Source organism: Cribrihabitans marinus (genome assembly GCF_900109035.1).
In the GTDB taxonomy this organism is placed as follows: domain Bacteria; phylum Pseudomonadota; class Alphaproteobacteria; order Rhodobacterales; family Rhodobacteraceae; genus Cribrihabitans; species Cribrihabitans marinus.
Genome location: NZ_FNYD01000002.1, coordinates 56,118 through 111,340 on the forward strand (window position 1 = coordinate 56,118; position 55,223 = coordinate 111,340).

Genomic DNA, 55,223 nt, shown 5'->3' on the forward strand with positions numbered 1-55,223 from the left:
GACGCATCACCGCCACCTCGTCGGCGATCCGGGCCACCACCGCCAGGTCGTGCGAGATGAACAGGTAGCTGAGGTTGTGTCGGTCGCGGATGTCTTCCAGCAAGGTCAGGATCTGTTCCTGCACCGACACGTCCAGCGCCGAGGTCGGCTCGTCGCAGACGATCAGCGCCGGGTCCAGCATCAGGGCGCGCGCGATCGACAGGCGTTGGCGCTGGCCGCCCGAGAAGGCGTGCGGGTAGCGTTTGAGCATGTCGGCGTTCAACCCGACCCGGTCGAGCATGGCGGCAGCGCGGTCGCGCCGCTCGGCCCGATCGCCGATGCGGTGGATCTCGAGCGGTTCGGTCATCGCGTCCTGGATCCGCATCCGCGGGCTGAGCGAGGAATAGGGATCCTGGAACACCATCTGGGCCTGGCGCTGGAACGCGGTGCGCTGGCTGCGGCTCATCTTGTGCACCTGCAGCGGCTCGGCGTCGGGTGTGGCGCGGAACAGGATCTCGCCGCCGGGATCGGGCGGCTCAGCGCCAAGCGCGATGCGTGCGGCGGTGGTCTTGCCCGAGCCGCTTTCGCCGACGATGGCCAGCGTCTTGCCGCGCGGCAGTTTCAGGTCGACACCCCGGCAGGCATGGATCAGCACGTTGGGTTTCCAGCCGGATCCGGCGCGCATCGTATAGGTCTTGGAAACCTGGCGCATGTCGAGGATCAGGTCCTGATCGGGCAGCGGCGGGGCCGGGGCGGTCTCGGCGGGAATCGCGGGGGCGGCGTCGAACAGCTGCTTGGTATAGGGATGCGCCGGCGCCTTGAGCATCGGCTCGGCGTCGCCGGCCTCCATCACCCGGCCCTTGTGCATGACCACCACCCGCTCTGCCATGTTCGCGACCACGCCCAGGTCATGCGTGACCAGGATCAGCGCCATGCCGGTTTCCTGCTGCAACTCCTTGATAAGCCCTAGAACTTGTGCCTGAGTGGTCACGTCCAGCGCGGTTGTGGGCTCGTCCGCGATCAGGAGTTCGGGCTTTGCCACCATCGCCATCGCGATCATCGCGCGCTGGCGCATCCCGCCCGACAACTCGAACGGATAGGACTTGTAGGCCCTTTCGGGATCGGGAAAGCCCACGCGGTCGAATGTCTGCAGGACCTGCCGCCTGGCCTCGCGCTCGGAGGCGCCGCGGTGCAGCCACAGAACCTCGCTCACCTGGTTGCCGATCCGGTGCAGCGGCGAGAGCGAGCGCATCGGTTCCTGGAAGATCATCGAGATGCGGTCGCCACGGATGCTGCGCAGCCGCCGCTCGCCGATCTCGGTCAGGACGACCGGCTTGGTGCCATCATCCAGCGTGATCCGGCCGCTGGTGATCCGGGCCGTCCGCGGCAGGATGCGCAGGATGGCGCGGCACGAAAGAGTCTTACCCGAGCCGGATTCGCCCACGATGGCCAAGGTCTGGCCGCGCTCGACATCGAAGCTGACATTGCCCACGACGGTCTGGCCGGGGCCGAAACTGATGGTCAGATCCTCGACGGACAGCAACGGGCGCATTCAGGTCGCCCTGTCTGTCAGGCTGCTGTCGCTCATCCGGTCTCACCATCCCCTCGGTCTCGGGATCACTTTCGCTTGATGGGTCTCGGCTAGTCAAACCCGAAATTGCGCCGTGCCCTCACGTTTCCGCCAATCCGCTCAGCGCATGGCTACACATTTGCCCGCCGATTTGGCATCAGGGTCGGGCACAAGCGCCGGGAGGGCCGACCATGGGCGAGGGACAGAGCCGCCTCGATCTTTTCATCGACAGGATGGTGTCGCAGCGCGCCTGCCTGGACCACGCCATTGCCGAGACGGCGGGAATGCCCGGTCCTGTGTTCGAGCTGGGGCTGGGCAACGGGCGGACCTATCACCACATGCGAAGCCGCATCGACGGGCGCGACATCTACGTGTTCGAGCGTGCGGTGGCCGCGCATCCCGATTCCACCCCGCCCGAGGCGCGGACGATCCTGGGCGACGTGCGTGAAACCCTGCCGGCGGCGCGCGACCGCTTCGGCCCGACCGCGACCCTGATCCACGCGGATCTGGGCGGCCACAACCGGGACAAGAACGACGCCTTCGCGCGGCTCGTCTCGCCCCTGATCGAGCTGTTGCTGGCGCCGGGCGGGCTGATGGTGTCGAGCGACCGGATGTATTTCGATGCGCTGGAGGAGCAGCCGCTGCCACCCGGCGCGGTGCCGGGGCGGTGTTTCGTCTACCGTCGGCCGGGCGGTGAGGGCGCATGATCTTCTACGATTGCGCCACCGCTCCCAGCCCGCGCCGGGCCCGGATCCTGATCGCCGAGAAGGGGCTGGACATCGAGACCCGGGAAGTGTCGATCGCTGACGGCGCACACCTGCAGCCGGAGTTCCTGCGCGTGAACCCGCGCGGCACCGTGCCGGTGCTTGTCACCGACGATGGCGTGGCGCTGACCGAGAATCTCGGGATCGCCGCCTATCTCGAAGCGCGCTGCCCCGAGCCGCCTCTGATGGGCACCACGCCCGAGGAAAAGGGGCTGGTCCTGATGTGGAATGCCCTCGTCGAGCAGCAGGGCGGCCAACCCATTGCCGAGGCGCTGCGCAATTCCAGCCCCGCGCTGGCGGGTCGGGCCTTGCCCGGACCCGTGGAATTCGAGCAGATCCCGGCGCTGGCCGAGCGCGGCCGCCGCCGCGTCGCCCTGTTCTGGGACCTGCTGGAGGCGCGGCTGCGCGAGAGCCGCTACCTGGCGGGGGACAGTTTCACGCTGCCCGACATTACCGCCTTTGTTTTTGTCGAGTTCGCACGGGTGATCCGCGCCACCATCCCAGAAGGCCACACCGCCACGCAGGAATGGTATGCGCGGGTGCGGGCCCGACCCGCCGCCGCGCTCTGAGCGTTTATCCCACCAGCTTGCCGTCTACCTCGGCGCGTACCTTCTGCGCGGCCTGGCTGCGTACCGGGCCGTAGCCGCGGATCTCGTCGGCCGCGGCGAGGATCTCTGTCCACCGGTCATCCTGCGCGGGCGTCCAGTCCGCCTGTGCCCGATCCAGCAGACCCTCGTACCAACTCAGCAGATCGCGGTGCATCCGCGCCTCCTCGTGGTACCCGAAGGGGTTGAGGGCGGACCCGCGCAACCCCTTGAGCCGCGACAGACCGCCCAGGACCGGGCGCAGCCACGGGCCGAACTGGCGCTTGCCGGGCCGCCCGCGCGCATCGCGCCGCCAGTTCAGCAAGGGCGGCGCCATGTGGTATTTCACTGTCACGTCGCCCTCGAACGTGTCCGACAGTTCCCTGGCAAAGGCGTCACCGGTCATCAGCCGGGCCACCTCGAACTCGTCCTTGTAGGCCATCAGCTTGAACAGGTTGCACGCCGCCGCGCGATGCAGCGCCTCGGAGGCGTCGGGCAGGGCCGAGCGCAGCCCTGACAGCCGGTCCGTGTAGCGGCGGGCATAATCCGCGTCCTGATAGCCGGTCAGGAACTCGGTCCGGCGCGCGATCATCTGTTCCAGCGTTTCGACCTGCGGTTCCGGGTCGCGATACCCGTCCAGCCGATCCGGATCGGCCGCCATGCAGCGCCCGATGGCAAAGGCCAGCCGGTTCTTCTCGACCGCGACCCCGTTCAGCAGGATGGCCTGCCCCAGGGCGACGCCGGATACCGGAACCAGCCCTTTCTGCCAGGCGAAGCCCAGCATCATCACGTTGGCAAAGACGGCATCGCCCAGCAGGGTCTCGGCCGCGGCGTTGGCGTCAAACCCGCTGACATTCTCGGCGCCGACCGCCTGGGCGATGGCGTCGTCGCGGGCATCCACCCTGAGCTGCGCGTCCCGGCGCAGCACCAGGTCGCCGGTGGGCATCTCGGCGCGGTTCAGGACCACCCGGCTGCCGCGCCGGTAATGCGCGCTGGCCTTGGGCGCGGAACTGACCACCACGTCGCAGCCGATCACCGCGTCGGCCGACGCCTGGTCGGTGCGGACCTGGTTCAACGCCTCGGGCGCGTCGGCCAGGCGGATATAGCTGAGCACGGTGCCGAATTTCTGTGCGAAGCCGGTGAAGTCGAGCACCGAGCTTCCCTTGCCCTCCAGATGCGCCGCCATGGTGATCAGCGCGCCGACGGTCACCACGCCGGTGCCGCCGACCCCCGTGACCAGCAGGTCGAACGGTCGGTCCAGAGCGGGCAGGTCCGGTGCGGGCAGGCCCTTCTCCAGCGTGGCAATCTCCAGGTCGGCGCTGCGCTTGCGCCGCTTTCCGCCCTCGACGGTGACGAAGCTGGGGCAGAAACCGTTCAGGCAGGAATAGTCCTTGTTGCAGGAGCTGAGGTTGATCTTGCGCTTGCGTCCCAGCGGGGTTTCGCGCGGCTCGACGCTCAGGCAGTTCGACTCGACCGAGCAATCGCCGCAGCCCTCGCAGACCAGGTCGTTGATCCAGACGAAGCGGTCGGGATCCTCCATCGTGCCCCGCTTGCGGCGGCGGCGTTTCTCGGTGGCGCAGGTCTGTTCGTAGATCAGCACGCTGACGCCGGGCACCTCGCGCAGCTCGCGCTGCAGCGGCATCAGGTCGGCGCGATCGTGAAAAGAGGTGCCGGCGGGGAAATCGCCACGGTCGAACTTGCCGATGTCGTCGCTGGCCAGCGCGATGCGCTCGACCCCCTCGGCGCGGCAGGCCTGAGCGATGCCGACCACGCTGACCGGACCGTCCACCGGCTGACCGCCAGTCATCGCCACCGCGTCGTTGTAAAGGATCTTGTAGGTGATGTTGGTGCCGGCGGCGACCGCCTGCCGGATCGCCAGCGACCCGGAATGATACCAGGTGCCCTCACCGAGATTCTGGAAGATGTGCTTGCCGCCGGTGAACTTGCTGGCGGCCACATGCGGCACACCCTCGCCGCCCATCTGGGCGTAGCCGACCGTGTTGCGGTTCATCCACGACGCCATCACGTGGCAGCCGATGCCGCTGGCCGCGACCGAACCCTCGGGCACCTTGGTCGAGGTGTTGTGCGGACAGCCCGAGCAGAAATAGGGCGTGCGGGTGGCGCCCTCGACATTGACAAGCTGCGGCGGCGTGTCGGTCAGCGCGCGGGCCTTGGCGGGCAAGCCTTCCTCGGGAAAGAACCCGTCGAGCCGGGCGGCCACGATCGGGGCCAGCAGGCGCGGGCTCAACTCGCCGGTCCAGGGGATCAGCGGCTCGCCGTGGCTGTCGTATTTGCCGACCATCTTGTGCGGCTTGTCGCCGGGCCAGTCATAGAAATACTCCTTGAACTGGCTTTCGATGATGCCGCGCTTCTCCTCGACGACCAGCACCTCGGCCTTGCCCTTGACGAAGCGCAGGGCATTGCGGCGGGCCAGGGGCCAGACCATGCCGATCTTGTAGATGTCGATGCCCAGCTCACGGCATTTCGCCTCGTCCAGACCCAGAAGCCGCAGCGCCTCCATCAGGTCGAGATGCGCCTTGCCGGTGGTGACAAAGCCGAAACGGGCATTGTCCAGGCCATAGATGGCCCGGTCGATCGGGTTGGCCTCGGCAAAGGCGCGCACGGCGCGCAGCTTGTGCTGGATGCGGGTCTCGATCTCGGGCGAGGGCAGGTCGGCGCTGCGCACATGCAGCCCGCCGGTGGGCAGGTCGATCTCGGGCAATTCGAACACCCGGTCGGAGCGCAGATCGACCGACCGCGCGCTTTCGACCGTCTCGCTGACCGCCTTGAACCCGACCCAGGTGCCGGAATAGCGCGACAGGGCCAGCCCGTATTCGCCGTATTCCAGGTATTCCTCGACCGAGGCAGGGTTCAGCGTGGGCATGAACCACGCCATGAAGGCCACGTCGGACTGGTGCGGCATCGAGGAGGAGACACAGCCGTGATCGTCGCCGGCCACCACCAGAACCCCGCCCTTTGGGGCGCTGCCATAGGCGTTGCCGTGTTTCAGCGCATCGCCGGACCGGTCGACGCCCGGCCCCTTGCCATACCACATGGAAAACACGCCCTCGACCTCGCAGCCGGGGTTCAGCGACGCCTGCTGCGCGCCCAGAACGGCAGTGGCGCCCAGATCCTCGTTCACGGCGGGCATGAAGGTGATGCGGTCCTCTTTCAGCCGCTCGCGCGCGCGCCACAGCTCCAGGTCCAGCGCGCCCAGCGGCGAGCCGCGATAACCCGAGACGAACCCGGCCGTGTTCAGCCCCGCCGCCCTGTCGCGCCGCGCCTGGTCCATCATGATCCGCGCCAGGGCCTGGGTGCCGGTCAGGAACACCCGACCCTCGGTCAGGGCATAGCGGTCTTCGAGCTGGTAGGTGCGCAGGCTGGGAACGTGCTGGGTCATCCGCGTCTCCTGTTGAATTCGGCCGAGGCGGAAGGATACCGCCGGCGGGGCGAAAGATCATGCCAGTTCCGACTTCATTTCGGCCCTTCATCGAATAAACTGACCACAGAGCGCCGAATCAACGAAACGGATTTTCGCTTGGACCTGGATGATCGTGACCGCCGCATCGTGACCCTGCTGCAAAAGGACAGCCGGATCTCGAATGCCGACCTGGCCGTCGCCGTGGGCATGTCGGCCTCGGCCCTGTGGCGCCGGGTGCGGGCGCTGGAGGAGGGCGGCGTGATCGAGCGCTACGGCGCGGTGGTCGATCCCGCGGCGATGGGGCTGGGTTTCGAGGCCATCGTGCATGTCCATCTGACGCGGCATGATCCGGACAAGATCGTCGAATTCATCAGCGCGGTCGAGGCGAGCGCGGCGGTGCAGGAATGCTATGCCACAACGGGGCAAGCGGATTATCACCTGCGGGTCCTAACCCGCGACCTGGCGGCCTATAACGACTTTCTCGAACGGTTCCTGTTCCGCCTGTCGGCGGTGGACAGCGCGCAGACCAACGTGGTGCTGCGCACGGTCAAGCGGAACGGGCCAGTAACCGGCTAGCGGGTTTCAGGAGGCGTAGACGACCCAGGCCCAGGTCATGACGATATAGGTCAGCTGGTGCAGGCACTGGTCCAGCCCGGCGGCGCGCCAGAACGCGGCCTGGTCCGGGCGCAGTTCGTTGCGGTCGGAATAATGCGCCTTGAAATAGTCGATGTGGAAATGCACCACCCATTCCAGCGCGACCGTGATCAGGATGAAGACCGGCGGCGATCCGATCAGCAAAAAGGCGATGACGGATCCGAGGGAATGCACCGCGGCGTGCTGGGCGCGACCCAGATGCGCGTATTCGCCGCGTCCCGACAGCATCTTCGGCGTCTGCAGGAAATAGTCGGCAAACATGTGCTTTGCCTGGAACAACACCAGCAGCATCAGGACATCGCCGATCAATTGAGGCACGCGTATCCTCCCGAGAAACAGGCCACGGGTCAGCTTAGGCACAGGATGTGGCGAGTGCAAATGAACTGGTTCACACAAGCGCCCGGATCGGCGGGGCAATTCCGATTGCGCCTGTGCTGCCGGGCGGTTTAGGCTGGGCGCCGTATTGCCTGCAGCCGTTGCCCCTGGGGCAGCCGGGATCGGCCAGGGTCGGAGATTGGTCCAATAGAACGCACTCTGTTCCGGTTCATCTGGAAATACTCCAAGCGCGACCAGTTGATCCTGCTGGCAGTCACGTCGTGCCTGTTTCCGCTGCTTTACCTGACGCTCGAGTTGCCCAAGCGGATCATCAACGACGCGATCGGCGCGGCCAGTTCCACCATCGAAGTCTTCGGAATGGCCTTCGATCAGGTCACCTATCTGGGCATCCTGTGCGGCGCCTTTTTGCTGGCGGTTCTGGCGCATGGTCTGCTCAAGATGCGCATCAACACGATGAAGGGCGTGTTGAGCGAACGGATGCTGCGCCGATTCCGCTACCAGCTGATTGGCCGTGTCCTGCGCTTTCCCCAGCCCTATTTCGAGCGTGTCAGCCAGGGCGAACTGGTGTCGATGATCACCGCCGAGAGCGAGCCGATGGGCGGGTTGATGGGCGATGCGATCAGCCAACCGGTGCTGCAGGCCGGGCAGATGCTCACGATCCTGGCCTTCCTGTTCCTGCAAAGCGTGTGGTTCGGGCTGGCGGCGGTGGCCCTGATCCCGTTGCAGGCCTGGCTGATCCCCAAGCTGCAACGCCAGATCAACCTGCTGAACAAGAAGCGCATCCAGGAGGTGCGCGTGCTGGCCGCGCAGATCGGCGAGAGCGCGGCGGGCGCCTCGACCCTGCGCGGCAATGGTGGCTGGCGCTACCGGATGGCGCTGGTGACCAGCCAGCTGGGCCGCCTGTTCGGGATCCGGTTCCAGATCTACCAGAAGAAATTCTTCATGAAGTTCCTCAACAACTTCATCTCGCAGCTGACGCCCTTCCTGTTCTATTCGGTCGGCGGCTACCTGGTGCTGCAGGGTTCGGTCTCGCTGGGGGCGCTGGTCGCGGCGCTGGCCGCCTACAAGGACCTGAGCTCACCGTGGAAGGAGCTGCTGACCTATTACAACCAGACCCAGGACATGTCGCTGCGCTGGGAGGTCATCCTCGACCGGTTCGCCCCAGCGGGCATCGTCGACGAGAAACTGCTGAGCGGAACCCCCAAGGAACGCCCCCGCCTGGCCGGTGACATCGTGCTCGACAACGTCACTGTGCGCGACGCGGATGGCAACAACATCCTCGATGATCTGAGCGCGACGCTGCCCGGCGGCGGCAGCATCGGAATCGCCGCCCCCAGCGAAGAGGACCGCCAGGCCATCGCGGCCCTGCTGACCCGCGAGGTGCTGCCCTCCAGCGGCAAGGTGTCGATCGATGGCCATGACCTGGCCAGCCTGCACCAGGCGGCAGTGGCTTCGCGGATCGGGCATGCCACGTCGCGCCCGGTGCTGTTTCAGGGCAGTTTCGGCGACAACGTCATGATGCCGCTGCGCTATGAGCCGCGGGGCGATCCGGGCGATGTCGACGCTCATGCCGAGGCACAGCGCGCCGGCAACAGCGCCGATCCCATCGACGCCGACTGGTTGGATCCGGGGTTGTCGGATTTCGCCAGCGCCGACGAGCTGCGGGACTGGTGGCTCAAGCTGGTCGAGGCGATGGGGTCCTGCGCAGCCCTGTTCAAGCGCGGGCTGGAGCAGCGGCTGGACCCCGAGGCGCATCCCGAGCTGGCCGCCAAGCTGGTCGAACTGCGGCCCAAGGTGCACGAGGCGGTGACGCGGGTGGGGCTGGACGGGCAGGCCTATTTCTTCGACGCCGACAGTTACAACCCGGCGCTGCCGGTGGCTGAGAACCTGCTGTTTGCCATGCCGCGGGCGCCCTTCACGCAAGAGGTGCTGGCCGCCCAGACCGAGTTCCTGGCGCAATTGCGACAGCTGGGCCTGGACAAAACCCTTGTGCGGCTGACCGAAGACGTGATCGAGATGCTGCGCCGGATCTTCGGGCTGGACGGCACCGACCATCCGCTGTTCCACAAGCTGGGGCTGGAGCGCGAAAGCTATGAGACGGCCGTGTCGCTGGTCGAGCGGACCCGCAAGGATGGCGCGGCATTGAGCGATGACGAGCTGGCCAGCCTGCTTGTGGTACCCTTCCGGATCTCCGCCGAACAGATCGGGCCGGCCTTCTCGGACGAATTGATGGACCGGATACTCGAGTTGCGGCACAGCCATGCCTCGGCGCTGCTGGGGTGCCTGGACGAGGTGTTCTCGCCGCTGGATCCCGAGAAGTTCACGCCGGGCCTGTCGGTTCTGGAGAATGCGCTGTTCGGCAAGATCAGCGCCACCGGCGGCGCGCGTGCGGACGAGCTGCGCCGGGTCGTGGCCGAGGTTCTGGCCGAGAACGGCGCGCGCCCGCGGGTGATCGAGCTGATTTATGACATCCCGGTTGCGCTGGGCGGGCAGAACCTGCCGGCGATCTTTGCCGAGCCGCTGGCCTTTACCCGCGCGACCATCAAGAAGCCCGACATCCTGATTCTGGACAAGGCACTGGCCAGCTTCGGTATGGAGACGCAGGTGTCGCTGTTCAAGAACCTGCGCAAGCTGCTGCCCGAGACGACCATGATCTATCTCGATGACACGTTCCGCACGCCCGACGTCTTCGACCGGTTCATCGAGATCCGCCAGGGCCGGATCGTCAGCGACAAGATGCCCGAGACCGAGGAGACCGACGGCGCGGCCTCGGCCGACCTGGCGCGCAAGCTGCGCGCGTTGGAGCAGACGCCGCTATTCTCTGGGCTGGACCGCCGGCAATTGCGGCTGCTGGCCTTCGGGGCGCGCTGGTTCGAGGCCGAGGCCGGCGAGACGGTCTTTCTCAAGGACGACGAGCCGACCGACGGCGCCTATATGATGATCGAAGGCGAGGCCGGGCTCTATCTGCCGCATGAGGGGGCCGAAGACGAGTTGATTGCCATGGTCGGACCCGGCCGGCTGGTGGGCGAATTGGGGCTGATCCGCAAGGAGCCGCGCGCGTTGAGCATGGTTGCGGAAAGTGACATCACCTGCCTGCGTATCGGCGAGGAGGAGTTCCTGGCCGTGGTCGAGAACGACGCTGCGACCGCGTTCAAGCTGTTGCAGGTCGTGGCGGGCTATGTTTCGAGCTAGGCGGTCGGGATCGGCCGCGCTTTGACGGAAAGGACATGAGATGAAGCTGCTGCGCTATCGGGATGGCGGACGGATCCGCCCGGGTCTGCTGGACGGTGACGGGCAGGTCCGCGACCTGTCGGATCACGTCGATGATCTGGACGGTGCGGCGCTGTCGCCGCAATCGCTCGGGCGCCTGGCCGCGCTGGATCCCGACACCCTGCCCAAGGTGGACGGAGCCCCGGATCTGGCGCCCTGCATCGGCGGCGTCGGCAAGTATGTGTGCATCGGCCTCAATTACAGCGACCACGCCGCGGAGCTGGGCATGGAGCATCCGGAACATCCGGTGGTCTTCCTGAAGGCCACATCCGCGATCTCCGGTCCCAATGACGATATCGTGCAGCCACGCGGCGCCTCGACCACCGATTGGGAGGTCGAGCTGGGGATTGTGATCGGAACCGCCGCGAAATACGTGAGCGAAGACGAAGCGATGTCGCATGTGGCGGGGTTCTGCGTGCTCAACGATGTCTCCGAGCGGGATTTCCAGATGCGGCTGGGCGGTCAGTGGACCAAGGGCAAATCCTGCGACAGTTTCGGCCCGATGGGCCCCTGGCTGGTGACCCGGGACGAGGTGGCCGACCCGCATGCGCTGGAACTGACCTGCGAGGTGAATGGCGACCGGATGCAGCATGGCAACTCGGCGAACATGATCTTTTCGCTGCCCCGGATCGTCTCGCATCTGAGCCAGCTGATGACGCTGCATCCCGGCGACGTGATCGCCACCGGCACGCCGGCCGGTGTCGGCGGCGGGCGCAAGCCGCCGGTGTTTCTGAAACCCGGCGACGTGCTGCGCACGGCCATCTCCGGCCTTGGTGAAATGGTGCAGACAGTGCGCAGCGACGGCTGAGGCCGGTCGCTTCAGCCCTTTTCGCAGAACAGCGAATAGAGCAGGCCGATCACCTGTTCGGTGCGTCCGTCCGACAGTGAGTAGTAGATCGTCTTGCCGTCGCGCCGCGTACTGACCAGCCCTTCTTCGCGCAGGCGCGCCAGCATCTGGCTGACCGCGGCCTGGCGGGTGCCCAACAAGCCCTCGAGCTCGCTGACCGATTTCTCGCCGGCGCAGAGGTGGCACAGGATCATCAGCCGGCCCTCATGGGCCAGCGTCTTGAGATAGCCGGCGGCGTCGCGGGCGTTCTCGGCCATGTCGTCGGGCGCATCGGCCGACAGGGCCGGTTTGGGCTGTACGGTCACTGGTTCGCGGTCCTGGACATTCGGGTGGCGGCATATTGCCTCAAGCGCGCGCCCGATGTCACCCCTCCTTGGGGGGCGCCCCGCCGGCGAACACGTTGCCGTCGACATAGTCGCACGGCGCATCCTGCATCTGCAGATGCAGCCCGTCGCCGGTATAAGGGTGGGCGCGGGCCAGGTCCTCGTCGATCTCGATGCCCAGGCCCGCCGTCCGGGGCGGGGTGATGAACCCGTCCTCGACCCGGATCGATCCCTTGATCAGCGCGTTGTGGAACGGCGTCTCGATGGTCTCGGCCATGAGGATGTTGGGGATTGACGCGGCCAGTTGGATATTCGCGGCCCATTCCACCGGTCCGGCATAGAGATGCGGGGCCATCTGCGCGTTGTGCGCCTCAGCCAGGGCGGCCACTTTCTTCATCTCCCAGATCCCGCCGGCGCGGCCCAGTGCCGGTTGCAGGATCGTCGCCGCGCCGCTGCGCAGGATCTCGGCGAACTCCGCCTTGGTGGTGAGCCGTTCCCCGGTGGCCACCGGGATCGTGGTGGCGCGCGCCACCCGGGCCATCTCTGGAATGTTGTCCGGCGGCACGGGTTCCTCGAACCACAGCGGGTCGAACGGCTCGATTGCCCGCGCAAGCCGGATCGCGCCGCCGGTCGAGAACTGCCCGTGCGTTCCGAACAGCAGGTCGGCCCGGTCACCAACGGCGTTGCGGATCGCGCGGCAGAATTCGACCGACATCGAAATGTCGCTCATGGCCGGCATATGGCCACCGCGCATCGTGTAGGGGCCGGCGGGGTCGAACTTGACCGCCGTATAGCCGCGCGCAACGCAATCAGCGGCGGATTCGGCGGCCATATCGGGCGAGATCCAGAACTCCGGCAGGCCGTGGTGGGGCAGGGGATAGATATAGGTATAGGCGCGGATGCGTTCGTTCATCCGGCCGCCGATCAGCGCGTGAACCGGGCGGTCGCGGTCCTTGCCCAGGATGTCCCAGCAGGCGATTTCCAGCCCCGAGAACGCGCCCATCACCGTCAGGTCCGGGCGCTGGGTGAAGCCGCTGGAATAGGCGCGGCGGAACATCAGCTCGATGTCCTCGGGGTTTTTTCCCTCCATATGCCGGGTGAACACGTCGGCGATCACGTGGCGCATCGCCTCGGGGCCGACCGAGGCGGCATAGCATTCGCCCCAGCCGGTGAGGCCGGTATCGGTGCCCAGCTTGACCAGGATCCAGTAGCGCCCGCCCCAGCCCGGAGCCGGCGGTTCGGTCACGATGATGTCGAGATCGGTGAGTTTCATGCGTCCGCTCCGGCCCGGTCGAACACGATCACGTTGCGCTTGGCGCTGCCGGTCCGGGTGTCGGCGATCGCCTCGTTGATCCGCTCCAGCGGCCAGCGGGCCGAGATCAACTCGTCCAGCTTCAACCGGCCCTGCTGGTAGAGGTCGATCATCCAGGGGATGTCGCGCTGGATCACCACGTCGCCCATCTTGGAGCCGACCATGCCCTGCCCCAGCGCGGCCAGGATCACCGGCTCATAGCGCGCCTCGGCCCCGGTATGCGGCATCCCGATCATCACCGCCGTGCCGCCCGGCGCCAGGTAGCGCGGCGCCTGTTCATAGGCCGGGATCGCGCCGACGGTGATCAGCACCGCGTCGGCGCCGCGCCCGCCCAGCGCCTTCCACGCGGCCTTCCACGGGGCGTCCAGGGTTGCCAGCACGCCATGCGTGGCGCCGAAGTCGCGGGCGATGGCCAGCTTGTCCTCGGTCATGTCCACCGCGACGATGCGGCGGGCGCCCGCGATGCGCGCGCCTTGAATGGCGTTGAGGCCGACCCCGCCCGCGCCGATCACCACCACGTCCTGACCGGGGCGCAGGCCGGCGGCGTTGACCGCCGCGCCGACGCCGGTGATCACGCCGCAGGACAGCAGGCAGGCGGCGGCGCGCGACATCTCGTCCGGGATCTTCACGATCTGGCGCTCATGCACGACGACGCGCTCGGCAAAGGCTCCGCAGGCCATCGCCTGCTCCAGCTTGCCGCCATCCGAAGTCGTCAGCGGCCCGGCAGTGTTGTCGCGCGGCGTCTCGCAGATCACCGGTCGTCCGCCGGCGCAGCTGGAGCAGTTGCCGCAGGCGCGGATCAGCGTGACCACAACCGCGTCGCCGGGCGCGACCCCCTGGACGCCGGGCCCGGTGGCAGTAATGACCCCCGCCGCCTCGTGCCCGTAGACGGCCGGCAGGAACCCGCCCCACGCGCCTTCGGCATAGGAAATGTCGGAATGGCAGATCGCGCAGGCATCCAGCGTCACCTCGACCTCGCCCAGCCCCGGCGCGGCCAGTTCGACCTTTTCGATCTCCAGCGGTGCGCCGAACTCGCGGCACACGGCGGCCCTGATTGTCGTCATGCGTCCTCCCGTTTCGTTCCGGTCACGGTGGACCGGCGGGTTTCGGGCCGCAAGGCAAAAACCGTCATCCCGGTGTCGCGGCCGGGTCTCAGATATGCCCGATCCGGCGCAGGAAGCCGGTCAGGATCTCGGCGTAACCCGCCGGTCGCTCGAGGCAGGGCAGGTGGCCCGCGCGGCGCATCAGGTGGAATTGCGCGCCGGGGATCAACTCGACGGTCTCGCGCACCAGGTCGGGCGGGGTGGAGCCGTCCTCGGATCCGGCGATGCCCAGCGTGGGCAGGCGCAGGCCGCTGGTGGGCGTGTAAAAATCGGTGCCCGAGATCGCTGCCATGCAGCCGAGATAGCCCTCGACAGGCTGCCGGGTCAGCATGTTGCGCCACAGCGCGACATCGGGCGTGGCGCGGTAGTCGCGGGAGAACCACCGCTCCATCGTGGCATCGGCCAGCGCCGCGATGCCGCCCTTGCGCACCGCGTCCATCCGTTCGGCCCAGATCTCCGGCGTACCGATCTTGGCGGCGGTGTTGGACAGGACCAGCGCGCGGGTCAGCTCCAGCCGCTTGACCGCCAGCCCCTGCGCGACCATGCCGCCGATCGAGAGGCCCACGAACACCGCCTCGCGGATCTCCAGGTGATCCAGCAGCGCCTCGGCATCGTGCACCAGCGCGCCCATCGAATAGGGACCGTTCGGGCAGGCGGACAGCCCGTGCCCGCGCATGTCGTAGCGGACCACGCGCAGGCTGTCGGGCAGGCGCGCCACAACCGCGTCCCAGATGCGCAGATCGGTGCCCAGCGCGTTGGCGAAGACCAGTGGTGGGCCGTCCGCGGGGCCGTCCAGCCGGTAATGCAGTCTGATGTCGCCCAGATCGGCAATCGCGCTCATGGCTCGAACAGGCGCATATGCGCCATGATCTGCCCGTGATCCGAGGCCAGCTTGTTATAGGGTGCCTCGGGGTGGCTGCCATCGGTCAGGTGGTCGTTGAAGACGCTGAAATACTCCATCTCGCCGATGGCCTTGTCCCATTCGGGGTCGAAATGGCGCGAGAAAAAGATCTGGTCGATGCTCTCAAACACCCCGCCGAAGGCCGCAGTATAGACCATGTCGCGCAGCGATTTGCGCACGAACGTCTTTTCGGCCGAGCGCAGTCGCACGCGGTCCACCGCCTCGGTGATCTGCTCGTTCTCTTCCTTGCTGTAGCGGTCGTTCGGGGCCCGCGCGTCGTGGCGCAGCATCCAGGAGTAGTTGCGGAACGGCACCTCGCCCGAGATGATCTCGGAGCTGACCGCATGTTCGCCGTCGTTGAAATCGCCCAGCACCATCACCGGGTGGCCGCGGTCCAGCTCGGCCAGGATCTCGCGCCTGAGCAGCCACGCCTCGGCCATGCGCCGGATCGCGGCGCGCAGGCTGCCCATGGCGCGACCGGCAGGGTCATAGGCGGTCAGCACCTCCTCGGGCGCGAACTCGGCACCTTCGGGCGTGATGAACTCGCCCAGCTTGGACTTGAGGTGGCAGTTGAAGACGGTCACGATCCGGCCACCGACCGGAACCCGCACCTTGAGGATCGGGCGCGACAGACGGTGCAGCACGTATTGCCCGGCCCCCGCCTCGCCGCCCAGCGCGGCCATCGGGATGACCAGCGGCTCGGTCAGCGCCTGGATGACTTCGGGCGGGCCGTCGAACCCGTTGCGCGACAGGATCGCCAGGCCCGGCCGGCGCTGCCCGGGCGCGCCGTCATTGGCATTGGGCGCAAAGGCCAGGTCGGCCCCGGCATAGCCGCCAAAGGCGATTTTTCGAAAGATCGCCTTGCGGTGATAGCGTTTCGAGGGGTCGGGGACGGCCGCCTCGTTGGCCGCGATCCCGCGCCGGTCCGCCTCGGCGACCAGCTCGTGCAACGGCGCCTCGTCGAAAATTTCCTGGAAGCCGACGACATCGGCGTCCAGCGTCAAGAGCTGGTCGGCCAGCCAATCCTGTTTCCAGGCGTATTCCTCGGGCGTGTAACGCTGGAATTCATAGTATTCCTGATCCGGGCCGATCAGGTTCTTGACGTTGAACGAGGCGATGGAGAACCGGGTCATGTTTCCGCTCCGAACCGGTCGAGCGCCGTGCGGAAGAGGCCGGCATCGACATTGCCGCCCGAGGCCACCACGATCACCGCATCGCCGTCGATCTCTTCGGGGCGAAAGAGGGCGGCAGCCAGCGCCACCGCGCCGCCGGGTTCCAGCACGATGCGCAATCGCGCAAAGGCCAGCGCCATCGCGCGCATCGCCTCATCCTCGGTGACGGCAAGCCCGGGGCCACAGAGGCGGTGCAGGATCGGGAAGGTGATCTCGCCCGGCTGAGGGGTCAGGATGGCATCGCAGATATTGCCGGATTCGGCGGTGTTGCGGCTGATCTGCCCCGCTGCCAGCGAGCGTTTCACGTCGTCGAAGCCCTCGGGCTCGCAGGGGCGGGGGCGCAGGTCGGGGGCATGGGCCTCCAGCGCCAGCGCAATGCCCGAGCTCAGCCCGCCGCCGCCGCAGCAGATCAGTACGTCGCCCCGGGTGACACCGGCCTCGGCGGCCTGTTCGGCGATCTCCAGCCCCACGGTGCCCTGTCCCGCGATCACCTGCGGCTCGTCATAGGGCCGGATCAGGGTCAGGCCGCGTTCGGCGGCCAGTGCCGCGCCGATTTCTTCGCGGCTTTCGCGGGCACGGTCATAAAGCACGACCTCACCGCCCAGCGCGCGGGTGTTGGCGATCTTCACCTCGGGCGCGTCCGAGGGCATCACGATCACCGCCGCGATTCCGTGCCGCGCCGCCGCCAGTGCCACGCCCTGCGCGTGGTTGCCCGAGGAATAGGCGATGACGCCGCGCGCCCGAACCTCCGGAGCCAGCGCCGAGACCGCCGACCACGCGCCGCGGAACTTGAAGCTGCCGGTGTGTTGCAGGCATTCGGGTTTGACCAGAACCCGCCGCCCGGCGATGCGGTCGAGAAACGGCGAGGACAGGAGCGGGGTTCGCACGGCCTGGCCCGACAGCCGGTGCGCCGCGGCCTCGATCATGGCGAGGCTGGTCATGGGGCGTCCAGCACGCGGCGGATCACGTCCAGCGCCTCGGGCTCGTCGAGGAACGGCACATGGCCGCGCGCCGGCACTTCGGCGGCGATCAGGCTGGGCCGGCGGGCCTGCATCTCGGCCAGGGTTTCGGCCGTCAGAAGGTCCGAGTTGGCGCCCCGGATCACGCCCGTGGGCAGGGGGCTGAGCGCCTCGAAGAGCGGCCAGAGATCGGGCGCGGGGCCGGCCTCGGCCTGGGCCAGAAGCGCATCGCGCAGCCGCGCGTCATAGCGCAGCGCCAGGCCATCCGCGGTTTCCTCGAACTGAAAGGAGGCCTGCTCCCGCCACCGTTCCAGCGGCACGCCTGGAAACTCCTCTTCCATTGCCGCCTTGAGCGTCTCGGCCATCTCGTCCAGCGTCCGCGCGGCCGGTGGAAGGCCGACGTAACCCATGATCCGCTCCAGCCCGCCGGGCGCGACCACCGGACCGATATCGTTGAGGATCACGGCGTCCAGCCGCTCGGCATCCGAAGTGGCCAGCGTCATTGCGATCAGCCCGCCGCGCGAGGTTCCCAGAACCGCCACCCGGTCAAGCTCCAGATGGTCGATCAGGTCGATCACGTCACGCGATTCCTGCACGATGTTGTAATTGGTGAAGTCCGGGTCGTGGTCCGACCGTCCGCGCCCGCGATAGTCCATGGCGATCATCCGCAGCTCGTCCAGATGCGGCGCAAGGAACGAGAAGTCCCGGCAATTGCGGGTCAGGCCGGCCAGGCAGATCAGCGGGCGGCCTTCGCCCCGGTCCTCGTAATACAGCCGTTTTCCGTCGGAGGTTGTGAAATGGGGCATCAGCGTCCTGCAAGATCGGGGATGGCGGTCAGGTCCGAGAGTACATGGGCGGGCTGCGCCGGCAAGCGGTCCATCGGCTCTTGCGCGCGGTTGACCCAGGCCGTGACGAAGCCGTAGCCGGCCGCCGATGCGGCGTCCCAGCCGTTGGAGCTGACAAAGAGCACCTGCGCGCGCATGCAGCCGAAGCGTTGGCCAACCAGGTCATAGACCCGCGCGTCGGGCTTGAAGATGCCGACGCTTTCCACCGACAGCACGTCGTCCAGAAGATCGCCCAGCCTGGCGGAGTCCACTGCCGCGCGAAGCATCTCGGGCGATCCGTTCGACAGGATCGCGGTTTGATGCCCGGTGGCTTTAAGACTGCGCAGCATCTCCGGCACTTCGGGATAGGCCGACAGTTCCCAGTAGAGGTCCAGGAGCCTCTGGCGCAAGGCGGCATCGCCATCCAGCCCGCAGGCCTCGAGCGCCCAGTCCAGCCCGTCCTGCGTCACCTGCCAGAAATCGGCATGCGCCCCGGTGATGGCGCGCAGCCAGGTGTATTGCAACTGCTTGAGCCGCCAGCGTTCGGCCAGCGCGGGCCAGCTGTCGGCCAAATCGGCATGTTCGGGTTCCGCCGCGGCCTGCCGCGCGGCGGCGGCCACGTCGAAAAGCGTGCCGTAGGCGTCGAAGATGCAGGTGGTGATCGGCATGGCCCGGCCCCTCTGTTCGCGCGCAGACTGGCACAGCGACGCGGGCTGCGAAAGGTCCGCCGGTTTACATCGCGAACACAGCTATTACGTTGGGGCCTTGTTCAAAGCAAACCGCAACGGAGAATTCATGACCGAAGTAAAAAGCGGCGACACCGTCGCCATTCACTACACTGGAACGCTGCGCGACGGCCAGACCTTCGACTCGTCCGAAGGCCGGGATCCGCTGGCCTTCGAGGTGGGGTCCGGTCAAATCATCCCCGGTCTCGACGCCGCGATGCCGGGAATGGAAGTGGGCGACAAGAAGCGCGTCGAGGTCGAGTGCCAGGAGGCCTATGGCCCTGTCAATCCCGAGGCGCGTCAGGCCGTCCCGCGCGAGGGTATTCCCGACGAGATCCCGCTCGAGATCGGCTCGCGCCTGCAGATGCAGTCGCCCGACGGCCAGGCCGTGCCGGTCACGGTGGTCGAGGTAGACGAGGCCACGGTAACCCTGGACGCCAACCACCCGCTGGCGGGTCAGGACCTGATCTTCGATATCGAACTGGTGTCGATCGACTGAACGGCCGATCCGGCTGCCCGGCCGCAGCCCGTCACATCGCCTCGGGCTGCGGCATGCCGACGACGTGGAAACCGCCATCGACGTGGATGATCTCGCCGGTGGTGCAGGCGCCTGCGTCCGAGGCCAGGTAGACCGCCGTGCCGCCCACCGCCTCGAGCGTGGCATTCGCCCGCAGGGGCGAGTTGTGCTCGGTGAACTTGTAGGTCTTGCGCGCGCCGCCGATGGCCGCGCCGGCCAGTGTGCGCATCGGGCCGGGCGAGATGGCGTTCACGCGGATGCCCTCGGGGCCCAGGTCGTTGGCCAGGTAGCGCGTGGTGGATTCCAGCGCCGCCTTGGCCACGCCCATCACGTTGTAATTCGGAACCACCCGGTTGCTGCCCTGATAGGTCAGCGTCAGCAGCGTGCCGCCGTTCTCGGTCATCATCGGATGCGCGCGGCGGGCCACCTCGATGAAGGAATAGGCCGAGATATCCATCGAATTCTTGAAATTCGCCCGGCTGGTGTTGAGGAACCGGCCGGTCAGTTCGGACTTGTCGGAATAGGCGATGGCATGAACGACGAAGTCGATCGTCGGCCAGCGCGCGGCCAGCTCGCCGAAGGCACGGTCGAGCGACGCGTCATCGGTGACATCCGCATCGATCATGAAATCGCTGCCGATGCCGGCCGCCAGCGGCTCCAGCCGTTTGCCGAACGCCTCGCCCTGGTAGGTGAAGGCCAGCTCGGCGCCGGCCTCGTGCATGGCACGGGCGATGCCCCAGGCAATCGAGCGGTCATTGGCGACGCCCATGATGAGACCGCGTTTGCCCTTGAGTGTGTTCGACATGTTCTTGTTATCCGTTGTATTTCGACAGGATCATCGACCCGTTGGTGCCGCCGAAGCCGAAGCTGTTGGTCATCACGCTGTCCAGGCCCGCGTTTTCGCGCGTTTCGGTGGCGATCTCGGCGGGGTTCAGAGCCGGATCCAGCGTTTCGACATTGATCGAGGGCGTGATGAAGTCATGCTCGAGCATCAGCAGCGAGAAAATCGCCTCGAGCGCGCCGGCGGCGCCCTGGGCGTGGCCGGTCATCGACTTGGTGGAACTGATCGGCGGCTGGTCCTGCCCCTCGAAGACCCGGCGCACCGCCTCGACCTCGCCCACGTCGCCCACGGGCGTCGAGGTGCCATGCGCGTTGATATAGCCGACGCGGCGCCCCTCGGGCAGGGTGGACATGGCCAGCCGCATGGCGCGCTCGCCGCCCTCGCCGGAGGGGGCCACCATGTCGTGCCCGTCGCTGGTGGCGGCATAGCCCGTCACCTCGGCATAGATCTTCGCCCCGCGGGCCCTGGCGTGTTCCAGCTCTTCCAGAACCAGCATCCCGCCGCCGCCCGAAATCACGAACCCGTCGCGGTCAGCATCGAAGGCGCGGCTGGCGCGTTCCGGCGTGTCGTTGTATTTCGACGACATAGCCCCCATCGCGTCGAACAGGCAGCTGAGCGTCCAGTCCAGCTCCTCGCCGCCGCCGGCGAACATCACGTCTTGCTTGCCCAGCATGATCTGCTCGGCCGCGTTGCCGATACAATGCAGCGAGGTCGAACAGGCCGAGGTGATCGAATAGTTGATGCCCTTGATTCTGTAGGCGGTGCTGAGGTTGGCGCTGATGGTCGAGCACATGCATTTCGGCACCGCGAACGGCCCGATGCGCTTGGTCGAGCCGGATTTCAGCACCGTCTGGTGCGCGCTCAGCATGGCGCTGGTCGACGGCCCGCCCGAGCCGGCGACAAGCCCGGTGCGCGGATTGACGATATCGCCTTCCTCGAGCCCGGCATCGGCGATCGCCTGGCCCATCGCGATATGGGCATAGGCCGCGCCCGGACCCATGAAGCGCAGGGCGCGCTTGTCCACGTGGTCCTTGGGGTCGATCTTGAGCGTTCCGGCGATCCGGCTGCGGAAGCCGTGTTCGGCCATTTCGGCGCTGGCCTCGATGCCCGAACGCCCGGCCTTGAGCGAGGCCAGAACCTCGTCTGCATTGTTCCCGATGGAGGAGACGATCCCCAATCCGGTGACGACGACGCGACGCATATGCGGTCTCCCTAGAATTCCGTTCCCTGGTGCCCGGTCTTCAGCCGGTTTTCAGCTTTCCGACAGCGCAACCTTCATGTCCTTGACCTGATAGATGACCTCGCCATCGGCTTCGACGCGGCCATCGGCCACGCCCATGGTCAGCCGGCGGGTCTGCACGGCCTTGGTGAAATCCACGTGATAGGTCAGCATCTTGCGGTCGGGCCGCACCATGCCGGTCAGCTTGACCTCGCCCACGCCCAGCGCATAGCCGCGCCCCTGCCAGCCGCGCCAGCCCAGGTTGAAGCCGGTCAGCTGCCACAGCCCGTCCAGGCCCAGACAGCCCGGCATGATCGGGTTGCCGGGGAAATGGCATTCGAAGAACCACAGGTCGGGGCGGATGTCGAATTCGGCGATGATATGGCCCTTGCCATGCGCCCCGCCATCCGCGCTGACATCGGTGATGCGGTCCATCATCAGCATCGGCGGTTCGGGCAATTGTGCGTTTCCGGGCCCGAAGAGCTCGCCGCGGGCGCATTTCAGCAGATCGTCGCGATCGAAGCTGGTGGGATAGTCGGCCATGCGGGTCGACCCTTTCAATTTGCAATATTCCGTTATCTCCCCCTAGCACCCGGCCAAGGACCCATCAAGCCTGTCGCGGCGACGAAACGACGTGCGCGCGGCGCGGTTGGGGGGCTTCGGGAGGCTGGCGGCCGGAAACGTGGGGGCGGCGGCCGGGCCCGGCCTCAGCGTGTCGAATCCTGTGCCATCCTTATGCCAGATTGGCCCGATAAGGCGCTTGAAGGCCGGTATTTCGGCGAGGCGGGTTTGCACCTGCGAGTGATTTTCATTTGAAACCGGGGGGCGGTCGCCCCTATATTCCTGAGAACGGAAGGTGAGTGTCAGCCATGTTGCCCAACAGCCTTGAGATCGCGACCGATTGGCTCGCCAATGCCGGCCTGCGCCCGACGCGGCAGCGTGTCGCGCTGGCCGAGCTTCTGGTCGGCGACGGGCGCGACCGTCACGTGACCGCCGAAAGCCTGTTCGACGCTGCGCGGACCCGGGGGGCCACGGTGTCGCTTGCCACGGTCTACAACACGCTGCGGGCCTTCTGCGATGCCGGCATCCTTCAGGAAATCACCGTCGATGGATCGAAGAGCTATTTCGACACCAACACCCACGACCACCCGCATTTCTTCTGGGAGGACGAGGGGCGGCTGTCGGACGCGCCCTCGGAGGAGCTGGTGATCCAGAGCCTGCCGGACGCGCCGCCGGGGGCCGAGATCGCCTCGGTCGATGTGGTGATCCGCCTGCGCCGCAAGGGCTGAACCCCGTCACACCTGACGCCTGCAATTCCCAAGCAAGGTCGCGCCATGCCGCATCCCCTGATCTCGGAGACCGATATCGAGACGTTTCGCCGCGATGGCGTTGTCCTGGTGCGCGGGCTGTTTGCCGATCACGTCGAGACCTTGCGGGCGGGCGTGGCCGCCAACATGGCGGCGCCGGGGCCTTATGCGTCCAACAACGAGAAGGCGGGCCAGACCGGGCTGTTCTTCGACGATTACTGCAACTGGACCCGGATCCCCGAGTTCTGCGACGTGATCGAGACCTCTCCCGCCGCCGAGGTGGCCGCCGACCTGATGGGATCGCGGATCGTGCAGATGTTCCACGATCATGTGTTGGTCAAGGAACCCGGCACTTCGATGCCGACACCCTGGCACCAGGACGGCCCCTACTACTTCGTCGAGGGCCGGCAGACGGTCAGTTTCTGGTCCCCGCTCGACCCGGTGCGCGAAGCGTCGCTGCGCTGTGTCGCCGGCTCGCACCGGTGGGAGAGGGAGGTGCTGCCGACGCGCTGGGTGTCCGAGGAAGGTTTCTTTGCCGACGAGGGGCAATATATCCCGGTGCCGGACCCCGAGGCCGAGGGCATGCGGATCGTCGAGTTCGAGATGGAACCCGGTGACGCGGTGGCGTTCGACTTCCGCACGTTGCATGGCGCGCGCGGCAACAGCAGCGACCGGCGCCGCAGGGCCTTTTCCCTGCGCCTGGTGGGCGACGACGCGCGCTATGTCGAGCGGCCGGGTCCGACCTCGCCGCCGTTTCCGGGCCACGACATGGTGCCGGGCCAGCGGCTGCGCGAGGACTGGTTCCCGGTGCTGTTGCAGCGGTAGGGGCGGTGTGGGGGCTTTGCCCCCCTGCGGCTGCGCCGCATTCCCCCCAGGATATTTCAGGCAAGAGGAAGTGGCGGGGTCAGAACCACTGACCCGGTTCCATCAGGCCCAGGTCCAGCAATTGCCGCGAATGCCATTCGAAAGGTGTCGAATTGTGCCAGCGGAAGCTGTCGATCTCGAAGGTCGATCCGGGATTTCGCTTGAGCGCCTTGGCGGTGCGGAACGAGCAGATTGCCGCGGTCAGGTTGTGGTGCCAGGGGCAGGCATAGGTGTTGTATTCCTGGTCGTCGAACGTGTGATCGGGAAGCAGCGTCAGCCCGGGCTTGGCCCGGAACAGCGCGATCCGGTCGATCCGGCGGCTGTCCTTCGGGATGTGCTCCTCATAACGCCAGCGCACGCCGCCGAAGAAATCCAGCTGCCGCTCGCGCGGCTCGCCGGTCACCGGATCCTTGCGCGACTGCGCGTAATAACCCGAGCGGTCCAGGTAGGCGTCGTCCAGCGACACCGCGTTGGTTTCCGACCACAGGTCGTCGGCATAGAGGTCGATGACATAGGTCAGCATGGCATCGCGCCGTTCCTCGGTGTGGAAGGCCAGCATTTCGCCCACCGAGCGGGATTCGCAGAACGGGTAGAACAGGTATTCCGCGTTGTAGCAGTAATACATCCAGACCCCCGGCGCCGCCGCACCGATGCGGTTGACCGCGTCGAATACCGCCCCGCGCGGGCCGCAGTCGAAGGGGATCCGGTGGACGCGCGTGCCGACATCGGACGGCAGCAGGAAGGCATCGGGCATAAGCGCCAGCACCGAGGAAAACCCGCATTGCAGATGATGGCGCAGGGTGGTGGACAGTTCCACGTCATCCTCGGCGAAGATCATCGCCACCGGCCCCTTGGCCAGGACCGCGGGTGCCGTCTTGAGAAAGTGGTCGAGCGATGAATAGTCCATGAAGGCGCCTGTCTGCCTGTGTGGCAATTGCCCACAGATTCGGTTAAATGCCCGTGCATTGCAAGCGGACCGCGAAGCCGGTATTGCGATGCGCCGACCCCGCCGACCCCAACGAGGCCCGTGCCCGATGTCCGACCGCAAGAAGCTTTATATCAAGACCTATGGCTGTCAGATGAATGTCTATGACAGCGAACGCATGGCCGAGGCGCTGGGCGGGCAGGGCTATGTCGAAACCCAGTCGCCCGACGATGCCGACATGATCCTGCTCAATACTTGCCATATCCGCGAGAAGGCGGCGGAGAAGGTCTATTCCGAGTTGGGACGGTTCAAGGGGCTGAAGGCGGAGAAGCCGGATCTGAAGATCGGCGTCGCCGGCTGCGTCGCGCAGGCCGAGGGCGAAGAGATCATGCGCCGGCAGCCGCTGGTCGATCTGGTGGTCGGCCCGCAGAGCTATCACCGTCTGCCCGAGATGGAGGCGAAGGCACGATCGGGCGAAAAGGCGCTGGACACCGATTTCCCCGAAGAGGACAAGTTCGAGCGTCTGAAGTCGCGGCCCAAGGCCAAGCGCGGACCGACGGCGTTCCTGACGGTGCAGGAGGGCTGCGACAAGTTCTGCGCCTTCTGCGTTGTTCCTTACACCCGCGGGGCCGAGGTCAGCCGCCCGGTGGATCGGGTTCTGGCCGAGGCGCGCGACCTGGTGGAGCGCGGGGTGCGCGAGATCACCCTGCTGGGCCAGAACGTGAACGCCTATCACGGGGCCGGGCCGGAGGGCGAGACGACCCTGGCGCAGCTGATCTGGCAGCTGGACAAGATCGACGGGCTGGAGCGCATCCGCTTTACCACCAGCCATCCCAACGACATGACCGATGACCTGATCGAGGCGCATGGGGACTGCGCCAAGCTGATGCCCTATCTGCACCTGCCGGTGCAGTCGGGCAGCGACCGCATCCTCAAGCGGATGAACCGCAGCCACACCGCCGAGAGCTACCTGCGCCTGATCGAGCGGATCCGCGCGGCGCGCCCCGACATCCTGATGTCGGGCGATTTCATCGTGGGCTTCCCGGAAGAGACCGAGGCCGACTTCCAGGCCACTCTCGATCTGGTTGAGGCGGTGGGCTATGGCTATGCCTATTCCTTCAAGTATTCGACCCGTCCCGGTACGCCCGCAGCCGAGCGGCCGCAGGTGCCCGAGGACGAGGCCACCGAGCGGCTGCACCGGTTGCAGGCGCTGATCACCCGGGACCAGCGGCGCATCCAGGATGCGATGGTGGGGCGCGAGGTCGGCGTGCTGTTCGAGAAACCCGGCCGCCAGCCGGGGCAGATGGTCGGCAAATCCGACTATCTTCACGCGGTCCATGTGACCGGGCCGGTCGAATCAGGGGCGTTGCGCCGGGTGCGGATCACCGGGTCCGGAGCCAATTCCCTCGCCGGGGAGTTGATCTGAAGCGGGTCGGCACCGCGCCCAACGTGCGAAATCCCGCCCGAATTCGTTTTTTCTTAGGTTTTTGCCCCTATCGAGGCTAGGCCGGTGTTACTGTCACCGCGTGCCCGCAGGCAGCCGATCTTGGGGATTGGGTTGCACATGCCACCAGATGTATGGGGGAAGCCATGGTCGAATTGGGGAAGACGATCTGCCGAAGACTGCGCCGGGGCGCCGGAATTGCAATGGTCCTGGCGGCGCTGATCTGGTCACCGCCGGAGGTGCGTGCAGGCAGCCCGGAAAAGGCGCTCGAGGAGCCGGTCGTGGTGGCCCCGCGCGGCCCGGCCCATGACTGGAGCGGGTTCTATGCCGGCGGTTCGATCGGTTACGCGTTCAACGGCGACGACGATGTCGGCCATCGCGCCCCGGGCGGGCGCACACTGCCGTCGCCCGGCAGCCTGGAGCTGAACGGGGCCACCTACGGGCTGCACCTGGGCTGGCGCTGGCAGCGCCAGGTGCCGACCACGCTGCGCCAGTTCGTGTACGGCATCGAACTGGGCTATGAGACCGGGGAGATATCGGATTCGCTGTCGGACGGCACCTATACCGCGTCCAGCGAACTGGACGACGTGTTGTCGCTGCGGCTCAAGAGCGGGATCACCGACAAATCCAACAGGATGCTGTTCTATGGCAGCGTCGCCTATGTCCGCGCCAGCGCTCGCTATGCCCTGTCGGGCACCGCCGGCGGCGACACGATAGGGATTGACCAGGGGTTCGACACCGACGGTTACGCGCTGGGCCTCGGTGTCGATTACCTGCTAACCGAGCGCCTTGTTCTGGGCGTCGGACTGGAATACGCCAACCTGACATCCCAGGTGCTGAGCGATGCCGGCGGGTCGTCCACCAAGGTCACGCCGCAATTCACCACGTTCCGGCTCGGGCTCAGCTACCGGTTCTGAGCGTTTTCCAGGCGTGGTTTGTTTCAGCCGTGTGAAATCTGTGTGGGGGCGCTTGCACGCCGGACGTGACTCTGGCTACGCTCGGGTCACAGTCCAGAACAGGAGATCGGATGGCCATTGGCGCCCTGACCCCACCGCAAGACGAGCAGACCGGTTCCGAGGTCCTGATCGAATTTCCCGACAATCGTTTGCTGATAGACCTGTGCGGCGAGCATGACCGCCACCTGGTCCAGATCGAAAGCGGGCTGGGCGTGCAGATCGTCCGCCGCGGCAATCACCTGTCGATCCTTGGCAGCGACGAGGCGCGGACCCAGGCCGCCGGCGTTCTCGAAGCGCTTTACGAGCGGCTGCAGGAGGGCCGGGCGGTCGAGGCGCAGGACGTGGATCGCGAGCTGCGCATGGGCGGATCCGATACCGATACCGGCGCCCGAGACGGCGACCAGCTGGAGATGTTCACCGGCGGCAAGGTCGAGATCAAGACCCGCAAAAAACTGGTCGAACCGCGCACCGACGCGCAAAAGGCCTATGTCCGGTCGCTCTATGAGAACGAACTGGCCTTCGGCATCGGCCCGGCCGGCACCGGCAAGACCTATCTGGCGGTTGCGGTCGGGGTGAACATGTTCCTCGGCGGGCTGGTCGACCGGATCATCCTCAGCCGTCCGGCGGTCGAGGCGGGCGAGAAGCTGGGCTATCTGCCCGGCGACATGAAGGACAAGGTCGATCCCTACATGCAGCCGCTCTATGACGCGCTCAACGACTTTTTGCCCGGCAAGCAACTGGCCAAATTGATCGAGGACAAGCGCATCGAGATCGCGCCGCTTGCCTTCATGCGCGGGCGCACCCTGTCCAACGCCTTCGTCGTGCTGGACGAGGCGCAGAACGCCACGACCATGCAGATGAAGATGTTCCTGACCCGTCTGGGCGAGGGCTCGCGCATGGTGGTCACCGGCGACCGCACCCAGGTCGACCTGCCGCGCGGCGTGCCGTCCGGGCTGGCCGACGCCGAGCGTCTGCTGAGCAAGGTGCCGGGGATCGGGTTCAACTATTTCACCGCAAAGGACGTGGTGCGCCACCCGCTGGTGGCCGCGATCATCGATGCCTACGAAGTCGATGCGGGCTGAGGCGGTATGATCCCGAGGGGCGGTTTTGCGGGACTTTGCTGCCGTTCAATACACTCGCCAGCACTCTGACTATTGTTTCGAGCCAGACGTGATACTTTGTCAGGACTTCAAATGGGATTGACGATGTGATGGCCCATTTTCTCGAGACGCCCGACACCATATCAGACACTTCCGAAGTCGAGACCTTGCTGAGGGAATACCTTTCGTGGGTCGTTCCGCTCTTTAATGCTCAGAATAACCTCAACGTTGATGTCGATGTGGCTCTTTCGAACGCAATGCTAGATCTGACTGAAGTCTTACCGCCAGACGGGCGGACGGTTCTGGCGCGCGACCGCAGTGGAGTTGCCAATGCCATTGGTTTCTATCGAAAGATTAGAGCTGACGCGGTAGAGATTAAGCGGCTATATGTCCGACCCGAAGTGCGGGGTGAAGGCCTCGGGCGCAAAGTGGTTCGGCGGTTGATAGTCGAAGCGCGCAATTCAAATCATTCCCAAGTCTTTCTAGATAGCACTGCTTTCATGTCCTCTGCTCACGCATTGTACCGCGCGGAAGGGTTCCGAGACGTTGATTTCTACCCCGAAGCAGAGCACTCACAAGATGTATCCCCGCACGTGATCTACATGGCCTTGAAGATCGACTGAGATAGTGCCGAGAGTGTGTTCTTGCTCACGTCGCTAGCGTCTGTTTGGACTCATTTCCGACGACCAATGCGCATCCGCGCTTTTTGACGTTCCATGGGCGCCTCGCACCCTGCAACCGCCCGATCCATACCCTTCCACCGCCGCGGAAACCCTTGTATCGCTGCGCCATTCTGAACGGAGCGGCCCTGACATGCAGCTTGACCTGACCGTCGAAGACCCCGGCTGGGGCGATATCTCGCCGCTGGTGTCGCGTGCGGTTGCGGCGACGCTCGATCACCTCGGCATCGACGCGGAGCAGGCGGAAGTCAGCGTCCTGGCTTGCGACGACGCGCGCATCGCGGCGTTGAACGCGGAGTTTCGCGGCAAGCCCGCGCCGACCAACGTACTCAGCTGGCCGGCCGCCGATCTGGGCGCGGAACGCCCCGGCGCAACACCCGCCCAACCCGCGCCGGATTTCTCCGGCGCGCTGCCGTTGGGAGATATCGCGATCGCCTGGGAAACCTGCCGGCGCGAGGCCGAGGCGGCGGGAAAACCGCATGACGACCACGTGACGCACCTGCTTGTGCATGGCCTTTTGCACCTGCTGGGCTATGACCATGTTCGTGACGCGGACGCCACGTTGATGGAAGGATTGGAAGCCGCGATACTTGGCAAGATGGGTATTCCGGACCCATATAGGGATTAGACGGGCCCTTGCTGGCCCGGGTTGCATTTTGGATCGGAGATCATGGGCGACACAGACGGCAGTTCTAGCGCGGCGCAGAGCGCGCGGACGAACGAGTTGGACGAGGGATCGGGCGACAAGGGATTTCTGACCCGGATCTTCGACGCGTTCTCGAATGGTGACGAAGAGGACGAGGCCGAGGAGAAGCGGCGGCCGGGACCGCTCGCGCAGCTGCCCGGCATGTCGAACCTGCGCCGGATGCGGGTCGAGGACGTGGCCATTCCCACGGCCGAGATCGTCGCGGTGTCCAGCACCATCGAACGCAACGAACTGGTGCAGGTGTTCCGCGACAGCGGGATGACCCGGATACCGGTCTATGACGGAACGCTCGATTCGCCCCTGGGCTTCGTGCACCTGAAGGATTTTGCGCTGACCTACGGGTTCAACGGCAACGGCTCGGACCTGGATATCGGCGCGATGCTGCGACCGCTGCTGTTCGTGCCGCCTTCGATGCCGATCGGCGTGCTGCTGGCCAAGATGCAGACGGAACGCCGGCATATGGCCCTGGTGATCGACGAGTATGGCGGGGTCGACGGCCTTCTGACCATCGAGGACCTGATCGAACAGGTGGTGGGCGAGATCGAGGACGAGCATGACACCGACGAGGATCTGCCCTGGATCCGCGAGAAGCCCGGCTGCTATATCGCCCAGGCGCGCACACCGCTGAGCGAGTTCGAGGCCGAGATCGGCCGGTCGCTGACCAATCACGAGGATGTCGACGAGGAAGAGATCGACACGCTGGGCGGGCTTGTCTTCATGCTCTCGGGCCGGGTGCCGGCGCGGGGCGAGGTCGTTCCGCATCCCGACGGACCGGAATTCGAGGTGATCGACGCCGATCCCCGCCGCATCAAGCGGCTGCGCGTTCGCCTTCCTCAGCCCGGCGCATGACCCAAGTGGCGGCGGGCCGGCGGCTGCGACGCGCGCCGCATGCGGCATTCGCCCTGGGGCTGGCGGCGGCGACCGGGCTTGCGCCCTATTTCCTCTGGTTAGTCACCCTGCCCGCGCTGGCCCTGCTGGTGCCGCTTTTCGTAACGGCGCCCGGCCGCCGGGCCGCGGGGTGGATCGGCTGGGCTTTCGGGCTGGGGTATTTCGGATTTGGCCTGGTTTGGATCGTCGAGCCTTTTCTCGTCGATGTGCCCCGCCACGGCTGGATGGCCCCCTTCGCGCTGGTTCTGCTGGCCGGCGGGCTTGCCCTGTTCTGGGCGGTGGCGTTCTGGGCGGCGGCGGCGCCCAAGCGCGGCCCCGGCGTCAGGGTGGCCGCGCTGGCCGTTACCTGGTCGCTGGCCGAGCTGGCCCGTGCCTATCTCCTGACCGGGTTTCCCTGGGCGGGGTTGGCGCAGATCTGGGTCGACAGTCCCACGGCGCTTCTTCTGGCCTGGATTGGGCCGCACGGGCTGGCGCTTGCGACTCTGCTCGTGGCCCTGCCGGCGGGGCTGCTGGTCGCGCGCAGGCCGGGCGCGGCACCTGTCGCCGGTCTGGCCGTGCTGGGTCTTGCCGGGGCGGTGATGCTGGCAGAGGCCATGGCGCCAGACCTGTCTTCGACGGGACGCACCGTCCGGCTGGTCCAGCCCAACGCGCCGCAGCATCAGAAATGGGATCCCGAGCATGCGCCTGTCTTCTTTCGCCGCCAGTTGGCGTTCACCGAGGCCGCGCCGAGGCCCGACCTGATCGTCTGGCCTGAAACCGCGATCCCGGTCTGGCTGGAGAATGCCGGCCCGACGCTCGACCGGATCGCCGGCGCGGCGGACGGGGTGCCGGTGGTGCTGGGCCTACTGCGCACGCAGGGCCAACGGATCTACAATTCCCTGGTGGTTCTGGGTGCCGATGGGCGGGTCGGCCAGACCTATGACAAGCATCACCTGGTGCCCTTCGGCGAATATGTTCCGCTGGGCGATCTGATGGCGCGGTTCGGCATTGCCGGGCTGGCCGCGTCGGACGGGCAGGGCTTCAGCGCCGGACCAGGGCCGCGCACGGTCGACCTGGGTCCGCTCGGCCTGGCGCTGCCGCTGATCTGCTACGAGGCGGTGTTTCCGCAGGACATCAACCGCGCCCCTGTCCGGCCCGCAATGCTGCTGCAGATCACCAACGATGCCTGGTTCGGATCCTTCTCGGGACCCTATCAGCACCTCGCGCAGGCGCGGATGCGCGCGATCGAACAGGGGCTGCCGATGCTGCGCGCCGCCAACACCGGCGTCTCGGCGATGATCGACCCGCTGGGGCGCGTGACCGCATCGCTGCCGCTGGGGCGGGCGGGGCATCTCGACGCGGAGCTGCCCGCCCCGCTGCCCGCCCCGCTCTACGCGCGGACCGGAGATACGCCGATGCTGCTCCTGCTTCTGGCCATGGCCGCGGCACTGGCGCTTTGGCCAAGACGCCGCGGTACTGCAAATAGCGATTGAATATCCCACACGGCGCGCGTATTCCGTCCCGGACCTGTCACAACGGCTTCCTGGCGTGGCGGCGTAAACCTCAATGGAGCACTTTTCATGGCCAGACAGAACTACACCTTTACCTCGGAATCGGTTTCCGAGGGGCACCCGGACAAGGTCTGTGACCGCATCTCCGACGCGGTGCTCGACGCGCTGATCGCCGAAGAGCCCGAAGCTCGCGTCGCCTGCGAGACCTTCGCCACGACCAACCGGGTTGTGATCGGCGGCGAGGTGGGACTGGCGGACCAGGAAAAGCTGCACGACTACATGCGCCGGATCGACGGCATCGCCCGCGACTGCATCCGCGATATCGGCTATGAGCAGGACAAGTTCCACTGGAACACCTGCGAGGTCACGAACCTCTTGCACGAACAGTCCGCGCATATCGCCCAGGGCGTGAACGCGGACGGAAACAAGGACGAGGGTGCCGGCGACCAGGGCATCATGTTCGGCTTCGCAACGAATGAAACCGACGCGATGATGCCCGCACCGATCCAGTTCAGCCACGCGATCCTGCGCCGCCTCGCCGAGGTGCGCAAGAACGGCACCGAGCCGGCGCTCGGCCCGGATGCCAAGTCGCAGCTCTCGGTGGTCTATCGCGACGGCAAGCCGGTGGGCGTGAGCTCGCTTGTGCTCAGCACCCAGCATCTCGACGAAACGCTCACCAGCGCCGACATCCGCGCCATCGTCGAGCCGTATATCCGCGAAGTGCTGCCGGAGGGCTGGCTGAACGGCGAAACCGAATGGCACGTCAATCCGACCGGCAAGTTCGTCATCGGCGGGCCGGATGGCGATGCCGGTCTGACCGGGCGCAAGATCATCGTAGATACCTATGGTGGCGCCGCACCGCATGGCGGCGGCGCGTTCTCCGGCAAGGATCCGACCAAGGTGGACCGCTCGGCGGCCTATGCCGCACGCTATCTCGCGAAAAACGTCGTGGCCGCGGGCATGGCCGAGCGCTGCACCATCCAGCTCAGCTATGCCATCGGCGTCAGCCAGCCGTTGTCGATCTACGCCGACACGCACCAGACCGGCGAGGTTGCGCCCGCGGCAATCGAATCCGCGATCCGCAAGGTGATGGACCTCACACCGCGCGGCATCCGCTCGCATCTGCAGCTGAACAAGCCCATCTACGAGCGCACCGCCGCATACGGCCATTTCGGCCGCGCGCCCGAGGCCGATGGCGGGTTCAGCTGGGAACGCACCGATCTTGCCGAGGCCCTCGCCAACGCGGTCTGAGCCGGTTCGGGGGCTCTGCCCCCGTCGCCCTCCGGGCGACTCCCCCGAGGTATTTTCCGCGAGAGGAAATGCGGCCTGCCCCTTCCTTTCGCCCCAAATACCTCGGAGCGCGAGGCAGAGCCTCGCATCTGGAAACGAGCGCGCCGAAGGCGCTCATTTGGGTAGCGGTTGCCGATTGCAGCGCAACCCGCTAGAGGGCGGCGCATGAGCGCATCCGACCGACCGCATCGCAACTTCTACGGCCGCCTGAAAGGCAAGCACCTCAAGAAGAGCCAGCGGGCCTATCTGGACGAGGATCTGGCCACCCTGTCGCCCGGCGCGGTGGACTGGGACTGCAATCCAGAGCGGCGTCCGCTGGATCTGCCGGGGCTGTTCGGCGCGCGCCCGGTCTGGCTGGAGATCGGGTTCGGCGGTGGCGAACACATGGTCCACCAGGCGGGGGCCAATCCCGATGTCGGGATCATCGGCGCCGAGCCCTATATCAATGGCGTGGCGATGCTGCTGGGCAAGATTCGGCGTGCCGGCGTTACCAACCTGGCCGTGCATCCCGGTGACGTGCGCGACCTGTTCGACGTGCTGCCGGACGCCTCGATCGCGCGCGCATTCCTGCTCTATCCCGACCCCTGGCCCAAGAAACGCCACCACCGCCGCCGCTTCGTCACGCCAGAGCACCTGCAGCCGCTGGCCCGCGTCTTGCAGCCCGGCGCGATCTTTCGCGTGGCGACCGACATTCCCGACTATGTGCGCCAGACACTGGAGGAGGTGCCGCGGGCGGGGTTCGACTGGCTTGCGGAACGGCCGGCCGACTGGCGCGATCCCTGGGACGACTGGCTGTCGACCCGATACGAGCAGAAGGCGCTGCGCGAGGGCCGGGTGCCGCATTACCTGACCTTTCGTCGACAGGATTGAGCGATGCGGTAAACTGACGGAACCGACTCGCCTGACGCGGGAGTGTTCCGATGGCCGACATCCGAATCACCAACTGCCATGTCCACCTGTTCCACCAGGGCCATGTGCCCGAGGACTATCCCTATCCCTGGCTACGCCTGTTCAAGCGCATCCCCGGTCTCGTCGTTGCGCTTGCCGCGCTGATGCGGCTGATTGGCCAGCATCCGATCGCAGAGAAGCTTGACCGGCTGCATCAGTTCCAGAAGGAAAGCCAGGCCGGTAGCCAGCGGGCGATCCTGGACAATCTTCGCCGCCACTATCCCGACAACACCCGGTTCGTGGTCCTGCCGATGGACCTCTCGGCCTTCGGCTTCGCCCGGCCGGCCATTTCCCTGGCAGACCAGCATGATGAATTGGCGGCGCTGCGGCGGGATCCCGATGTGGGGCGCAACGTGATCCCCTTCGCCACGATCGACCCGAACGCGGATCCGCAGGCACAGGAGCTGTGGCGGGCCATCGACCAGCTGCATTTCCGCGGCGTCAAGATTTATCCCCGCCTGGGATTTGCCCCCGACGATCCGCGCCTGATGGAACACGTCTATCCGCGGCTTGCGGAGAAGGGCCGGCCGGTGATGTCCCATTGCTCGCGCGGGGGTGTGCAGGGGCGCGACCTGTCCGCCCACAAGGCCGACCGCTATACCGAGCCCGATGCCGTCCTGCCGGTGCTGCGCGCGCATCCGGACCTGCGGATCTGCCTGGCGCATTTCGGCGGGCAGCGCGACTGGCACGCCTATGTCAATCCCGACCGGCACGATCCCTTCGCGCCGGAATACGACCGCAACTGGCAGGTCCGCATCCGCCGGTTGATCTGTGGCGGCGAGTACCCGGGCCTGTGGACCGACATCTCCTACACGCTGTTCCAGTTCGAGGATTACATCCCCTTCCTGCGCCTGTTCCTGATGGGCGAGGATGCCGACAGCGCGCGCCTGCGCGCCCGGGTTCTCTTCGGGTCGGACTTCTACATGACCCGGCAGGAGTCGCTGTCGGAAAAGGCGGTCTGTTTCCGTCTGCGCAACGCGCTGGGCGAAGAGGTCTTTCGCCAGATCGCCGAAGAGAACCCGGCGCGTTGGCTCGGCGAGGCCTGAGCGACCTTTGCCGCTGGACCCGCCCCGGCCAATTCGGTAATCCGCCCATGGTGACAGCGCACAAGGAGTCTCCATGTCCGGACACGGCACGCCCATCCCGATGACTTCGCATCCCTGCGGGCCGCTGGCCGGCGTGGCCGAGGTGCCCGGCGACAAGTCGATCTCGCACCGATCATTGATTCTGGGCGCGCTGGCGGTGGGCGAGACGGTGATCACCGGCCTGCTCGAAGGCGAGGACGTCCTGGACACCGCCAAGGCGATGCGCGCATTCGGCGCCGAGGTCACCCGCGAAGACGACGGCACCTGGCATGTGCACGGCGTGGGCGTCGGCGGGTTTGCCGAGCCGGACCAGGTGATCGACTGCGGCAATTCCGGTACCGGGGTGCGGCTGATCATGGGGGCGATGGCGACCTCGCCGATCACCGCCACCTTCACCGGCGATGCCAGCCTGAACGGCCGGCCCATGGCGCGGGTGACCGATCCGCTGGCGCTGTTCGGGACGCAGTCGGTCGGGCGCAACGGCGGGCGGCTGCCGATGACCATCGTGGGCGCGGCCGATCCCGTACCGGTGCGCTATGCGGTGCCGGTGCCCTCGGCGCAGGTGAAATCCGCGGTGCTGCTGGCCGGGCTGAACGCGCCGGGCGAGACCGTGGTGATCGAGAAAGAGGCCACCCGCGACCATACCGAGCGGATGCTGGCGGGCTTCGGGGCGCAGGTTTCGGTCGAGGACAGCGACGAGGGCCGTGTCATCACCCTGACCGGTCAGCCGGAATTGCGCCCGCAGACCATCGCCGTGCCGCGCGATCCCTCCAGCGCCGCCTTTCCGGTCTGTGCCGCGCTGATCGTGCCGGGCTCGGACGTGCTGGTGCCCGGTATCGGGCTGAATCCCACGCGTGCAGGGCTGTATGCAACGCTGCGCGAGATGGGGGCCGACCTGACCTATGAAAACGAGCGCGAAGAGGGCGGCGAGCCGGTGGCGGACCTGCGCGCGCGCTATTCACCCGACATGCAGGGCATCGAGGTGCCGCCGGAGCGCGCCGCCAGCATGATCGACGAATACCCGGTGCTCTCGGTCGTGGCCGCCAACGCGAACGGGAAAACCATGATGCGCGGCGTCAAGGAGTTGCGCGTCAAGGAAAGCGACCGGATCGACGCCATGGCCCAGGGGCTGCGCGCCAATGGCGTGAGCGTGGAGGAGGGCGACGACTGGTGGTCGGTCGATGGCATGGGCATCGGCGGGGTGCCCGGCGGCGGCACCTGCGAGAGCTTCCTCGACCATCGTATCGCCATGTCCTTCATGGTCCTCGGCATGGGCGCGAAGGCGCCAGTCAAGGTCGATGACGGCGGTCCGATTGCCACCTCCTTCCCGATCTTCGAGCCGTTGATGGGCGGGCTTGGAGCTCGGGTTTTGCGCGCGAACCGATAGGCCCACGCCATGAGTTTCACCATCGCCATCGACGGACCCGCCGCCTCGGGCAAGGGCACGATCTCGAAGGGGGTCGCGGCGCATTTCGGCTTTGCTCATCTGGATACCGGGCTGCTCTATCGCGCCGTGGGGCACCGGATGCTGGCGGGCGAGGACCCGGTTGCCGCCGCGCAGGCGCTGACCGCGGAGGATCTTGACCGCGACGGGCTGCGCACGGCGGATGTGGCACAGGCCGCCAGCAAGGTCGCGGTGATCGGCGAGGTGCGCGCGGCGCTGGTTGATTTCCAGCGCGCCTTTGCCCGCCGTGCGGGCGGCGCGGTGCTGGACGGGCGCGATATCGGCACGGTGATCTGCCCCGAGGCCGAGGTGAAGCTGTTTGTCACGGCCTCGCCCGAGGTTCGGGCCGAACGGCGGTGGAAGGAGTTGACGGGAAACGGATTCGACGTGCGCTATGATGATGTCCTGGCCGATGTACGCGCCCGCGACGACCGTGACAGCACCCGCGCCGAAGCGCCGATGCGGCCGGCGGAGGACGCGGTGGAGCTGGACACCAGCGAGATGGATATCGAAACCGCGCTGGCGGCCGCGCTGGCCGTGGTTGCCGACCGGATGCCCGGTGACCAAGGCTAGCGGCGAGATACAGCGCTGAGTGACGCGGTGTTCGGATACGTCGAGGATGTCTAACGACCCTTTCAGTAGGGCGCGCGGTCGCCAAGAGCATAGCGCAGGACATCGGTGACATCGAAGGCCAGCGAGATCGTGATGGTGATCAGGATGACCCGAATCAGCAGCGCCGCCCGTGCCGGCACGCCCGGATCGCGCTGCAGCAGGAACAGGTAGATCGCCACCGGGGACCAGAACACGATATGGGGCAGGCCCAGCAACCGCACATATCCAAGCTGGCCGAAAATCCAGTCGACGCTCATCCCCGCGACGACGCTGGCGGCGATGGTCGCGATCCCGGCGATCCTGGTTCGCCGCCATATCAACAGGCCCAGCGGCAGCACGAAGGCGCCGATGACCAGCCAGAACACCCAGACCTGTACCCAGGCGGGTTGCGTGGCGAGGGCATCCTGAAGCGTCATGGCCGATCTCCTGCGTGCCGGGGCGCCGACACGTTCCCGACCCTAGCACGCGCGCGGGCATCGACAACGGATCGCGCGTGCGGGCTTGCGTTTTGGCGCGACCCGGCCTATGACACGCGCGTCGACAAGGCGTGCAAGCCATAGAACAACGATAGGGGCAGGGTCGGGACACGCCGGCCCTCTTTGTTTTGTGAACCGAACTTTGCACCGCCTGACCAATCCCGTTCCGCCCAAGGCGGACATGAACCCAGACCGGCGGAGACAACCGCACGGCCAGAAAAACCGATACGCAAAGGAAACCTGAGACCACATGGCTCAAAACGCATCCATGGAGGAATTCGAAGCCCTCCTGAACGAAAGCTTCGAAATGGACACCCCCGAAGAGGGATCTGTCGTCAAAGGCAAGGTCATCGCCGTCGAGGCGGGACAAGCCATCATCGATGTCGGCTACAAGATGGAAGGCCGCGTCGATCTGAAAGAATTCGCAAATCCCGGCGAAGCGCCCGAGATCGGTGTCGGCGACGAAGTGGAGGTCTATCTTCGCGCCGCCGAGAACGCCCGTGGCGAAGCCGTCATCAGCCGTGAAATGGCCCGCCGCGAAGAGGCCTGGGACCGCCTGGAGAAGGCCTATGCCGACGACGCCCGCGTCGAAGGCGCGATCTTCGGCCGGGTCAAGGGCGGCTTTACCGTCGATCTGGGCGGCGCCGTGGCCTTCCTGCCCGGCAGCCAGGTCGATGTGCGCCCCGTGCGCGACGCCGGCCCGCTGATGGGTCTCAAGCAGCCGTTCCAGATCCTCAAGATGGACCGCCGCCGTGGCAACATCGTGGTCTCGCGCCGCGCCATCCTGGAAGAGAGCCGCGCCGAACAGCGTGCCGAGGTTATCGGCAAGCTGACCGAGGGCGACACCGTGGACGGCGTGGTCAAGAACATCACCGAATACGGCGCCTTCGTCGACCTGGGTGGTGTGGACGGCCTGCTGCACGTCACCGACATGGCCTGGCGCCGCGTCAACCACCCCTCCGAGATCCTGTCGATCGGCGAGACCGTCAAGGTCCAGGTCATCAAGATCAACAAGGAAACCCACCGCATCAGCCTGGGCATGAAGCAGCTGCAGGAAGATCCCTGGGATCTGGTCGCGGTCAAGTTCCCGCTGGCCTCGGTGCACAAGGGCCGCGTCACCAACATCACCGACTACGGCGCTTTCGTGGAGCTGGAGCCCGGTGTCGAAGGTCTGGTGCACGTCTCGGAAATGTCCTGGACCAAGAAGAACGTCCATCCCGGCAAGATCGTCTCGACCAGCCAGGAAGTGGACGTCATGGTGCTCGAGATCGACCCGGCCAAGCGCCGCGTGTCGCTGGGCCTCAAGCAGACCATGCGCAACCCGTGGGAGGTCTTTGCCGAGACCCATCCCGAGGGCACCGAAGTCGAGGGCGAGGTCAAGAACATCACCGAATTCGGTCTGTTCATCGGCCTCGACGGCGACATCGACGGCATGGTTCACCTGTCCGACCTGAGCTGGGACGAACGGGGTGAGGACGCGATCCAGAACTACCGCAAGGGCGATGTCGTCCAGGCCGTCGTCTCCGAGGTCGATGTCGAGAAGGAACGCATCAGCCTGTCGATCAAGGCGCTGGGCGGCGACAAGTTCGCCGAGGCCGTCGGCGGCGTGAAGCGCGGGTCGATCATCACGGTCAACGTGACCGCGATCGAGGATGGCGGCATCGAGGTCGAGTACGAGGGCATGAAGAGCTTCATCCGCCGCTCGGATCTCAGCCGCGACCGCTCCGAACAGCGCCCCGAGCGTTTCTCGGTCGGCAACAAGGTCGATGTGCGGGTGACCAACGTGGACAGCAAGTCGCGCCGCCTGGGCCTGTCGATCAAGGCCCGCGAGATCGCCGAAGAGAAAGAGGCCGTGCAACAGTATGGCAGCTCCGACTCGGGGGCCTCTCTGGGCGACATTCTGGGCGCCGCGCTCAAGTCCGGCGACTGAGACCGGCCCGACCGGAACTGAAGGATCGAGAACGGCCCCGTGCGATGCGCGGGGCCGTTTTCATTGCGAATCAAGGCGCTATTCCGACGCGCTCGCGGGCGGTGTTCCGCGCTGCGGCGCCGTCTCGACCTGAGACTTTTGCCCCTTGTGGGCCGGGAAATCATCGCCCAAGGCGCAATTTGCCGCCGTTCCGCCCGAGTTTGCGTTCCCCCGGTGGCCGAATATCCCTATACTCGGAGCCATAAAAAAGTGTGCGTTCACGTCGCCTTGGGAGGGACACGAGACATGATCCGTTCGGAACTGATCCAGAAAATTGCCGACGAGAATCCGCATCTCTACCAGCGCGACGTGGAGCGGATCGTGAACACCGTGTTCGAGGAAGTGACCGATGCGATGGCCCGCGGCGACCGGGTCGAGCTGCGCGGGTTCGGCGCATTTTCGGTCAAGAAGCGCGACGCGCGGATCGGTCGCAATCCCCGCACCGGCGAAACGGTGCATGTCGAGGAAAAGCACGTGCCGTTCTTCAAGACCGGCAAGCTGCTGCGCGACAGACTGAACGGAAAAGCATGAGATGATGCGCTACATTCGCTACGCCCTTCTTGGAACCATCGCGATCATCCTGATCTCGGTGTCGCTGGCCAACCGCCAGATCGTGACCCTCAAGCTGATGCCGGACACGCTGGCCGAGCTTTTGGGGTTCAACTTTTCGCTGGCGCTGCCGCTCTTCCTGGTGGCGCTGGGGGGCGTGGCGCTGGGCCTGGTGATCGGGTTCATCTGGGAGTGGGTGCGCGAGCACAAGCACCGCAAGGTGGCGACCGTCAAGCACCGCGAGGCGCGCCAGCTCAAGCGCGAGGTCAAGAAGCTCCAGAAGCAGAAGCACGAAGGCAAGGACGAGGTTCTCGCCCTGCTGGACGAAGCTGGCTGAGCCCACCATGCCGGACCAGGTTCGGGTGAAGATCTGCGGGCTGTCGACGCCCGAAGGCGTTGCGGCGGCCGTAGGCGCGGGCGCGCGCTATGTGGGCTTCACTTTCTTCGCCAAATCCCCCCGCCATGTCGAGGCGACGACCGCCGCGAAGCTTGCCGCGCAGGTGCCGCCGGGCATCGCCAAGGTGGCGCTGACCGTAAATGCCACCGATGCCGAGCTGGACCACCTGGTCGCGACTGTGCCGCTGGACATGCTGCAGCTTCATGGAAGCGAGACGCCCGAGCGCGTGACCGAAATCCGCGCCCGGCATGGCCTGCCGGTGATGAAGGCGCTGGGCGTGGCCGAGGCCGACGACCTGGCGCAGATCGACCGATATGCGTCGGTGGCCGACCAGCTGCTGATCGACGCCAAGCCACCACGCGGTGCCGAACTGCCCGGCGGCAACGGCCTGGCCTTCGACTGGCGCCTGCTGGCCGACCGGAAATACTGGACGCGGCCCTGGATGTTGGCCGGCGGACTTAACCCCGGCAACGTGGCTGAAGCCGTACGCATGACCGGCGCGCTGCAGGTCGACGTGTCCTCTGGGGTGGAAAGCGCGCCGGGCGTCAAGGACCCAGAGGCGATAGCCGCCTTCGTCGCGGCGGCGACAGCCTGATGCTGTCCCTCCAAGCCGGCACACGTTACACGATCCCGTGATCGGATCAGGACGGCCGCACCCATTCTGATCCGGGCCGAGTGCCGCGGCGTAACCAAGCCATTCCAAACAGATGGAGGACTGGAATGTTTCGCCGCAAGTTTCTGAGCCTGACCGCTGGTGCCGCCCTGGCCGCGTCGGTCGCCGCCCCCGGTTTCGCCGCCGAAAAGGACATCGTGGACACCGCCGTTGGTGCCGGGGATTTCAACACCCTGGTTGCCGCAGTTCAGGCCGCCGGTCTGGTCGAGACGCTCAAGGGCGAGGGGCCATTCACAGTCTTCGCGCCCACCGACGCGGCCTTTGCCGCGCTGCCCGAGGGCACGGTTGAAACCCTGCTCAAGCCCGAGAACAAGGATCAACTGGTCCAGGTGCTGACCTATCACGTGGTGCCCGCCAAGGTGATGTCCGGCGACATCGCCGGGAAGAAGGCCAAGGTGCTGACCGTGCAGGGCGACCGCCTGGACGTGAACGCCCGCAACGGCGTCAAGGTGAACAACGCCAAGGTCACCTCGGCGGATATCGAGGCCTCGAACGGGGTCATCCACGTCATCGACACGGTGTTGCTGCCCTGAGCGACGCAGCATCGAGCTACGCCACGCCCGGCGCCTGCGCCGGGCGTTTCGCATACCGGGCGGCCGCCGGGACCGGGCGCATCTTTTGGCTGGAAAACCCCGCGGCCCTCGCCTAAGCACGGGTGATCACCACCCAAGGACAAGGCACGCGCCATGAACGATCTGTTCAACTCCTTCATGTCCGGCCCCGACGAACAGGGCCGGTTCGGCATCTTCGGCGGCCGGTTCGTCAGCGAAACCCTGATGCCGCTGATCCTGTCGCTGGAAGAGGAATATGACCGCGCCAAGGACGATCCGAGTTTCTGGGCCGAGATGGAGGATCTGTGGACGCATTATGTCGGCCGTCCCAGCCCGCTCTATTACGCCGAGCGGCTGACGCAGCATCTGGGCGGCGCCAAGGTCTATCTCAAGCGGGATGAGCTCAACCATACCGGCGCGCACAAGATCAACAACGTGCTGGGCCAGATCATCCTGGCCCGCCGCATGGGCAAGACCCGCATCATCGCCGAGACCGGCGCGGGACAGCACGGGGTCGCCACCGCGACGGTCTGCGCCAAGTTCGGGTTGAAATGCGTGGTCTACATGGGCGCGCATGATGTCGAGCGCCAGGCGCCCAACGTATTCCGCATGCGCCTGCTGGGCGCCGAGGTGATCCCGGTCACGTCGGGCCGCGGCACGCTCAAGGACGCGATGAACGATGCGCTGCGCGACTGGGTGACCAATGTGCGCGACACGTTCTACTGCATCGGCACCGTCGCGGGCCCGCATCCCTATCCGGCGATGGTGCGCGATTTCCAGTCGATCATCGGCAAGGAGGCAAAGGAACAGATGATGGCCGCCGAAGGCCGGCTGCCCGACACGATCATCGCAGCCATCGGGGGCGGGTCGAACGCGATGGGCCTGTTCCATCCCTTCCTCGACGACAAGGAGGTCCGGATCATCGGTGTCGAGGCCGGCGGAAAGGGCGTCAACGAGAAGATGGAGCATTGCGCCTCGCTCACCGGTGGCCGCCCCGGCGTGCTGCATGGCAACCGCACCTATCTGCTGCAGGACGATGACGGCCAGATCCTCGAGGGCTATTCCATCTCGGCGGGTCTCGACTATCCCGGCATCGGGCCCGAACACTCCTGGCTTCACGAGGTCGGCCGCGCCGAATACGTTGCCATCACCGACGCCGAGGCGCTTGAGGCGTTCCAGCTGTGCTGCGCGACCGAGGGCATCATCCCGGCGCTGGAACCCTGCCACGCGCTGGCCCACGTGATGAAGATCGTGCCGGACCTGCCCGCCGATCACATCATCTGCATGAACATGTGCGGCCGGGGCGACAAGGACGTGCAGACCGTCGCCAAGCATCTGGGCTTCGACATGTCCGACACCGAAGGGCGGCGGGCCGGCTGATCCCAAAACGCATAAACCCTGGTTTATGCCCACCAACCCCCGACCGACTATTGGCCTCCTATGCCGGCGGTTGATGGGGCGAGCGTGTCGCATGTGATTTCCTTTTCGTACCGGTCCACCGGGCATCCCGCCCTGCGGGCGCAATACGATAAGGAAATCGAGATGATGCGAAAGATATTCATGCTTACCACAGCCATGGCCTTGGCCACCTCGCTGGAGGCGCAAAGCCAGACCTTCAATGACCAGGTGGTCGACGGGCTGGCCGCACAGGGGTTCCGGGCCACCGAGATCAAGACGGGCCCTACACAGACCAAGGTCGAGGCGGTGCGCGGCCAGACGAAGCTGGAAGTGATCTATGATCGCGCCACTGGCCGGATTTTGAAACAGGAAACCGAACGTTTGGCCGGCACCGGAGGGAATATCGGGCTGGAAGTCTCGCAGGAAGACCGGGATTTCACGGACCGCTCCGGCGGACGGCGGGACGATGACGAAGACCATGACGACGACGACGACCGCGATCGTGACAGGGACCGCGACCGGGAGGATGACCGGGGTAAAGATCACGATGACGACCGCAACGATGACCGCAACGATGATCGCGACGATGATCACGATGACGACCGGGACGATGATCGCGAAGATAACAGTGGATCGGGCAGCGACGACGACTGAGGCGCGCAGCACCGTGGCTGAAACCGATACTTCTGGTTTGCTGCACTTGATCCGGGGGCTGCGCTTGCGCGGTCCCCGATCTATGGTGAAGGTATGAAAACACTTCTGGCTGCAGCTCTATTGACGATGGGTCTGACGGGTGCCGCAATGGCGGGCCCGGTCGAGGACAGCATCGTCAAGCAATTGCGCGATCAGGGCTATATCCGGATCAGCGTGTCCCGCACCTTCCTTGGGCGCTCGCGTATTGTTGCTCATGACGGCCAGATCAGGCGTGAGATCGTGGTCAATCCCGTCACCGGCGAGATCCTGCGGGATTATTGGACGCGCAAAGCGGAGCGTGGCGACTTTTTTCTGCTCGATCCGAAAGGCTGGGCGTCAGGCGGCAACGGCGAGCAATACGACGACGATGATGAAGACGACGATGAAGACGATTACGATGATGAAGATGGCGACAATGAGAACTCGGGTCGCGGCGGTGGTCATTCCGACTCGGGGGAGGATGACGACCGCGACGACGACGACAACTCGGGTCGCGGCAGCGGGAATTCAGGCCGGGGCGGCGATGACGACCGCGACGACGACGACAATTCGGGGCACGGTGGCGGCAACGATGACGACGACTGATCGCATCGGAGGCGCCTTCTGATGCGGCGCCGGTATCTGGTCTGGGCCGTTCTGGTCCTCCAGGTGCTGTGCGCATTCTTCTTCGTTTCGGGTATTCTGACGACGGTCTTGGGTATTCCGCTCGCGCCCATAAACTGGGCCGCGCGTGAGGTCATAGAACTTGGCGCTGCGATGGGGCTTTTGTTCGGAATACTCATGGGGTTCCTGTTGCTTCGCGCCACACAGCGGCGATCCGATCGGATCGAGAGCCAACTTCGGGTCGCGTCGGGTGCCTTCATGGACCTGCTCGAAGACAGTTTTGACACCTGGAAACTGACGCCGGCCGAACGGGAAGTGGCGCTGTTCGCAATCAAGGGGTATTCCACTCCCGAGATTGCCGGTCTGCGCAAGACCTCGGAGGGTACGGTCAAGGCCCAGACCAACGCGATCTATCGCAAGGCAGGCGTCACTGGACGCCCGCAATTGCTCAGCCTGTTCATCGAAGATCTGATGGATGGCAAGCTTGAAGGTGGCACGTCGTCCGATGTGGAGCGCCGCGATCAGCCGGTTCGTTCCGCATAGTTTTCGAGGACTGACAGCGGCACGATCTCCAGCGCTCGAAGATGCGTGGCGGAAAGGTCGACCCGGGGCGCGCAGCCCTCGTCATGCGCCTGCAGGAACCGCGCCGCGCAGAGGCACCAGCGGTCGCCAGGCTTCAGCCCCGGGAATTCGAACTCGGGGTGCGGCGTGCTCAGGTCGTTGCCGACATATTTGGAGAAGGCCAGGAACTCGGCCGTCATCACCGCGCAGACCGTGTGGCTGCCGCGGTCGGCATCGCAGGTGTTGCAATGACCGTCACGGAAGAACCCGGTGAGGGGTGCGGTCGAGCAGGGCGACAGCGGGCCGCCCAAAACGTTGAGGCTTTCGTCGGGTGTCATGGGTTCAGTCTACAGGCTTTGCGCGATCTTGCGCAGCATTTCGATATTGGCGGCATTCACGCCGGGATCACGAAACTTCCGGTCGGCGGCGGTGACCACGATCACCACGTCGCGGGCCTGGTCGATATAGAGGTATTGACCATAGACCCCCCGGCCATAGAACTCACCCTCTTCGGCCCCCACGGGGATCCACCACTGGAAGCCATAGCCGGTCTTGCCCGGCGCGGTCGGCGCGCTGGGCCGGGTCGAGTCCGCGATCCAGTCTGCCGGCACGATCTGGGTTCCGGCACGGCGCCCGTCCTGTTCGATCATCACGCCGAACCGGGCATAGTCGCGCGTGGTGAAGTTGAGCCCGCCCAGAACGAAGGCCACGCCGGCACCGTCGGTGATGTAATAGCCGTCGCGCTCCAGCCCCAGCGGTTGGACGATACGTTGGGTCATCAACTCGGTCACGCTGCGCCCGGTCGCGCCGCGGATCACCATCCCGACGACATGGGTGTCGATCGACACGTATGTCCAGGCCTCGCCCGGCGGCCCGGTCCTGGCGTCCAGCGCGGCGGTGAAATCGTCCAGTTCCCGACCCAGCGCGACCACCCGGCCCATCCGGTTGATGTCGGAATTGTAGTCCAGGTAATCCTCGTCGAACTTCACGCCCGAGGCCATGTTCAGCACGTCGCGGATGCTGGCGGGCGCATAGGCGCTGTCCGCGAGTTCAGGAGCATAGCGGATGACCGGATCGTCCAACGAATCGATCGCGCCCTCGGCCAGGACCGTGCCGAACAACGCCGAAAGATAGCTCTTGGCGATCGACCATGAAATCCGGCGGTCGTCGGGACCGGTGCCGAGAAAATACTCCTCGTAGCGGATCTCGCCGGCCTTGAGCACCAGAAGCGAGGTCAAGGCCCGTTCGGAAATCCAGGCGCCGGCGGCGTCGGGCAGGTCATAGGCGGGGCCGCCATAGGGCAGATCGGACGTGGGCCCATCGCCCCGCGGCAGGTCCACGGTCAGAAAGGCCCGGTCCATGTTCGAGAAGTTCTCGACGATCACGTCGGCATCGAACAGCGAGTTCACCGCGATCAGCCGCTCGATCTCCTCGCGCTTCCAGATCCCCACCGCAACTGCGGCCAGGATCAGCAGCAGCAGGACCCGACCCAGCCATTTGCCGAATATGCGCATGAGACCTCCCTCGTCTGTCCCCATCCTTGCAGAGGTGGGGCCGTGCGGCAAACCGGACGTGACGGCATGGCACGGGCCGGGGATCAGCGGAACCGGTCGACCAGCCTTTGCAGGGCCGACCGCTCGTCGGGCTCAGGCTCGGCGTCGTCCGGGGCAGGGCGGGGTGTATCCTTCGGCCGTTCGGCGGCGGTGGTCGAACTGCGCGGCGGCGCGGTGCGCAGGGCGACCGCGTTCATGAACCGCCCGGCATCGTCACCGGCCAGGTGCGGCGCGCCATCAGCGACGCCGCGCAACACGTCCTCCAGCCAGTCCTGGTCGGCGCGGGAGAAGTCGTGCAGCACATAGCCCGAGACCAGCTCCTTGCGGCCGGGATGGCCGATTCCCAGCCGCACCCGGTCATAGGCCGCGCCGATATGATCATGGATCGACCGCAGCCCGTTATGCCCGGCATGGCCGCCGCCGGACTTCACCCGCACCTTGCCCGGGGCCAGGTCAAGCTCGTCGTGGAATACGGTGACGTCGGTCGAGTCCAGCTTGTAGAACCGCATCGCCTCGCCGACCGACTGGCCCGAGCGGTTCATGTAGGTCTGCGGCTTGAGTAGCAGCACCTTGGTACTGCCCAGCCGTCCCTCGGCGATCAGCGCCTGGAACTTGGCCTTCCACGGGCCGAACCCATGATCCGACGCGATCCGGTCCAGCGCCATGAACCCGATATTGTGCCGGTGGCCGGCATATTTCGATCCCGGGTTTCCCAGTCCTGCAAACAGCTTCATGCCAGCGTCCGTTCCTGCGATGCGGCCCCAGATAGCCGGAAACCGCCCCGCGTTTCCAGCCCGCAGAGGGCGCAAACGAAAACGGGGTCCCGAAGGACCCCGCCAATCACGTTGCGAAGGGAAAGATCACTCTTCCTCGGCTTCGGTCTCTGCCTCGTCGGTCTCGACCTCGGTCTCGGTCTCGTCCTCATCGGCGTCCTCGTCCTCGTCGCTGGCCAGCCCGGTGGGCGCCGAGATGTTGGCGATCACGAAGTCGCGGTCGATGGTCGGCTTGGTACCGTCGGGCAACTCGACCGACGAGATGGTGGCCACGTCGTTGATCTCCATGCCCGACAGGTCGACCACGACCTTCTCGGGGATCTCGCCGGCGGTGCAGACCAGCTCGACCTCGGGGCGCACCACGGTCAGAACGCCGCCCTTGCGGATGCCGGGCGCGTCTTCCTCGCCGATGAACTCGACCGGGATGAACAGGGCGATCTTGGTGGTCCGGCGCAGGCGCATCAGGTCCAGATGCGTCGGCAGGTCCTTGACCACGTCGCGCTGCACGTCGCGGCAGATCACGCGCACGTCTTCCTGGCCCTCGACCTTGAGGTTGAACAGGGTCGACTTGAACCGCCCGGCCTTGAGCCGCTTCACCAGTTCGTTGAACGGAATCTGGATCGGCAACGGATCCTTGTCACCACCAAAGACGATGCCCGGAACCATGCCGTCACGGCGTGCTTGACGAGCGGCGCCCTTGCCTGTCCCCGTCCGTTCCAGAGCCACGAGATCAGGAATCTCACCAGCCATGTTGTTTCTCCATATGATAAGGCGGGGTGCCTCCAAGGCTGTCACCCCGCGTGAAGCGCTGCCCTTACCCCGAATCGGGACGATAGGAAAGGGGGCGGGCGCAATTTCCCGCGCCCAGGCGTCAACCCGAACTTGGTTGCAGGTATCCGCCTGCCGCGCGCAGCCGCTCGTGCAGCGCGAACTCGTCGGCGCGGGCCGCGCGCAGGGCCTGTTCGACCTCGGGCGAGAGCGGCGCATGCACCTGGGGCGAGACGTTGCGCGGGGCGATGTCCAGATCCGCGCCGAACCGCGCGCGCAGGAACGCCAGGATCCGCGGCTGCGCCTCGTAGGCGAACAGGTGATCCACCGGAACCGACCCGTCGGCCAGGCTGAGAAACCGCAGCTGGCTGCCGATGGCCGCATGGGGCGGCGGGTCGGGCCGGATCACGTCGCGCACGAAATCGTCGAAGCTCAGCCCCTCGGTGCTCAGCGGTCCGCTGCGCTTGGCCTGCCGCGCGCGATACCGGAACCAGCTGCGGATCTGCTCGACCGGCTCGCGCATCACTGCCATGCGCTCGGGCCGGGCCTGCCACAGATCCTCGAGCATCGGTGCAACCTTGCGGTGATACTGCCCGGCGGTCAGGTGCTTGCGCGACTTGGCGAACACGATGTCGGCATGTTTGCGCAGCGCCATCTCGACGGCCGTGGTCCCGGTCTTGGGGACTGCCAGGAACACCAGGTTCTGCCTGAGATAGATCTGCACGTCGCCCCGCCCGCCTTTGCCCGGACTATCGGCACAAAGCCGGGGGATGTCAAAGCGGCGGGATGCCGGCGCGGCGGCAGTTTCCGCTTGCCGCGGCGGCGGGGCGGTGGCAAGCGCTGCGCATGGAACTTCGCGACGACATCCGACGCAGCCGCGGGCCGGCTGCCGCCTTTGCCGCGGTCGGTCTCTACTGGGGCAGCTTCGCCGCGCTGGCGCCGCAGCTCAAGGCCCAGACCGGGCTCAGCGATGCCGGGTTCGGCCTCGCGCTGTTGGTCGGCGCGCTGGGCGCCGTGGCGGCAATGTGGCTGGCACCGCGCGCCGAAGCCAGGCTGGGCCGGCACGCGATGCCGGTTCTTGCCTTGCTGCTGGCGGCGGCATTCCTACTGCCCGGGCTGACGACGGGCGGTGTGGCCTTTGCGCTGGCGATGCTGGCGGCCTCGGGCGCGTCGGGCACGCTGGACGTTGTGATGAACGCCCGCGTCAGCCAGATCGAAGCGGCCGAGAACCGGCCGTTGATGAACCTCAACCACGCGATCTTTTCCTTCGCCTATGCCGCCGCCGCGCTGCTGGCGGGGCTGGGGCGCGAGGCGGGGTTAGCGCCCGCTACCCTGTTCGCGCTTGCGGGCGTCGTGACCCTCGGGCTGACGCGGGTGACCTATTCCGCCCCTGAGATCCATGACGGCACAACCGCCGATCCAGGCGAGGTCGAACCCGCGCCGCTGCCGCCGCTGGTTCTGATGCTGGGCGGCGCCATCGTGCTGATCGCCTTCATGTCGGAACAGGCAACCGAGGGCTGGTCGGCCCTGCACCTGGAGCGCAACCTCGCGGCAGGTGCCGCCCAGGGCGCGCTGGGCCCGGCGGTTCTGGGCCTGACGATGGGGATCGGCCGGCTGTCGGGGCAATTGCTGATGCGGCACCTGTCCGAGGGGCGGGTGATGGGCCTGGCCTCGGCGCTGGCGGCGCTGGGCGCGCTGATCGCCGCGTGGTCGCCGGCGCTGGCCCCCGCCTATCTGGGTTTCGCCATTCTCGGTCTGGGCGTGTCGGTGGTGGCGCCGATGGCCTTTGGCTGGATCGGGCGGCAGGTGGCGCACCGGCACCGGATGCATGCGATCAGCCGGGTGTCGGTGATCGGCTATTCCGGGTTTTTCATCGGCCCGCCGATGATGGGGTTCGTGGCCCAGGGGTTCGGGTTGCCGATGGCCTTCACCGCCATCGCGCTCTGCCTTTTGTCGGTGCCTGTCCTGCTGGTCCCTGCGTTGCGGCGCAGCGCGGCGCCGGGCTGAACGGGTGCGGTCCGCCGGTCAGGCCCAGCGGCCGGTGAAATCCTCGGGCACCAGCAGGTTGTGCCGGCCCAGGTCGGCCACATTGCGTTCGCCGCACAGCGCCATCGTGGTGTCCAGCTCCTTGTGGATCACCTCCAGCGCACGGGTCACGCCCGCCTCGCCCATCGCGCCCAGCCCGTAGACGAAGGCCCGGCCGATCATCGTGCCCTTGGCCCCCAGCGCCAGCGCCTTGAGCACGTCCTGCCCCGAGCGGATGCCGCTGTCGAGATGCACCTCGATCTTGTCGCCCACCGCATCCATGATCGGCGGCAGCATCCGGATCGAGCTGAGCGCCCCGTCCAGTTGCCGCCCGCCGTGGTTGCTGACCACGATGGCATCGGCGCCCGCATCGGCGGCCATCTTGGCGTCTTCGGCGTCCAGGATGCCCTTGAGGATCACCTTGCCGCCCCACATGCGGATCAGCTCGCGCACCCGATCCCAGTCCAGCGCGTGATCGAAGGCCTCGGCCGTCCACGAGCTGAGCGAGGCAGGGTCGGTCACGCCCTTGGCATGGCCCACGACATTGCCGAAGAACCGGCGCTTGGTGCCCAGCATGCCAAGGCCCCATTGCACCTTGGTCATCATGTTGGCCACCGACTTCACCGTCAGTTTCGGCGGCGCGCTCAGCCCGTTCTTGAGATCCTTGTGCCGCTGCCCCTGCACCTGCAGGTCCAGCGTGATGACCATTGCCGAACATCCCGCATCCCGCGCCCGGTCGAACAGGCGCCGCATGAAATCGTCGTCCTTGAGCGTGTAGACCTGGAACCAGAACGGCTTGGTCGTGTGTTCGGCCACATCCTCGATCGAGCAGATCGACAGCGTGGACAGGGTGAAGGGCACACCGAACTTCTCGGCCGCGCGGGCGGCCTTGATCTCGCCATCGGCACATTGCATCCCGGTCAGGCCCACCGGCGCCAGCGCCACCGGCATTGCCACGTCCTGGCCGATCATCCGGCTTGCGGTGCTGCGGTTGGTCATGTCCACCGCGACGCGCTGGCGCAGCCGGATCAGGTCGAAATCGCTGCTGTTGTCGCGGAAAGTCTGCTCGCTCCAGCTGCCGGTCTCGGCATAGTCGTAGAACATGCGCGGCACGCGGCGTTCATAGATTTTCCGCAGGTCTTCGATCTCGGTAATGACGGGCATGGCGGTCGCCTTTCAGGATTGGTAAAATTTAATTACCAATCATTCCGACGCTTGGCAATTGCCATTCTGTCACGGGGTGAGAAAGCGTTCGCGGCATCCTGCAAGCTGGCCGGCGGCGTTTTCCACCAGCGCCCAGTCGGACGGGGACATGCCGTCCAGTGTCTTGCGATAGGCCGCGTTCCGCTGTGCCTCGGTGCCGCCGACATGGCGCAGCAGGATGAACGAGGCGACCAGCCGTGCCTCCTCGCCGGTTTCGGCCGACATCATTCCGTGCGACTCGAAGACCTGCGCCGTGTAGGCGTAGAAGGCCGCGCATTTCAGCGCCTCGGCTTCGGTTCCGTCATATACTTGCTGGCCGGCGCCAGCCGAACCTGTGAACCAGGCGAGGGTCGCCAGTGCCAGGGTGGCGATGCGATGGGCCGGGCGCATTGACATCATCTCCGTCGGAACGAACGCCCCGAGTATACTTGTGGAAGATGTCGAAAACCCGGTCTTCAACCGGCCATTTCAGGGCCTTCAGGCCGAATGCGCCGCATCGGCCAGGGATTTCACGAAGTCCAGAACCTCGGCCACCGGCGCGCCGGACCCGATCCGGCCGACAATGGCAGACCCCACCACCGCGCCGTCCGCGACCGAGGCAATGGTGCGGGATTTCTCGGGCGTGTTGATGCCGAAGCCCACGATTACGGGCAGGTCGGTGGCTGCCTTGATCCGCGCGACCTCGGGTCCGACATCGGTGGCCTCGGCCTCGGCCGCGCCGGTGATCCCGGTGATCGACACGTAGTAGACAAAGCCCGACGTGTTCTGCAGCACCTTGGGCAGCCGCTTGTCGTCGGTCGTCGGCGTGGCCAGCCGGATGAAGTTCAACCCCGCCTTCTGCGCCGGCAGGCAGAGCTCGTCATCCTCCTCGGGGGGCAAGTCGACGATGATCAGCCCATCGATGCCGGCGGCTTTTGCCTGTTCCAGAAACCGATCCACTCCGCGGCTGTAGATCGGATTGTAGTAGCCCATCATCACGATGGGTGTCTCGTCGTCGCCCTGCCTGAACAGCCGCGCCAGCTCCAGCGTGCGGTCCAGGGTCATCCCCGTCTCCAGCGCGCGCTGACCGGCCAGCTGGATCGTCGGGCCATCGGCCATCGGGTCAGTGAAGGGCAGGCCAAGCTCGATCACGTCGACGCCCGCGCCGGGCAGGCCGCGGACCAACTCCAGCGAGCGGTCGAAATCCGGGTCGCCGGCCATGACGTAGGCAACAAAGGCCTTCTTCCCTTCGGCCTTGAGCGCGGCGAACTTGGCGTCGATACGGGTCATCGGATGTCCTTGCGTTGCGGGGTCGGCCCGATGTGACGAATGTTGCCGGGAAAATCAATCCCGCCCGCGCGGGGCGCGCTCAGAACGGCCGGTGCCAGCGCAGCAAGAATGCGTTCGCGCCGGGGTTCGAATCCGCGGTGCTGGCGTTGGACTTGTGCGTGATCGCCAGGGACAGCCGGTTACCGCTGGGCAATTCGCGGCCAATCCCGAACAGGCTGCGGATCTCGAAGGCGCTGCCCAGGTCGTTTCCGGCGCTGCCCTCGTCATAGAGACCGGGCAGGACGCTGCCTTCGAGAAACCAGCCGTTGTCGAGCTGGAACTCCGTGACCACGCCGGCGCCGGCGAACAGATCGCCCTCGGCCGTCGCTTCGACCGCGGCGCCCCAGCCGGCGCTCAAACGGTCGCGCACGAAAAACGGTGCATGGCTGTAGTCGATCGAGGCGATGGCGCTGTCCTCGGATCCTTCCAGCGAGTAGCTGGTATAGCCCAACGAGAACACCATTTCCTGCGCCGATGCGGTGCCCCCGGTCAATCCGGCAAGGGCCAGCACCCAGTACTTTGCAAATTTTTTCATGTATAACAGCCCCCTGCCACGAATGAGCCTGTATGTAGTTGCGCCACCGGCGCAGGGCAAACGCTTTTGCCCGGATCTGTGGCGGGCCGGGGCGAGTGTTGCCGTCGGGTTCCGCAGGTTCCCGGTGCAGCCGCTTGCCTAATGCCCGTCACCTGCATAGAAGCGGCGCGCGGACAACCGAGCAGGAGAGTGCAATGGGTTTCAAGATGGGAATCGTGGGGCTGCCCAACGTGGGCAAGTCGACCCTGTTCAACGCGCTGACCAGGACCGCCGCGGCGCAGGCGGCGAATTTCCCGTTCTGCACAATCGAGCCGAATGTCGGCGAGGTGGCGGTGCCCGATGCGCGGCTGGAGAAGCTCGCCGCCATTGCCAGGTCGAAGCAGGTCATCCCGACGCGGATGACCTTCGTCGACATCGCCGGGCTGGTGAAGGGCGCGTCCAAGGGCGAGGGGCTGGGCAACCAGTTCCTGGCCAATATCCGCGAGGTCGACGCCATCGCCCATGTCCTGCGCTGTTTCGAGGACGGCGACGTCACCCATGTCGAGGGCCGCGTCGACCCGGTGGCCGATGCCGAGGTGATCGAGACCGAGCTGATGCTGGCCGACCTGGAGAGCATCGAGAAGCGCCGCGCCGGACTGGTCCGCAAGCTCAAGGGCGGCGACAAGGAAGCGCAGCAGCAGGACCGGCTGCTGGCGGCCGCGCAGGCGGTGCTGGAGGAGGGGCGCCCGGCCCGCGTGGTCTCGGTGGATGCCGAGGACCGCAAGGCGTGGAAGATGCTGCAGCTTCTGACCACCAAGCCGGTGCTCTATGTCTGCAACGTCGCCGAAGAGGACGCGGCGGAGGGCAACGCCCAGTCCGCCCGCGTGGCCGCGATGGCCGCCGAGCAGGGCAACGCCCATGTCGTCATCAGCGCCCGGATCGAGGAAGAGATCAGCCAGCTGGAGGACGCCGAGGCAGCGATGTTCCTGGAGGAAATGGGGTTGCACGAGGCCGGGCTGGATCGCCTGATCAAGGCCGGCTACGACCTGCTGCACCTTGAGACCTATTTCACCGTCGGCCCCAAGGAGGCACGCGCCTGGACGATCCGCACCGGCACCGCAGCACCGCAGGCCGCGGGCGTGATCCACGGCGATTTCGAAAAGGGCTTCATCCGCGCCGAGACCATCGCCTATGAGGATTTCATCGCCAATGGTGGCGAGCAGGGTGCCAAGGAGGCCGGCAAGATGCGCGCCGAAGGCAAGGGATATGTCGTCAAGGATGGCGACGTGATGCACTTCCTGTTCAACACCTGACCACCGGCAGCGCGTCGGGCGCTTGACCCGTGTTGTGCGTGCGTTAGCATGCAAACGATCGGGCGCGCAGGGCGAGGGAGGGTGCCATGGGAAAGCTTGTGGTCAGGAATATCGGCTTGCTCTTGTCGGGCAAGATGGAGGAACCGATCCATGACGGCGACTGCGTGGTTGCGATGGATGGCAAGATCGCCGACTGGGGCTATGAGGCGGACCTGGACACCGAAGACTCCGACACGGTGGTCGATGCCCATGGCGTGACCCTGGCGCCGGGGTTGATCGACAGCCACGTGCACCCGGTCGTCGGCGACTATACCCCGCGGCAGCAGCAGTTGCACTGGATCGACTCGACCCTGCATGGCGGGGTGACCACGATGATCTCGGCCGGCGAAGTGCACATGCCGGGGCGGCCCAAGGATGTCGTCGGCCTCAAGGCGATGGCCATCGCGGCGCAGCGCTGGTACGAGAATTTCCGCCCCTCCGGCGTCAAGGTCCATGCCGGCGCGCCGGTGATCGAGCATGGCCTGGTCGAGGAGGACTTCAAGGAACTGGCCAATGCCGGCGTGAAGCTTCTGGGCGAGGTCGGGCTGGGAACCGTCAAGGACGGCAAGACCGCGAAACAGATGGTGGACTGGGCGCGCAAATACGGCATCCAGTCGACGATCCACACCGGCGGGCCGTCGATCCCGGGATCGGGGCTGATCGACGCCGACATGGTGCTGGAGACCGGCACGGACGTGATCGGCCATATCAACGGCGGGCATTCGGCCCTGCCGGACGACCAGATCACCTGCCTGTGCGAAAGCTGCCAGGCGGGGCTCGAGATCGTCCACAACGGC

Annotated in this window: 57 protein-coding genes and 1 riboswitch (2 of these 58 cut by a window edge); of the genes, 32 read left to right on the forward strand and 25 right to left on the reverse strand. The window is 66.3% G+C overall.

Annotated elements, in window-relative coordinates:
• Positions 1-1,531: the 5' portion of an ABC transporter ATP-binding protein gene (locus tag BMX57_RS02770; RefSeq protein ID WP_092362335.1), read on the reverse strand. 242 nt of this gene lie to the left of the window's left edge; 1,531 of the gene's 1,773 nt are visible here — the first part of the coding sequence; the start codon lies at positions 1,529-1,531; its stop codon lies beyond the left edge, outside the window.
• Between the two features lie 209 nt (positions 1,532-1,740).
• Here BMX57_RS02770 and BMX57_RS02775 point away from each other — a divergent pair, with 209 nt between their 5' ends.
• Together BMX57_RS02775 and BMX57_RS02780 are read left to right on the forward strand one after the other, a co-directional pair.
• Positions 1,741-2,256 carry a class I SAM-dependent methyltransferase gene (locus BMX57_RS02775; RefSeq protein ID WP_092362337.1) on the forward strand — a complete coding sequence of 172 codons (516 nt, stop codon included), beginning with the start codon at positions 1,741-1,743 and terminating at the stop codon, positions 2,254-2,256.
• Complete coding sequence (locus tag BMX57_RS02780) at positions 2,253-2,882, forward strand: glutathione S-transferase family protein (RefSeq protein ID WP_092362339.1); 630 nt, start codon at positions 2,253-2,255, stop codon at positions 2,880-2,882. Before BMX57_RS02775 ends, BMX57_RS02780 begins: the two co-directional genes overlap by 4 nt.
• Positions 2,883-2,886: 4 nt before the next feature.
• On the opposite strand, the gene BMX57_RS02785 is transcribed toward BMX57_RS02780, so the two are convergent.
• Complete coding sequence (locus BMX57_RS02785; protein WP_092362341.1) at positions 2,887-6,297, reverse strand: indolepyruvate ferredoxin oxidoreductase family protein; 3,411 nt, start codon at positions 6,295-6,297, stop codon at positions 2,887-2,889.
• A gap of 138 nt (positions 6,298-6,435) precedes the next feature.
• Between BMX57_RS02785 and BMX57_RS02790 the strand changes: the two genes are divergently transcribed.
• Positions 6,436-6,894: an Lrp/AsnC family transcriptional regulator gene (locus tag BMX57_RS02790; protein WP_092362343.1), complete on the forward strand. Its 459-nt coding sequence runs from the start codon at positions 6,436-6,438 to the stop codon at positions 6,892-6,894.
• Positions 6,895-6,900: 6 nt separating this feature from the next.
• Here the strand turns inward: BMX57_RS02790 and BMX57_RS02795 are convergent, their stop codons facing one another.
• Positions 6,901-7,263, reverse strand: coding sequence for a DUF3307 domain-containing protein (locus tag BMX57_RS02795; RefSeq protein WP_092363048.1), 363 nt, complete (start codon positions 7,261-7,263; stop codon positions 6,901-6,903).
• A gap of 282 nt (positions 7,264-7,545) precedes the next feature.
• Here BMX57_RS02795 and BMX57_RS02800 point away from each other — a divergent pair, with 282 nt between their 5' ends.
• Positions 7,546-10,500 carry an ABC transporter transmembrane domain-containing protein gene (locus tag BMX57_RS02800; RefSeq protein WP_092362345.1) on the forward strand — a complete coding sequence of 985 codons (2,955 nt, stop codon included), beginning with the start codon at positions 7,546-7,548 and terminating at the stop codon, positions 10,498-10,500.
• A 40-nt stretch (positions 10,501-10,540) separates the two neighbouring features.
• The gene (locus BMX57_RS02805; RefSeq protein WP_092362347.1) at positions 10,541-11,386 is read left to right on the forward strand and encodes a fumarylacetoacetate hydrolase family protein; all 846 of its coding nucleotides are present in this window, start codon (positions 10,541-10,543) and stop codon (positions 11,384-11,386) included.
• 11 nt (positions 11,387-11,397) lie between these two features.
• On the opposite strand, the gene BMX57_RS02810 is transcribed toward BMX57_RS02805, so the two are convergent.
• The 8 genes from BMX57_RS02810 to BMX57_RS02845 all read right to left on the reverse strand — a co-directional run bounded on the left by BMX57_RS02810 (position 11,398) and on the right by BMX57_RS02845 (position 18,687).
• On the reverse strand, positions 11,398-11,682 hold the full coding sequence (locus BMX57_RS02810; RefSeq protein ID WP_092363050.1) for an ArsR/SmtB family transcription factor: 285 nt from the start codon (positions 11,680-11,682) through the stop codon (positions 11,398-11,400).
• A gap of 106 nt (positions 11,683-11,788) precedes the next feature.
• Complete coding sequence (locus BMX57_RS02815; protein ID WP_092362349.1) at positions 11,789-13,021, reverse strand: mandelate racemase/muconate lactonizing enzyme family protein; 1,233 nt, start codon at positions 13,019-13,021, stop codon at positions 11,789-11,791.
• Positions 13,018-14,124 carry a Zn-dependent alcohol dehydrogenase gene (locus BMX57_RS02820; RefSeq protein WP_092362351.1) on the reverse strand — a complete coding sequence of 369 codons (1,107 nt, stop codon included), beginning with the start codon at positions 14,122-14,124 and terminating at the stop codon, positions 13,018-13,020. The genes BMX57_RS02815 and BMX57_RS02820 overlap by 4 nt, the downstream gene beginning before the upstream one ends.
• 88 nt (positions 14,125-14,212) lie before the next feature.
• Positions 14,213-15,004 carry a 3-oxoadipate enol-lactonase gene (gene pcaD / locus BMX57_RS02825; protein WP_092362353.1) on the reverse strand — a complete coding sequence of 264 codons (792 nt, stop codon included), beginning with the start codon at positions 15,002-15,004 and terminating at the stop codon, positions 14,213-14,215.
• Positions 15,001-16,197 carry an endonuclease/exonuclease/phosphatase family protein gene (locus BMX57_RS02830; RefSeq protein WP_092362355.1) on the reverse strand — a complete coding sequence of 399 codons (1,197 nt, stop codon included), beginning with the start codon at positions 16,195-16,197 and terminating at the stop codon, positions 15,001-15,003. The genes pcaD and BMX57_RS02830 overlap by 4 nt, the downstream gene beginning before the upstream one ends.
• Positions 16,194-17,177, reverse strand: coding sequence for a threonine ammonia-lyase (locus tag BMX57_RS02835; RefSeq protein ID WP_092362357.1), 984 nt, complete (start codon positions 17,175-17,177; stop codon positions 16,194-16,196). Before BMX57_RS02835 ends, BMX57_RS02830 begins: the two co-directional genes overlap by 4 nt.
• Positions 17,174-18,001 (reverse strand): alpha/beta fold hydrolase, encoded by an 828-nt coding sequence (locus BMX57_RS02840; RefSeq protein WP_092362359.1) that lies wholly within the window; start codon positions 17,999-18,001, stop codon positions 17,174-17,176. The genes BMX57_RS02835 and BMX57_RS02840 overlap by 4 nt, the downstream gene beginning before the upstream one ends.
• On the reverse strand, positions 18,001-18,687 hold the full coding sequence (locus BMX57_RS02845) for a haloacid dehalogenase type II (RefSeq protein ID WP_092362361.1): 687 nt from the start codon (positions 18,685-18,687) through the stop codon (positions 18,001-18,003). The genes BMX57_RS02840 and BMX57_RS02845 overlap by 1 nt, the downstream gene beginning before the upstream one ends.
• Positions 18,688-18,814: 127 nt before the next feature.
• Here BMX57_RS02845 and BMX57_RS02850 point away from each other — a divergent pair, with 127 nt between their 5' ends.
• Positions 18,815-19,243: an FKBP-type peptidyl-prolyl cis-trans isomerase gene (locus tag BMX57_RS02850; protein WP_092363052.1), complete on the forward strand. Its 429-nt coding sequence runs from the start codon at positions 18,815-18,817 to the stop codon at positions 19,241-19,243.
• Positions 19,244-19,274: 31 nt separating this feature from the next.
• On the opposite strand, the gene BMX57_RS02855 is transcribed toward BMX57_RS02850, so the two are convergent.
• The 3 genes from BMX57_RS02855 to fabA are packed head-to-tail and all read right to left on the reverse strand — an operon-like array spanning position 19,275 to position 21,864.
• Positions 19,275-20,066 carry an enoyl-ACP reductase FabI gene (locus BMX57_RS02855; RefSeq protein ID WP_092362363.1) on the reverse strand — a complete coding sequence of 264 codons (792 nt, stop codon included), beginning with the start codon at positions 20,064-20,066 and terminating at the stop codon, positions 19,275-19,277.
• 7 nt (positions 20,067-20,073) lie between these two features.
• A complete protein-coding gene (fabB, locus tag BMX57_RS02860) occupies positions 20,074-21,303 on the reverse strand; it encodes a beta-ketoacyl-ACP synthase I (protein WP_092362365.1) in 1,230 nt (409 codons plus the stop codon).
• 51 nt (positions 21,304-21,354) lie between these two features.
• Positions 21,355-21,864 carry a bifunctional 3-hydroxydecanoyl-ACP dehydratase/trans-2-decenoyl-ACP isomerase gene (fabA, locus tag BMX57_RS02865; protein WP_092362367.1) on the reverse strand — a complete coding sequence of 170 codons (510 nt, stop codon included), beginning with the start codon at positions 21,862-21,864 and terminating at the stop codon, positions 21,355-21,357.
• Positions 21,865-22,190: 326 nt separating this feature from the next.
• On the opposite strand from fabA, the gene irrA reads away from it, so the two are divergent.
• A complete protein-coding gene (gene irrA, locus BMX57_RS02870; RefSeq protein ID WP_092362369.1) occupies positions 22,191-22,610 on the forward strand; it encodes an iron response transcriptional regulator IrrA in 420 nt (139 codons plus the stop codon).
• Between the two features lie 45 nt (positions 22,611-22,655).
• Complete coding sequence (locus BMX57_RS02875; protein WP_092362371.1) at positions 22,656-23,453, forward strand: phytanoyl-CoA dioxygenase family protein; 798 nt, start codon at positions 22,656-22,658, stop codon at positions 23,451-23,453.
• A 79-nt stretch (positions 23,454-23,532) separates the two neighbouring features.
• Here BMX57_RS02875 and BMX57_RS02880 read toward each other — a convergent pair whose 3' ends face one another.
• A complete protein-coding gene (locus tag BMX57_RS02880; RefSeq protein WP_092362373.1) occupies positions 23,533-24,399 on the reverse strand; it encodes a hypothetical protein in 867 nt (288 codons plus the stop codon).
• 127 nt (positions 24,400-24,526) lie between these two features.
• Between BMX57_RS02880 and miaB the strand changes: the two genes are divergently transcribed.
• The 12 genes from miaB (at position 24,527) to BMX57_RS02940 (ending at position 37,021) form a co-directional block, all read left to right on the forward strand.
• On the forward strand, positions 24,527-25,843 hold the full coding sequence (miaB, locus tag BMX57_RS02885; RefSeq protein ID WP_092362375.1) for a tRNA (N6-isopentenyl adenosine(37)-C2)-methylthiotransferase MiaB: 1,317 nt from the start codon (positions 24,527-24,529) through the stop codon (positions 25,841-25,843).
• 164 nt (positions 25,844-26,007) lie between these two features.
• Positions 26,008-26,778: an outer membrane protein gene (locus tag BMX57_RS02890; protein WP_177175369.1), complete on the forward strand. Its 771-nt coding sequence runs from the start codon at positions 26,008-26,010 to the stop codon at positions 26,776-26,778.
• Positions 26,779-26,888: 110 nt separating this feature from the next.
• Positions 26,889-27,899, forward strand: a complete 1,011-nt coding sequence (locus BMX57_RS02895) for a PhoH family protein (protein ID WP_092362379.1) — start codon at positions 26,889-26,891, stop codon at positions 27,897-27,899.
• 128 nt (positions 27,900-28,027) lie between these two features.
• Positions 28,028-28,540 (forward strand): GNAT family N-acetyltransferase, encoded by a 513-nt coding sequence (locus BMX57_RS02900; protein WP_092362380.1) that lies wholly within the window; start codon positions 28,028-28,030, stop codon positions 28,538-28,540.
• Between the two features lie 190 nt (positions 28,541-28,730).
• Positions 28,731-29,225, forward strand: a complete 495-nt coding sequence (ybeY, locus tag BMX57_RS02905; RefSeq protein ID WP_092362381.1) for an rRNA maturation RNase YbeY — start codon at positions 28,731-28,733, stop codon at positions 29,223-29,225.
• Positions 29,226-29,267: 42 nt separating this feature from the next.
• The gene (locus tag BMX57_RS02910; protein ID WP_092363054.1) at positions 29,268-30,152 is read left to right on the forward strand and encodes a hemolysin family protein; all 885 of its coding nucleotides are present in this window, start codon (positions 29,268-29,270) and stop codon (positions 30,150-30,152) included.
• Positions 30,149-31,663, forward strand: a complete 1,515-nt coding sequence (gene lnt, locus BMX57_RS02915) for an apolipoprotein N-acyltransferase (RefSeq protein ID WP_092362383.1) — start codon at positions 30,149-30,151, stop codon at positions 31,661-31,663. Before BMX57_RS02910 ends, lnt begins: the two co-directional genes overlap by 4 nt.
• A 31-nt stretch (positions 31,664-31,694) precedes the next feature.
• Positions 31,695-31,744: riboswitch (SAM-SAH riboswitch) on the forward strand.
• Positions 31,745-31,750: 6 nt separating this feature from the next.
• Positions 31,751-32,932, forward strand: a complete 1,182-nt coding sequence (metK, locus tag BMX57_RS02920) for a methionine adenosyltransferase (RefSeq protein ID WP_092362384.1) — start codon at positions 31,751-31,753, stop codon at positions 32,930-32,932.
• Positions 32,933-33,136: 204 nt separating this feature from the next.
• On the forward strand, positions 33,137-33,841 hold the full coding sequence (trmB, locus tag BMX57_RS02925) for a tRNA (guanine(46)-N(7))-methyltransferase TrmB (RefSeq protein WP_092362385.1): 705 nt from the start codon (positions 33,137-33,139) through the stop codon (positions 33,839-33,841).
• A gap of 50 nt (positions 33,842-33,891) precedes the next feature.
• Entirely contained in the window at positions 33,892-34,965 is a 1,074-nt protein-coding gene (locus BMX57_RS02930; protein ID WP_092362386.1) for an amidohydrolase family protein, read from the forward strand.
• A gap of 73 nt (positions 34,966-35,038) precedes the next feature.
• The gene (gene aroA / locus BMX57_RS02935; RefSeq protein ID WP_092362387.1) at positions 35,039-36,391 is read left to right on the forward strand and encodes a 3-phosphoshikimate 1-carboxyvinyltransferase; all 1,353 of its coding nucleotides are present in this window, start codon (positions 35,039-35,041) and stop codon (positions 36,389-36,391) included.
• A 9-nt stretch (positions 36,392-36,400) separates the two neighbouring features.
• Entirely contained in the window at positions 36,401-37,021 is a 621-nt protein-coding gene (locus BMX57_RS02940; protein ID WP_092362389.1) for a (d)CMP kinase, read from the forward strand.
• A 62-nt stretch (positions 37,022-37,083) separates the two neighbouring features.
• Here the strand turns inward: BMX57_RS02940 and BMX57_RS02945 are convergent, their stop codons facing one another.
• Positions 37,084-37,476 carry a hypothetical protein gene (locus tag BMX57_RS02945; protein ID WP_092362390.1) on the reverse strand — a complete coding sequence of 131 codons (393 nt, stop codon included), beginning with the start codon at positions 37,474-37,476 and terminating at the stop codon, positions 37,084-37,086.
• 310 nt (positions 37,477-37,786) lie between these two features.
• Between BMX57_RS02945 and rpsA the strand changes: the two genes are divergently transcribed.
• From rpsA to BMX57_RS02990, 9 genes are all read left to right on the forward strand, one after another.
• Positions 37,787-39,466, forward strand: coding sequence for a 30S ribosomal protein S1 (rpsA, locus tag BMX57_RS02950; RefSeq protein WP_092362392.1), 1,680 nt, complete (start codon positions 37,787-37,789; stop codon positions 39,464-39,466).
• 285 nt (positions 39,467-39,751) lie between these two features.
• Positions 39,752-40,036, forward strand: coding sequence for an integration host factor subunit beta (ihfB, locus tag BMX57_RS02955; RefSeq protein WP_092362394.1), 285 nt, complete (start codon positions 39,752-39,754; stop codon positions 40,034-40,036).
• Positions 40,037-40,040: 4 nt separating this feature from the next.
• A complete protein-coding gene (locus BMX57_RS02960) occupies positions 40,041-40,391 on the forward strand; it encodes a LapA family protein (protein ID WP_092363056.1) in 351 nt (116 codons plus the stop codon).
• A 7-nt stretch (positions 40,392-40,398) separates the two neighbouring features.
• Positions 40,399-41,046 carry a phosphoribosylanthranilate isomerase gene (locus BMX57_RS02965; RefSeq protein WP_092362396.1) on the forward strand — a complete coding sequence of 216 codons (648 nt, stop codon included), beginning with the start codon at positions 40,399-40,401 and terminating at the stop codon, positions 41,044-41,046.
• Between the two features lie 125 nt (positions 41,047-41,171).
• Positions 41,172-41,657, forward strand: a complete 486-nt coding sequence (locus tag BMX57_RS02970) for a fasciclin domain-containing protein (RefSeq protein WP_092362398.1) — start codon at positions 41,172-41,174, stop codon at positions 41,655-41,657.
• Positions 41,658-41,810: 153 nt separating this feature from the next.
• A complete protein-coding gene (gene trpB, locus BMX57_RS02975; protein WP_092362399.1) occupies positions 41,811-43,055 on the forward strand; it encodes a tryptophan synthase subunit beta in 1,245 nt (414 codons plus the stop codon).
• Between the two features lie 84 nt (positions 43,056-43,139).
• Positions 43,140-43,727, forward strand: a complete 588-nt coding sequence (locus tag BMX57_RS20570; protein WP_177175370.1) for a PepSY domain-containing protein — start codon at positions 43,140-43,142, stop codon at positions 43,725-43,727.
• 93 nt (positions 43,728-43,820) lie between these two features.
• The gene (locus BMX57_RS02985; RefSeq protein WP_143057870.1) at positions 43,821-44,351 is read left to right on the forward strand and encodes a PepSY domain-containing protein; all 531 of its coding nucleotides are present in this window, start codon (positions 43,821-43,823) and stop codon (positions 44,349-44,351) included.
• 21 nt (positions 44,352-44,372) lie between these two features.
• A complete protein-coding gene (locus BMX57_RS02990) occupies positions 44,373-44,912 on the forward strand; it encodes a helix-turn-helix transcriptional regulator (RefSeq protein WP_092362403.1) in 540 nt (179 codons plus the stop codon).
• Here BMX57_RS02990 and BMX57_RS02995 read toward each other — a convergent pair.
• From BMX57_RS02995 to BMX57_RS03015, 5 genes are all read right to left on the reverse strand, one after another.
• Positions 44,891-45,268 (reverse strand): DUF2237 family protein, encoded by a 378-nt coding sequence (locus BMX57_RS02995; RefSeq protein ID WP_092362404.1) that lies wholly within the window; start codon positions 45,266-45,268, stop codon positions 44,891-44,893. The genes BMX57_RS02990 and BMX57_RS02995 overlap by 22 nt on opposite strands.
• Positions 45,269-45,277: 9 nt before the next feature.
• Positions 45,278-46,444 (reverse strand): serine hydrolase domain-containing protein, encoded by a 1,167-nt coding sequence (locus tag BMX57_RS03000; RefSeq protein ID WP_092362406.1) that lies wholly within the window; start codon positions 46,442-46,444, stop codon positions 45,278-45,280.
• Positions 46,445-46,527: 83 nt separating this feature from the next.
• Positions 46,528-47,217, reverse strand: coding sequence for an aminoacyl-tRNA hydrolase (pth, locus tag BMX57_RS03005; protein ID WP_092362407.1), 690 nt, complete (start codon positions 47,215-47,217; stop codon positions 46,528-46,530).
• A gap of 126 nt (positions 47,218-47,343) precedes the next feature.
• Entirely contained in the window at positions 47,344-48,006 is a 663-nt protein-coding gene (locus BMX57_RS03010) for a 50S ribosomal protein L25/general stress protein Ctc (RefSeq protein WP_092362409.1), read from the reverse strand.
• 121 nt (positions 48,007-48,127) lie between these two features.
• The gene (locus BMX57_RS03015) at positions 48,128-48,748 is read right to left on the reverse strand and encodes a hypothetical protein (RefSeq protein ID WP_092362411.1); all 621 of its coding nucleotides are present in this window, start codon (positions 48,746-48,748) and stop codon (positions 48,128-48,130) included.
• A 122-nt stretch (positions 48,749-48,870) separates the two neighbouring features.
• Here BMX57_RS03015 and BMX57_RS03020 point away from each other — a divergent pair, with 122 nt between their 5' ends.
• Entirely contained in the window at positions 48,871-50,031 is a 1,161-nt protein-coding gene (locus BMX57_RS03020) for an MFS transporter (protein WP_092363058.1), read from the forward strand.
• Positions 50,032-50,049: 18 nt separating this feature from the next.
• On the opposite strand, the gene BMX57_RS03025 is transcribed toward BMX57_RS03020, so the two are convergent.
• From BMX57_RS03025 to BMX57_RS03040, 4 genes are all read right to left on the reverse strand, one after another.
• Positions 50,050-51,213: an alpha-hydroxy acid oxidase gene (locus BMX57_RS03025; RefSeq protein ID WP_092362413.1), complete on the reverse strand. Its 1,164-nt coding sequence runs from the start codon at positions 51,211-51,213 to the stop codon at positions 50,050-50,052.
• Between the two features lie 69 nt (positions 51,214-51,282).
• Positions 51,283-51,642 (reverse strand): hypothetical protein, encoded by a 360-nt coding sequence (locus BMX57_RS03030; protein WP_092362415.1) that lies wholly within the window; start codon positions 51,640-51,642, stop codon positions 51,283-51,285.
• A gap of 87 nt (positions 51,643-51,729) precedes the next feature.
• Positions 51,730-52,521, reverse strand: a complete 792-nt coding sequence (gene trpA / locus BMX57_RS03035; protein WP_092362417.1) for a tryptophan synthase subunit alpha — start codon at positions 52,519-52,521, stop codon at positions 51,730-51,732.
• A 79-nt stretch (positions 52,522-52,600) separates the two neighbouring features.
• A complete protein-coding gene (locus tag BMX57_RS03040; RefSeq protein ID WP_092362419.1) occupies positions 52,601-53,095 on the reverse strand; it encodes an acyloxyacyl hydrolase in 495 nt (164 codons plus the stop codon).
• A gap of 194 nt (positions 53,096-53,289) precedes the next feature.
• Here BMX57_RS03040 and ychF point away from each other — a divergent pair, with 194 nt between their 5' ends.
• A complete protein-coding gene (gene ychF / locus BMX57_RS03045; RefSeq protein WP_092362421.1) occupies positions 53,290-54,387 on the forward strand; it encodes a redox-regulated ATPase YchF in 1,098 nt (365 codons plus the stop codon).
• 86 nt (positions 54,388-54,473) lie between these two features.
• Positions 54,474-55,223: the 5' portion of an amidohydrolase family protein gene (locus tag BMX57_RS03050; RefSeq protein ID WP_092362423.1), read on the forward strand. The gene runs 417 nt beyond the window's last position; 750 of the gene's 1,167 nt are visible here — the first part of the coding sequence; its start codon is at positions 54,474-54,476; its stop codon lies beyond the right edge, outside the window.

Bases quoted from the DNA above. Each gene is read 5' to 3' on its own strand.
- lnt (WP_092362383.1), top strand. From the start codon at position 30,149: ATGACCCAAGTGGCGGCGGGCCGGCGGCTGCGACGCGCGCCGCATGCG.
- fabA (WP_092362367.1), bottom strand. From the start codon at position 21,864: ATGGCCGACTATCCCACCAGCTTCGATCGCGACGATCTGCTGAAATGC.
- pth (WP_092362407.1), bottom strand. From the start codon at position 47,217: ATGAAGCTGTTTGCAGGACTGGGAAACCCGGGATCGAAATATGCCGGC.
- metK (WP_092362384.1), top strand. From the start codon at position 31,751: ATGGCCAGACAGAACTACACCTTTACCTCGGAATCGGTTTCCGAGGGG.
- BMX57_RS02965 (WP_092362396.1), top strand. From the start codon at position 40,399: ATGCCGGACCAGGTTCGGGTGAAGATCTGCGGGCTGTCGACGCCCGAA.
- BMX57_RS03020 (WP_092363058.1), top strand. From the start codon at position 48,871: ATGGAACTTCGCGACGACATCCGACGCAGCCGCGGGCCGGCTGCCGCC.
- BMX57_RS02775 (WP_092362337.1), top strand. From the start codon at position 1,741: ATGGGCGAGGGACAGAGCCGCCTCGATCTTTTCATCGACAGGATGGTG.
- BMX57_RS03010 (WP_092362409.1), bottom strand. From the start codon at position 48,006: ATGGCTGGTGAGATTCCTGATCTCGTGGCTCTGGAACGGACGGGGACA.
- BMX57_RS02945 (WP_092362390.1), bottom strand. From the start codon at position 37,476: ATGACGCTTCAGGATGCCCTCGCCACGCAACCCGCCTGGGTACAGGTC.
- BMX57_RS02880 (WP_092362373.1), bottom strand. From the start codon at position 24,399: ATGGACTATTCATCGCTCGACCACTTTCTCAAGACGGCACCCGCGGTC.
- BMX57_RS03025 (WP_092362413.1), bottom strand. From the start codon at position 51,213: ATGCCCGTCATTACCGAGATCGAAGACCTGCGGAAAATCTATGAACGC.
- BMX57_RS02900 (WP_092362380.1), top strand. From the start codon at position 28,028: ATGGCCCATTTTCTCGAGACGCCCGACACCATATCAGACACTTCCGAA.
- BMX57_RS02970 (WP_092362398.1), top strand. From the start codon at position 41,172: ATGTTTCGCCGCAAGTTTCTGAGCCTGACCGCTGGTGCCGCCCTGGCC.
- BMX57_RS02840 (WP_092362359.1), bottom strand. From the start codon at position 18,001: ATGCCCCATTTCACAACCTCCGACGGAAAACGGCTGTATTACGAGGAC.
- BMX57_RS02995 (WP_092362404.1), bottom strand. From the start codon at position 45,268: ATGACACCCGACGAAAGCCTCAACGTTTTGGGCGGCCCGCTGTCGCCC.
- BMX57_RS02890 (WP_177175369.1), top strand. From the start codon at position 26,008: ATGGTCGAATTGGGGAAGACGATCTGCCGAAGACTGCGCCGGGGCGCC.
- BMX57_RS02820 (WP_092362351.1), bottom strand. From the start codon at position 14,124: ATGACGACAATCAGGGCCGCCGTGTGCCGCGAGTTCGGCGCACCGCTG.
- trmB (WP_092362385.1), top strand. From the start codon at position 33,137: ATGAGCGCATCCGACCGACCGCATCGCAACTTCTACGGCCGCCTGAAA.
- BMX57_RS02990 (WP_092362403.1), top strand. From the start codon at position 44,373: ATGCGGCGCCGGTATCTGGTCTGGGCCGTTCTGGTCCTCCAGGTGCTG.
- BMX57_RS02850 (WP_092363052.1), top strand. From the start codon at position 18,815: ATGACCGAAGTAAAAAGCGGCGACACCGTCGCCATTCACTACACTGGA.
- BMX57_RS02785 (WP_092362341.1), bottom strand. From the start codon at position 6,297: ATGACCCAGCACGTTCCCAGCCTGCGCACCTACCAGCTCGAAGACCGC.
- BMX57_RS02930 (WP_092362386.1), top strand. From the start codon at position 33,892: ATGGCCGACATCCGAATCACCAACTGCCATGTCCACCTGTTCCACCAG.
- fabB (WP_092362365.1), bottom strand. From the start codon at position 21,303: ATGCGTCGCGTCGTCGTCACCGGATTGGGGATCGTCTCCTCCATCGGG.
- rpsA (WP_092362392.1), top strand. From the start codon at position 37,787: ATGGCTCAAAACGCATCCATGGAGGAATTCGAAGCCCTCCTGAACGAA.
- aroA (WP_092362387.1), top strand. From the start codon at position 35,039: ATGTCCGGACACGGCACGCCCATCCCGATGACTTCGCATCCCTGCGGG.
- BMX57_RS02960 (WP_092363056.1), top strand. From the start codon at position 40,041: ATGCGCTACATTCGCTACGCCCTTCTTGGAACCATCGCGATCATCCTG.
- ybeY (WP_092362381.1), top strand. From the start codon at position 28,731: ATGCAGCTTGACCTGACCGTCGAAGACCCCGGCTGGGGCGATATCTCG.
- BMX57_RS02875 (WP_092362371.1), top strand. From the start codon at position 22,656: ATGCCGCATCCCCTGATCTCGGAGACCGATATCGAGACGTTTCGCCGC.
- trpA (WP_092362417.1), bottom strand. From the start codon at position 52,521: ATGACCCGTATCGACGCCAAGTTCGCCGCGCTCAAGGCCGAAGGGAAG.
- BMX57_RS02830 (WP_092362355.1), bottom strand. From the start codon at position 16,197: ATGACCCGGTTCTCCATCGCCTCGTTCAACGTCAAGAACCTGATCGGC.
- BMX57_RS03030 (WP_092362415.1), bottom strand. From the start codon at position 51,642: ATGCGCCCGGCCCATCGCATCGCCACCCTGGCACTGGCGACCCTCGCC.
- BMX57_RS02780 (WP_092362339.1), top strand. From the start codon at position 2,253: ATGATCTTCTACGATTGCGCCACCGCTCCCAGCCCGCGCCGGGCCCGG.
- BMX57_RS02845 (WP_092362361.1), bottom strand. From the start codon at position 18,687: ATGCCGATCACCACCTGCATCTTCGACGCCTACGGCACGCTTTTCGAC.
- trpB (WP_092362399.1), top strand. From the start codon at position 41,811: ATGAACGATCTGTTCAACTCCTTCATGTCCGGCCCCGACGAACAGGGC.
- BMX57_RS02855 (WP_092362363.1), bottom strand. From the start codon at position 20,066: ATGTCGAACACACTCAAGGGCAAACGCGGTCTCATCATGGGCGTCGCC.
- irrA (WP_092362369.1), top strand. From the start codon at position 22,191: ATGTTGCCCAACAGCCTTGAGATCGCGACCGATTGGCTCGCCAATGCC.
- BMX57_RS02895 (WP_092362379.1), top strand. From the start codon at position 26,889: ATGGCCATTGGCGCCCTGACCCCACCGCAAGACGAGCAGACCGGTTCC.
- ychF (WP_092362421.1), top strand. From the start codon at position 53,290: ATGGGTTTCAAGATGGGAATCGTGGGGCTGCCCAACGTGGGCAAGTCG.
- BMX57_RS02985 (WP_143057870.1), top strand. From the start codon at position 43,821: ATGAAAACACTTCTGGCTGCAGCTCTATTGACGATGGGTCTGACGGGT.
- BMX57_RS02815 (WP_092362349.1), bottom strand. From the start codon at position 13,021: ATGAAACTCACCGATCTCGACATCATCGTGACCGAACCGCCGGCTCCG.
- BMX57_RS02805 (WP_092362347.1), top strand. From the start codon at position 10,541: ATGAAGCTGCTGCGCTATCGGGATGGCGGACGGATCCGCCCGGGTCTG.
- BMX57_RS03040 (WP_092362419.1), bottom strand. From the start codon at position 53,095: ATGAAAAAATTTGCAAAGTACTGGGTGCTGGCCCTTGCCGGATTGACC.
- BMX57_RS02940 (WP_092362389.1), top strand. From the start codon at position 36,401: ATGAGTTTCACCATCGCCATCGACGGACCCGCCGCCTCGGGCAAGGGC.
- BMX57_RS02795 (WP_092363048.1), bottom strand. From the start codon at position 7,263: ATGCTGCTGGTGTTGTTCCAGGCAAAGCACATGTTTGCCGACTATTTC.
- BMX57_RS02910 (WP_092363054.1), top strand. From the start codon at position 29,268: ATGGGCGACACAGACGGCAGTTCTAGCGCGGCGCAGAGCGCGCGGACG.
- BMX57_RS02810 (WP_092363050.1), bottom strand. From the start codon at position 11,682: ATGGCCGAGAACGCCCGCGACGCCGCCGGCTATCTCAAGACGCTGGCC.
- BMX57_RS03000 (WP_092362406.1), bottom strand. From the start codon at position 46,444: ATGCGCATATTCGGCAAATGGCTGGGTCGGGTCCTGCTGCTGCTGATC.
- BMX57_RS02835 (WP_092362357.1), bottom strand. From the start codon at position 17,177: ATGACCAGCCTCGCCATGATCGAGGCCGCGGCGCACCGGCTGTCGGGC.
- pcaD (WP_092362353.1), bottom strand. From the start codon at position 15,004: ATGAGCGCGATTGCCGATCTGGGCGACATCAGACTGCATTACCGGCTG.
- ihfB (WP_092362394.1), top strand. From the start codon at position 39,752: ATGATCCGTTCGGAACTGATCCAGAAAATTGCCGACGAGAATCCGCAT.
- miaB (WP_092362375.1), top strand. From the start codon at position 24,527: ATGTCCGACCGCAAGAAGCTTTATATCAAGACCTATGGCTGTCAGATG.